The sequence below is a fragment of the Leifsonia sp. CL147 genome, from assembly GCF_900114565.1.
Taxonomy (GTDB): Bacteria; Actinomycetota; Actinomycetes; order Actinomycetales; family Microbacteriaceae; genus Leifsonia.
The window spans coordinates 1-56,374 of record NZ_FOTM01000004.1; the positions used below are offsets into that span (position 1 = coordinate 1).

Below are 56,374 nucleotides of genomic sequence, written 5' to 3' on the forward strand. Positions count from 1 at the left end.
TCAACCGCTCCACCTCGGCCTCATGCGCTGCTCGTTCTCTGGCCCGCTGCTGTTCCAACCAGGCTCGCCTCCCGGGATGTGTCATAGCCCTAGCCTGCCGCGGAAACAGGCTCCGCTCGATATCGCCCTCGAAAACCGCCGTCGACCACCGCCGGATCTTGTCCCTGGAGATGCTGCGCGCCTGCAACCACGCCAGCTTCGTCCCATGCGGTTGCAAGTGATACTCATGCACCACCTCGCGGATCTCCTCCGCAGTAAAACCCGTTGTGACTCCCAAAACAGAACCCTCCCAAACCGAGCCAACCTGACTCACAACCAGCCTGGCAAAGAGGGAATGTCGCGTTTCGCGCGGCGCAGGGCGACATTCGTGACGAATCTCACGCGCCGGAGTGGGCCTCCAAGAAGGCGTACACGTCCGAGTCGTCGACGCCCGGGAAGGACCCGGAGGGCAGCGGCGACAGGATGTGCGCGTGCAGCCGCGCGCTCGGCCACGCTTTGCCGGCCCACCGTCCCGACAGCTCGGCCGGCGCCCGCTTGCAGCACGACTCGTCCGGGCAGCGCGACTCGGTGCGCGCCGTCGTCTCGCGGCCGCGGAACCACTTCGCCTGATCGAACGGCACCCCGATGCTGATCGAGAAGCTGCCCTCGGCGGTGGTGCCGACCTGCGTCGCGCACCAGTAGGTCCCGGCCGGGGTGTCCGTGTACTGGTACAGCTCGGTCGTGCGGTTCGTGTGCGTGAACGCGGTCCGCGCTCCCCACATCCGGCAGACGACCTGGCCCTCGATGGACCCCGTCACATCCGTCGGCAGCACGAGCCCGTCGTTCTCGTATCCCTTGTACAGGGCGCCGTCGTCGCCGACGCGGAGGAAATGCATCGTCATGTCGAGGTGCCTCGTCGCCAGGTTCGTCAACCGCAGCGCGGCCGCCTCGTGCGTCACACCGAAGGCGTCGCGGAAGTCCTCCACCGCCAGGTCCTTGTCCTTCTTGGCCTGCTGCAGGAAGGCGACGGCAGCCTCCCGGGGCATGAGGCAGCACGCGGCGAAGTAGTTGATCTCCAGTCGCTGGCGGAGGAAGTCCGCGTACGACTGCGGACGCGTGTGCCCCAGCAGCCGGTGCGCCATGGCCTGCAACGCCATCGAGCGGAGGCCGTGGCCGCCCGGGATCGACGCCGGCGGCAGGTAGATGCGCCCGTTCTCGAGGTCGGTGATCGACCGCGCCGACCGCGGCAGGTCGTTCACGTAGATCAGCTCGAACCCGAGCTTCTCGGCCATCACGCTGACCTCGCGGTGCGTCAGGGCGCCGCGGACGTGGCCGGAGGCGCGCACCTGCTGCTCGGCCAGCTCCTCGATCTCGGGGATGTAGTTGTCCTGTGCGCGCATCCGCTCGCGCAGTTCGGTGTTCGCGCGCCGAGCCTCCTCCGGCGTCGCGATCGCTTCGTTGGCTCGCCGGCCGAGCTCCCGGTGGAGCCCGACGAGCGCTTGGAGGGTCTCCGTCGGCGTCCCCTTCGTCGGCTTGACCGCGGGCAGGCCCAGGGATGCGTACAGCGGCCCGCGCTGCGCCCGCGCCAGCTCGATCTCGAGCGCCGCCCGCTCGTCCGGCGGCTCGGCCGAGAGGAGGTCGGCGGGCTGGACGCCGAGGGCGGCGGCGAGTGCGCTCAGCAGCGAGATGCGCGGCTCCCGCTTGCCGTTCTCGATCAGCGACAGCTGGCTCGCCGCGACGCCGGCCGCGGCCCCGAGCTCGTCGAGGGTCATGCCGCGCCGGGTACGGAAGTGACGGATGCGATGTCCGAGCGTTGCGACATCGATGTCGCCGGTCTCCACGGTGCTCATGGATTCACGATAGCGAAAGATTCGCGATTCTTACAGCAGCATTCCCGGTTCTCTTCCTCGGAACCTCGCAGAAACTGGAGTCGACACCGATTCTTCCGACGATAAGGAACCCGCATGAGTATCGCCGAGCTCCCCCTCACCGACACGGCACCGTCCGGAGGCCTGGACGCTGTGCGCCGCTGGGTCGACGGCATCGCCGCCCTCACCCGGCCCGAGGAGGTCGTCTGGTGCGACGGCTCCCTCGGCGAGGCCGACCGCCTCACCAAGCAGCTGGTCGCCGAAGGCAAGCTGATCCGGCTGAACCCGGAGTGGCGGCCGAACAGCTTCCTCGCCCGGACCGACCCGGGCGACGTTGCCCGCGTCGAGGACCGCACCTTCATCTGCTCCGAGAACGAGGCCGACGCCGGTCCGACCAACAACTGGCGGCAGCCGGAGGCGATGCGCGCGGAGCTGCGCGAGGTCTTCACCGGCAGCATGCGCGGACGCACGATGTACGTCGTCCCGTTCTCGATGGGACCGGTCGGCGGCCCGATCTCGCAGGTCGGCATCCAACTCACGGACTCCGCGTATGTCGCCGTCAGCCTCGGGATCATGACCCGCGTCACCGAGACCGTCCTCGACCTGATCGAGTCCGGGCAGCCGTGGGTGCCGACCGTGCACAGTGTCGGCTTCCCGCTGGTGGATGCGGACGGCCGGTCGCGTGACGACGTGCAGTGGCCGTGCAATCCGACCAAGTACATCGTTCAGTTCCCGGACACGCGCGAAGTGTGGTCCTACGGCTCCGGCTACGGCGGGAACGCCATCCTCGCGAAGAAGTGCTTCGCACTGCGGATCGCGTCCGCCATGGCGCGGGACGAGGGCTGGCTGGCCGAGCACATGCTCATCATCAAGGTGACCTCGCCCGAGGGCCGCGCGTTCCACTTCGCCGCCGCCTTCCCGTCGGCCTGCGGGAAGACGAACCTCGCGATGCTGGAGCCGGCCATCCCGGGCTGGCGCGTCGAGACGATCGGCGACGACATCGCCTGGCTCCGCCAGGGACCCGACGGGCGGCTGCGCGCGATCAACCCGGAGGCCGGCTTCTTCGGCGTCGCGCCGGGGACGGGCGAGAGCACGAACCGCACAGCGGTCCAGACCCTGTGGGGCAACACGATCTTCACGAACGTGGCCCTGCGCGACGACGGCGACGTCTGGTGGGAGGGGCTCACCGACGAGCCCCCCGCGCACCTGATCGACTGGCAGGGGAACGACTGGACGCCCGACTCGGGGCGGCCGGCCGCGCATCCCAACTCCCGGTTCACCGTCAGTGCCGCGCAGTGCCCGTCCATCGCCGAGGACTGGGATGCGTTCGACGGCGTGCCGATCGACGCCATCCTGTTCGGTGGTCGCCGGGCCACGAACGTTCCGCTGGTGGCGCAGGCGCGCGACTGGCGGCACGGCGTGTTCCTCGGCGCCACCATCTCGTCGGAGCGAACGGCGGCGGCCGAGGGCACCGTCGGCGAGCTGCGCCGCGACCCCTTCGCGATGCTGCCGTTCTGCGGTTACAACATGGCCGACCACTGGGCGCACTGGCTGGAGATGGGGGAGAAGCTGGGCGACCAGGCTCCCGAGATCTTCCAGGTGAACTGGTTCCGCCGGAGTGACGACGGCCGATTCCTGTGGCCGGGGTTCAGCGAGAACGCACGGGTCATCGAGTGGATCGCGCGGCGGGTCGAGGGGCTGGCCGGAAGCGTCTCTGCACCGATCGGGCGCCTGCCCATCGTCGAGGAGCTCGACCTCGACGGTCTCGACCTCCCCGCCGCCGACGTGGAGGCGCTCTTCGAGGTCGACCGCGCGAGCTGGCTCGCCGAGTGCGACCTCACCGAGACCTTCTTCGACCGCTTCGGCTCGCGTGTCCCGCCCGCCCTGCGCGCCGAGCTGGCCTCCCTCCGCTACCACCTCCAGTCCTGACGGGCTCACCCCCCACCGTCGAGTACACGAAGACTGCACGTTTTCTCCCCTGATTGCGTGCAGTCTTCGTGTACTCGATGGTGGGGGGTGAGGGGGCGAGGGCGTAGGGCGCGGGGTCAGACGAGGAGCTGGTGCTTGGCGAGGTCGCGGTAGAGGGGAGTGGTCTCGACGAGCTCGGAGTGGGTTCCGGTACCGATGACGCGGCCGTGGTCGAGCACGACGATCTGGTCGGAGTCGACGACGGTGGACAGGCGGTGCGCGATCACGAGCAGGGTGCGGTCGGCGGCGACCGCGTCGATCGCCTCCCGCATCAGCTGCTCGTTGCGGCCGTCCAGGCTGGAAGTGGATTCGTCCAGCAGCAGCACCGGAGGTGCGGCCAGCAGCGCCCGGGCGATCGCGAGGCGCTGACGTTCGCCGCCGGAGAGCATGATGCCGTCCTCGCCGACGGGGGCGCTCAGGCCGAGCTCGCTCCTCTCGAGCACCTCCGTCAGGTTGACGGCGTGGAGCACGTCGACGCACTGCTCGTCCGTGGCGTCGGGCGCCGCGAGCGTCAGGTTGTCGCGCAGCGACCCGGCCAGCACCGGCGCATCCTGCTCGACGTAGCCGATCTGCGAGCGCAGGCCGACGCGATCGAGCGTGCGCACATCCATCCCGCCGAAGTGGACCTCGCCGGCCTGCGGGTCGTAGAACCGCTCGACGAGGGCGAGGATGGTGGACTTGCCGGCCCCGGACGGCCCGACCAGCGCCGTCCGCTTGCCGCGCGGCACGCGGAAGCTCACGCCGCGGAGCACCCCGCGGTGCTGCTGCCCGCCGTCCGCACCCGCGCCGCTGCCCGCGAGGGCCTCGGCCTCTGCGACGACGTCCGTCCCGGTGAGGGCCTCGAACGCGAGCCGCTCGGGTGTCGGCCGGCTGGCGGCGGGCGTGGCACCCGCCCCGGCGTCCGCAGCCCCGGCACCCGCCCCAGTCTCCGCAGCCCCGGCACCCGCCCCGGCGTCCGCAGCCCCGGCGCCCTCCGGGTACGCGAACCGCACCTCCACGAACTCGATCGCCGGCGCCTCGGGCGCCAGGCCTTCGTTCGCCGCGCCGACGGTGAGGGCCAGCGGCGCGATGTCGCGGTCGTGCTGGTCCTCGGTCGGCAGATCGAGGATCTCCTGGATGCGGCCCAGCGCCCCGAGCGCCGAGTTGACCGCCGCGATGGCGCCGAACGCCTGGCCGAGCGGCAGGATCATCATGAAGAGGAAGAGGATGAACGCGACCAGGTTCGCGACCGTGATCGCTCCGCTGGCCACCCGGAAGCCTCCGACGCCGAGCACGACGAGGAACGACACCTGCATCGCGATGCCCGCCACGGGTACGACGAGGGCCGAGATCCTCGCGACCTGGATGCCCATCCTCCAGGCGCCGGTGGCGTCGGCGTCCACGGCCGCGATCTCGCGCTCGGTGGCGTTCGATGCGCGGATGGTCCGCACGGAGCTGATCGCCCGCTCGACCGCCGCCGCGAGGTCGCCCACCTTGTTCTGCGCCTTCTGGCTGGCGACGCGGATGCGGCCCGACAGCAGCACCACCACGACGATGGAGACGGCGACCACCAGCACGGTCAGCCCGAGCAGGACCGGGTCGATGATGAGCATCGCGATCAGCGCGCCGATGAAGGTCAGCGCGCCGCCGATGGCCTCCACGAGCCCCTGGGTCAGGACGGCCCGCAGCAGCGTGGTGTCCGACCCGACGCGCGACACCAGGTCCCCCGTGCGCCGGGTGTCGAACTCGCTGATCGGCAGGCGCAGCATCCGGCCGACGAGCTTGCGGCGCGACGACAGCACGACGCCCTCGCCGGTGCGCTGCAGCAGGTAGTGCTGGTAACCCGAGATGAGGCCGGAGGCGACCACCAGGGCGATGAGTCCCCAGACCAGGCCGCCGAGCGGCTCCTGCCGTCCGACGACCGAGATGACCTGGCTGACGAGCAGAGGCTGGGCGAGGCTGGCGGCGGCGCCCAGCACGCTGAGCACGATCACGAAGGCGAGCACCTTCTTGTGCTCGAGCAGGTAGGGGAGCAGCTGCGAGAAGCGGGCGCGCGGCCCGGCGTCGTCGGCGGGACGCCTGAAGCCGCGCCGGCGACGCGAGGGGGCTGACGTGGTGGACATGACGGTGTCTCCATTCGGGGGAGGAGGTGGCGTCGGAGGCGTGTGCGGCGCTAGCTTCGACCGTACTTCCTGCGGACTGCCTGTTTGCTGATATTGCCGAGTGCGACAGGGCAGCGGCCGCGGCGGCCGCGTGCGACCGCGTGCGGGCATCCCGGATGTCCGAGGTCGCGGCTACAGTGTCGAACTATGCCCGCCCCTGTCATCTCCGCCCGTGATCTCGTGAAGAAGTACAAAGACTTCCCGGCCGTCGACGGCATCAGCTTCGAGGTGGAGCCGGGGGAGTCCTTCGGGCTCCTCGGGCCGAACGGTGCGGGCAAGTCCACCACCATGCGGATGATCGGCGCCGTCTCCACCCGCAGCGCCGGCGATCTGAGCATCCTGGGGCTGGACCCGAACCGGTACGGTCCCGAGATCCGGTCCCAGCTCGGGGTCGTGCCGCAGTCCGACAACCTCGACACCGAACTCCGCGTGCGCGACAACCTCATCGTGTACGGCCGCTACTTCGGCCTCCCGTCGGCGCGCGTCCGCACCCGGGCGGACGAGCTGCTGGCGTTCGCCCAGCTCGAGGACAAGGCCAAGGCGAAGGTCGACGACCTGTCCGGCGGGATGAAGCGCCGGCTGACCATCGCACGCGCCCTCATCAACGACCCGCGCATCCTGCTGCTGGACGAGCCGACCACCGGGCTCGATCCACAGGCCCGGCACATCCTCTGGGACCGCCTGTTCCGGCTGAAGGAGCAGGGCACGACCCTCGTCCTGACGACGCACTACATGGATGAGGCGGAGCAGCTCTGCGACCGCCTGGTCGTCGTCGACAAGGGCACGATCATGGCAGAGGGGTCGCCGGCGCGACTCATCCGCGAGTACTCGACACGGGAAGTGCTGGAGGTGCGGTTCGGCTCGGAGCGCAACGCGGAGGTCGCGGAGCGCCTGGATGGAGTGGGCGAGCGCATCGAGGTGCTGCCCGACCGCATCCTCGTCTACAGCGACGACGGCGAGGCGGAGCTCGTCCGGATCGTCGAGCGCGGTCTGCATCCGCTGACCAGCCTGGTGCGGCGTTCGAGCCTCGAGGACGTGTTCCTCCGGCTGACCGGACGGAGCCTGATCGAATGAGCGCGATCGTCGGCCGGTCCGGCACGCCCGCCGCCCGGGGACCGGGTGCCGAGGGAGGCGACGGCGCCCGCGCCGCCCTGACCGCGGCCGTCCGCCCTCGCCGTTTCGGCGCGTGGTATGTGGCCGAGCACCGCTTCCGCGTCATGCGGTCCTACCTCCAGACCCTGCTCGTGACGGGATTCGGCAACCCGCTGCTCTACCTCCTTGCGATGGGTCTCGGTCTCGGCAGCCTGGTCAGCGCGAACCTCGGGCCGCACGCCGTCGACGGCGTCAGCTACCTGGCCTTCGTCGCCCCTGCGCTGCTCTGCACCGCTGCCGTCACGGTCGCGAGCGAGGAGTTCACGTACCCGATCCTGCTCGGCTTCAAGTGGAATCCCACGTTCTACGGCATCAACGCCTCGCCGATCGCGCCCGGCCAGATCATCGACGGAGTCGTCATCTCGGTGGTCGCCCGGCTGCTCGGCACCACCGCCGTCTACTTCGCCTTCATGGCGCTGTTCGGCGCCGTCCCCGGTGCCTGGGGCTTCGTCGGCATCCTGATCGGCACGATCGGCGGTCTCGCCTTCGGCGCGCCGATCATGGCCTACGTCGCGACGATCGAGCAGGACAGCGGGCAGATCGCCATGCTGATGCGGTTCGTCCTGCTGCCTCTGACCCTGTTCTCCGGGACGTTCTTCCCGCTCGCGAACATGCCGTGGTTCCTGCAGTGGATCGGCTGGGTCTCGCCCCTCTGGCACTCGACCCAGCTCTCGCGGGTCTTCTCGTACGGGATGAGCGAGCCGCTCTGGCTGTCCGTCGTCCACATCGTCTACCTGCTCGCCCTGTTCGTCGTCTTCTGGCTGTGGGCACGCCGGATCGCCGCGAGGAGGCTGAACAAGTGACCGCCACCGACCAGCGCGCCATCCTGACCGAGCCACGTTCGGGACCGGTGCGCGCCCTCTACGCCGGCAACGCGCGTTCCGTGATGCAGCGCGGGTGGTCGGCGACGCGGAGCACCAACTGGCTGGTCATCGTCTCCGGCTTCTTCGAGCCGATCTTCTACCTGCTCTCGCTCGGTATCGGCTTCGGTGCGCTCGTCGGCAGCATCCAGACGTCGTCGGGCCAGAGCGTCCCCTATGCCGCCTTCATCGCCCCGGCGCTGCTCGCGACCGCCGCCATGAACGGCGCCGTCTACGACTCGACGTGGAACGTCTTCTTCAAGATGCACTTCGCCAAGCTCTACGAGGGGATGCTCGCCACCTCCCTGGGCCCGCTGGATGTCGCGCTCGGCGAGATCCTGCTCGCCCTGCTGCGCGGAGCCCTCTACGCCGTCGGGTTCATGATCGTGATGCAGGTCCTCGGCCTCACCCTGTCCTGGTGGGCGCTGCTGGCGCTGCCGGCCGTCCTGCTGATCGCGTTCGGTTTCGCGAGCTTCGGGATGGGCGTCACGAGCTACATGAAGACGTTCCAGCAGATGGACTGGATCAACTTCATCCTGCTTCCGATGTTCCTCCTGTCGGCGACCTTCTACCCGATCACGGTGTACCCGGAGCCGTTGCAGGTCGTCATCAAGGCGATGCCGCTCTGGCAGGGCGTGGAACTCGTCCGCGGTCTCACGACCGGCGACGTGAACGTCGGGATGCTGTGGCACGTCCTGTATTTCGCCGTGATGATCGTGCTCGGGCTGGTCCTCACCACGCGCCGTCTGCGCGCCCTCTTCCTCGACTGAGCGCCTCGTCGGCCGCGGCCCGGGCTGCTCGCCTGCCCGTGAAGGGCCCTGCCGGCGACGGGCCCTGCCAGCGAAGGAGATCCGAACGAGTACCGTTCGAATCTCCTTCACCACTGCCATTCGAAGGAGATCCGGCACCCGAACTCCTTCGCAACTCAGCCGGGAGCGGGCAGGGATGTGGTGCGCGCGAGCCGGCCGATTGCGGACGCCTCGCTACGCTGGAGGCATGGAAACGCTTTTTGCAGTGCTGCACGTGGTGTCGGCGGTCTTCATCGTCGGCCCGATGGCCATCCTCCCGATGACGGCGATGCGAGCCGTCCGCGCCGGAGACCCCCGCCAGGTCGAAACGCTCGCGAAGTCGACCAATCTGCTCTCACTGCTCTCGCTGCTCGTGGTGCTGTTCGGGTTCGGCCTCATGGGGATGGCCGACCCGAAGTTCCACCTCGGCATCACGACCCCGTGGATCCTGTGGTCGATCATCTTGTACGTCGTCGCCCTCGCGCTGACGCTCTTCCTCGTCGTGCCGACCATGCGCCGCGCCGCCGAGTCCCTGCGGGAGGGCACAGCCTCCCGCTATCCGCAGCTGGCCGCAGGCTCCGGCGTCGCGAGCCTCCTGCTGCTCGTCGTCGTCATCCTCATGGTCTGGAAGCCGTAGCCCTCACGCAGGGCGCCCCACCGTCGAGTCCGCAGAGACTGCACGCGACACGCCGCAGCTGCGTGCAGTCTCTGCGGACTCGATGGAGGGGCTGGGGCAGTACAGCTACGCGCGGAGAGTTCGGAGGGCGAGGGCGGTGGCGAGGGCGGCGTGAGCCGCCTCGGCGCCCTTGTCCTCTTTCGAGCCGGGGAGGCCGGAGCGGTCGATGCCCTGCGCCTCGTCGTCCAGCGTGAGCACGCCGAAGCCGACCGGCTTGCCCGTGTCGAGTGCGACGCGGGTCAGACCGTCGGTCGCCGCCGCCGAGACGTACTCGAAGTGCGGGGTGCCGCCGCGGATGATGACGCCGAGCGCCACCACCGCGTCGGCGCCCGCCTCGAGGGCGGCCTTGCTCACCACGGGGAGCTCGAAGCTTCCCGGGACGCGGACCAGCGTGTGCGTGGCGCCCGACGCCTCCAAAGTCCGCTGCGCGCCCGCGACGAGGGCCTCGCTGATGGTCTCGTGCCAGCGGCCGGCCACGACGACGACGTTCAGGCCGCTCCCGTCGATCCGCTCCTCGGCGCTGGGGGCTCCGGCTCCGCTCATCGTGTGGTCCTCCCTGCTGCGAATCCCGCAGCCGTCTCGTCGGTCTCATCCGTCGGGGACAACGGGTCGATGTCCCCGATCGCGTGACCCATCCGGTCGCGCTTGGTCTCCAGGTAGCCCTCGTTGAAGGCGCCGATGCCGACGACGAGCGGCACGCGCTCCTCGACGGCGATTCCGTGCTCCTCGAGCTGGCGGACCTTCTCCGGGTTGTTGGTCAGCAGGCGAACCGACTCGATCCCCAGATCCTGCAGGATCGCCGTGGCCGCACCGTAGTCGCGGGCGTCGATCGGCAGGCCGAGGGCGAGGTTCGCGTCGAGGGTGTCGAGTCCCTCCTCCTGCAGCTTGTAGGCGCGGAGCTTGTTGATCAGGCCGATGCCGCGTCCCTCGTGGCCGCGCAGGTAGACGACGATGCCGCCTTCGCGCTGGATGGTGTCGAGCGCCGCATCGAGCTGCGGACCGCACTCGCACTTCAGCGACCCGAACGCCTCACCCGTGAGGCACTCCGAGTGGACGCGGACCAGCGTGCCGTCCCTGCGGGGGGTCCCTGCGACGATCGCCACGTGGTCGGCGCCGGTCGTCCGGTCGCGGTAGGCGCGCATCCGGAACGGCCCGTGCGTCGTCGGGACGGTCGTCTCCACCTCGAAGATCACCCGCGAGGTCTCCGGGACGGGCGCGACGGCCTCCAGAGGCTGGTCGCAGTGGAACTCCTGCAGGTAGGCGATGAGGGCCTCGATGGTGACGACGAGCACGCCCTCGCGCTGACCGAGCTCGATGAGTCCGGGCAGGCGCATCATCTCGCCGTCGTCGGCGACGATCTCCGCGATCGCACCCACGGGCGTCATCCCCGCCAGGAGGAGCAGGTCGACCGCAGCCTCCGTGTGCCCGTCGCGTTCGCGGACACCACCCTCGACCGCACGCAGGGGCAGGATGTGGCCCGGCCGGTGGAGGCTCGCCGGCGTGCTGTCGAGGTTCGCCAGCACGCGAAGCGTGTGCGCGCGGTCGGCGGCACTGATGCCGGTGGAGAAGCGGTCGGCCGCATCCACGCTGACCGTGTAGTTGGTGCCGCGGGCGTCCTCGTTGGCGACGACCATGACCGGCAGCTCCAGCCGGTCCGCGATCTCGTTGGTCATCGGCGCGCAGATGAAGCCGGACGAGTGCTTGACCGTCCAGGCGATCCACTCCTGGCTGGCGAGCTCGGCGGCGATCAGCACGTCGCCCTCGTTCTCTCGACTCTCGTTGTCGACGACGATGACCGGACGGCCCGCCCGCAGTTCCGCGAGGGCCTCGGGGATGGTGGCCAGACTCATGACGCGCTCCGTTCGCTCAGTTCCGGTTCGAGCGCGAGCATGCGCTCCACATGACGGGCGAGGATGTCCGTCTCGATGTTGACGCGGTCGCCCGCGACGCGGTCGCCGAGGGTCGTCGCCACCAGGGTCTCGGGGATGAGGGACACCTCGAACCAGCCGTCCTCGCGCCCGCCGCCCACGGCGCTGACCGTGAGCGAGACGCCGTCGATCGCGATGGAGCCCTTGCGCGCCACGAGGGGCGCGTGCTCCGGGTCGAGGCTCAGCCGGACGACGCGCCAGGCGCTGCCGTCCGTGACCGAGAGAACGGTGGAGGTGCCGTCGATGTGGCCCTGGACGATGTGCCCGCCGAGGCGGTCGCCGACCTGCGCCGCTCGCTCCAGATTGACCGGGCGGCCGGGCTGGACGTCGTCCAGCGTGCTCATGATGAGGGTCTCGGCCATCACATCCGCCGTGAACGTCTCCGCGTCCTTGTCGATCACGGTGAGGCAGACGCCGCTGACCGAGATGGAGTCGCCGTGCCGGGCGTCGCTGACGGCGAGCGGTCCCCGGACGGTGACCCGCGCGGCGTCCGCGCTGCGCTCGACGGCGGTGATCTCGCCCAGCTCTTCGATGATTCCGGTGAACATGGTCAGTTCTCCTGTCCGGCTGGGAGCGGGGCCCCGGCGTCGGTGGTCTGGGTGTCGGTGGTCCGGGTGTCGGTGGTCGGGATGCCGGAGCGCGGGAAGGCGTCGGCGCCGCCGGGAACGGTACCGACGCGTTCGGTACCGACGCGCTCGGCACCGACGCGAACGGCACCCACAGGAACGGGGACGGCACGGATGAGCAGGTCGCCGCCGAGCTGTTCGACCTCGAGGATCCGCAGCCTCCGCTGATCGCCGATCGTCTCGACGCCGATGTCGCCGAGCGCGACGCGCGGTCCGCCGAGGAGCGTCGGCGCCAGGTAGACGGCGTACTCGTCCACCAGGCCCGCCGCCACGAAGGCACTCGCCAGGGTCGGCCCGCCCTCCACGTACGCTCGGCGGAAGCCCCGCTGGTGCAGGTCGGCGACGACCTCGTGCAGGTCGTGGGTCCCTTCGAAGATCACGGGATGCGGATGGCGGAAGACGGCGGCATCCTTCGGGATGGCGCGGGTGCCGATCACCACCGGCGTCGGCTGGGTGCGCATCAGCTCCCCGGCGTCGCCGCGCGCGGTCAGGCTCGGGTCGTCGGCCAGCACCGTTCCGGTGCCGACGACGATCGCGTCCGAGGCTTCGCGCTGCTCGTGCACCCGCTGGCGCGCTGCTGCGCCGGTGATCCAGCGGCTCGTTCCGTCGGCCGCTGCGGCGCGGCCGTCCAGGCTGCTCGCCCACTTCACGACGATGTAGGGCCGGCCGAGGCGCGCGGCGGTCAGCCAGTCGCCGAGGAAGGCCTCGACCTCGTCGCGGAGCACTCCGCCGATCACGTCGACGCCCGCCTCCCGCAGCCGCTCAGCGCCCCCGCCGGAGTGGCGGCCCGGATCGGCGGTGCCGTAGACGACGCGCGCCACGCCCGCGGCGATCAGCGCTTCCGAGCAGGGACCGGTGTGGCCCCAGTGGTTGCACGGCTCGAGGGTGACGACGGCTGTCGCCCCGCGGGCGCCGCCCTCCGGCAGCTTGCTCAGCGCATCCACTTCGGCGTGCGGGGTGCCGACACCGCGATGCCAGCCCTCGGCGAGGAGGTGACTGTCGGGGTCCAGGAGGACGCAGCCGACTCGCGGGTTCACGCCCGTGGCCGGGCCGTTCGCCGCCAGCTCGAGGGCCGTGCGCATGGGGGCTTCCCACGTCATCCCGTTGCCATCCCGTCTCTCGTCGAGACGTGTCACCGGGGTCGCGCGGGCGTCGGCCTCTCAGGACCGCCCGCCGTGCTGCCTCCCATCCGGACTGAGCGACAGGCCTGAGCCTGACGCATTACCGTCGGTGCCGGAATTCCACCGGCTCAGCAGGGCGCCTGGGCGTCCCGCTCGCGGACTGTCACCGCCGGTTCGGACTTTCACCGACCCCGGAGCACGTGTTTCGTTGTCGAGTGTAGATCAACGCAGGGGGACGTCGTCTATTCCCGTTGCGGATGCGACGCCCGGTGACGCTCCCCTCAGGCGGCCGTGACGGCCTCGTCGGACTCGGTGTCCTGCCGCTGGGCCACCGGGGCAGGACCGATCGGCGCGACGGGCTGCGTGAGCTGCACGAGGGCGCGAGCCGTCCCTTCGTCCACGATCAGGTCGGTGATGAGGCCGGCTGCGAGCGCACCGCGGAGGCTGTGCACCTTCGAGGGCCCGGAGACGATGCAGACCCGCCGCGGGACGCGCGTGATCAGGTCGATGTCCGGCCCGCTCGCGCGTTCATTGAGGGGGATGCCGTGGTGACTGCCGTCCTCGCGGAAGAACACCGTGGCGACATCGCCGACCACGCCGGAGGCATCGAGCGACTCGTAGTCCGCCTGGTCGAGGTACCCGCCGGCGTAGACGTGGGAGCGCACCTCCGAGAAGGGCGAACCGAGGCCGAACAGGGCCACATCCATCCGTGCCTGGATGTCGAGGATGCGCCGCGTGCTCCGCTCGCGCCACATGGCGACCTTGGTCTGCGGGTCGTCGAACAGGGCGGGGACCGGGAACTCCTGGATGGTGCCGGAGTACGTGTCGCCGAAGCGGCGGAGGATCTCGGAGGCGTACAGGACCCCGGTGGTGTAGGTGTTTCCTGCCCCGTTCAGCTGCACGAACTCGACGTTGTGCAGCTCCTTGGGGATGAGGTGCCGGCTCAGCGCGCTCATCGTCGAGCCCCACGCGACCCCGACCGTCTGGTTGGAGTCGATGAAGCGGTCGAGAATCCGTGCAGCCGAGATCGCCACCCGCTCCAGCCGGTCGACGTCGCTGATCGCGCTCGGCATCGGGACGATGTGCGCGGCGATGCCGTAGCGGTCGTGGATCGCCTGCTGGATGCGCGTCGCACCTTCGTGCGGCTCGGCGATCTGGATGGTCACCAGTCCCGACGACCGCGCGTAGCTGAGCAGCCGCGAGACGCTCGAGCGCGAGGTGTGCATCTCGTGCGCGATCGCCTCCATCGTGAGGTCCTGCATGTAATAGAGGTGACCGGCCTTGAGGGCGTCGCGGACCTTCTCGGGCAGGTGTTCGGTTTCGGGTTGGGGCATTCGGGGCCTTCTTCGCTGGGACGACTTCTCGGGGTGACGAGCTGGTGCACGTATGTGCATGCGGCTTGATCGAAGTTGTGCTGCCATCGAAGACTATAACCGCACAGCACCGCCGAGCCAGAAGCATCAGGAGAAGATCGTGACGACGAAGTCGACCGCACGCACCGAGGTCCAGCGCCTCCGAGACAACCCACGAGCACAGGTGCTCGTCGTCGGCGGCGGCATCAACGGGCTCGGCACGTTCCGCGACCTCGCCCTGCAGGGTGTGGATGTGGTGCTCGTCGAGAGCAACGACTTCGTCTCCGGAGCGTCGGCGGCCTCCAGCCACATGATCCACGGCGGCATCCGCTATCTCGAGAACGGCGAGTTCCGCCTCGTGAAGGAGTCGGTCACCGAGCGCAACGGCCTGCTCAGGATCGCCCCGCACTACGTGAAGCCGCTCCAGACGACCATCCCGATCTACTCCACGTTCTCCGGCATCCTCGCCGCACCCCTCCGGTTCCTCACTCACAAGCAGGGCACGCCGAAGGAGCGCGGGGCGTTCCTGATCAAGACCGGCCTGACGATCTACGACGCGTTCTCGCGCGACGGGGGCAGCGTCCCGCGCCACAGCTTCCACGGCAGGAAGAAGTCGCTGGAGGCGCTGCCCGCGCTGAACCCGGACCTGAAGTACACCGCCACCTACTTCGACGCCTCCGTGCACGATCCGGAGCGCCTCGCGCTCGACGTCCTTGCCGACGGGCTTGCCGCCGGGCCGCACGCACGCGCCGTCAATTACGTGGAGGCCATCGGCGTCCGCGACGGAGGTGTCCTCGTCCGCGACCGCGAGACAGGCGAGGAGTTCGCCATCACAGCAGACGTCGTCGTCAACGCCTCCGGCCCCTGGACGGATCTGACGAACGCCGCCCTCGGCGAGGCGACGCGTTACATGGGCGGCACCAAGGGCTCCCACATCGTGCTCGACAATCCCGAGCTCCTCGAAGCCTGCCGGGGCCGCGAGCTGTTCTTCGAGAACAACGACGGCCGGATCGTCCTGATCTACCCGCTGAAGGGCCGGGTCATGGTCGGCACCACGGACATCGATGCCGACATGTCCCAGCGCGCGGTGATCACCGAGGACGAGATCGACTACTTCATCGAACTGGTCTCGCACGTTTTCCCAGCGATCCCGGTCACCCGGGAGCAGATCGTCTACACCTTCTCGGGCGTGCGCCCGCTGCCGCACCACGACGACACGGCGCCCGGATTCGTCTCCCGCGACTACCGCATCGTCCCGGGAACGATTCCGGGCCTCGGCGGCACCCGCGTCCTCAGCCTGGTGGGCGGCAAGTGGACCACCTTCCGGGCACTGAGCGAGCACCTCGCGAACGAGACGCTGCAGGCACTCGGCGCCGAGCGCACGGTCCAGACGCTCGGTCTGCCGATCGGCGGAGGGGCCGGCTTCCCGACCACGCCGCAGACGGAGCGCGACTGGATCGCCCGGTACGGTGCGGATGTCGGCGCCGAGCGCGCTGCGACCCTGCTGCACCGCTACGGGACGAGGGCGACGTTCGTCATCGACGCCATCGCCGGGCGGGAAGGTGAGGACACGCCCCTCGCCGCCGCGCCGGGCTATTCGCACGCCGAGATCGACCACCTGGTCCGCAGCGAGCATGTCGTGCACCTCGCCGACGTCTTCCTGCGCCGCACCAGCCTCGCCTTCACCGGTGCCATCACACTTCCGCTCGTGCACGAGATCGGCGAAATCGCAGCAACCGCGCTGGGATGGTCGCCAAATCGTCGCGCCGAGGAGGAAGATTCGTTCGTAGCGGACCTCGCCGACGCCCATCGGGTACAGCTGAAGTCGGGGGATGGGAGCGAAGCCGCTGCTGTTCGATAATGCACGAACGTGCATGACAGGGTTCTTGTCACCGCGAGCGTGGCCGCAATAGCGTTCACAATGCCCACCCTGACAAGAGCCTCACCAGAACGCACGACAGGGTGCGGGTCAACGGAACAACTGGAAGGTCAACGTGGACAATTTAGGTGTGGATTTCCTGTCCGAGCTGGTGGGCACAGCGATGCTGGTCCTCCTCGGTACGGGTGTGGTGGCGAACGTCGCCCTCATCAGGAACAAGGGCTTCAATGGCGGGTTCCTGATGGTGAACATCGGCTGGGGCATCGCGGTGTTCTCCGGGGTGGTGGTCGCGTACAACTCGGGCGCCCATCTCAACCCGGCGGTCACCCTCGGGCTCGTGGCCAACGGGGCGACCCACTTCGGTGTCGGCAAAGCCGTCGTCGACGTGAACGTCGTCACCATCGTGGTGTTCATCCTGGCCCAGCTGATAGGTGCCATCATCGGCGCCGTCATCACCTGGCTGGCCTACAAGAAGCACTTCGACGAGGAGCCGGACCCCGCGAACAAGCTCGGCGTGTTCTCGACCGGCCCCGCCATCCGCACCTATGCGTGGAACCTCGTCACGGAGATCGTCGGCACGTTCGTGCTGGTGTTCGTCGTGATCGCCTTCGGCCACCAGCCCGGTCAGGCCGTCGGCCTCGCCGCCCTCGGTGCGCTGCCCGTCGCACTGCTCGTGATCGGCATCGGCGCCAGCCTCGGCGGTCCGACCGGTTACGCGATCAACCCGGCCCGTGACCTCGGACCCCGCATCGCCCACGCCTTGCTCCCGATCCGGGGCAAGGGCCCGAGCGACTGGTCGTACTCCTGGATCCCGGTGGCGGGCCCGATCATCGGCGGTGTGCTGGCCGGCTGGCTCGCGATCCCGCTGCTCGTCATCCTCAAGTAAGACCCGGGGCCGGCCCGGACCATCCGGACCGGCCCCTTCTGCTCCACCCCAAAGAGAACAAAGGAGTCACCAATGGCCGACTACGTCGTCGCCATCGACCAGGGCACCACCAGTACCCGGGCGATCATTTTCGACAAGTCCGGATCGATCGTCTCGTCCGGACAGCTCGAGCACGAGCAGATCTTCCCGAGGGCCGGATGGGTCGAGCACAATCCGGTCGAGATCTGGAACAACACCCGCGAGGTCATCGGGCAGGCGCTGTCCAAGGCGGACCTCACCCGTCACGACATCGCCGCCGTCGGCATCACCAACCAGCGCGAGACCGCGGTCGTGTGGGACAAGAACACCGGCGAGCCGGTGTACAACGCCATCGTCTGGCAGGATACGCGCACCCAGCCCATCGTCGACCGCCTGGCGGCCGACGGTGGCACCGAACGGTTCAAGCAGATCGTCGGCTTGCCGCTTGCGACGTACTTCTCCGGCACCAAGATCGTCTGGATCCTGGAGAACGTCGAGGGCGCTCGTGAGCGCGCAGAGGCGGGCGACCTGCTGTTCGGCACGACCGACAGCTGGGTCCTCTGGAACCTGACCGGCGGTCCGGACGGCGGCGTTCACGCCACCGACGTCACCAACGCCTCTCGCACGCTCTTCATGGACCTGGAGACGCTGAGCTGGCGCGACGACATCCTCGAGGTGTTCGGCGTGCCGAGGTCGATGCTCCCGGAGATCCGGAGCTCGTCCGAGGTCTACGGCACGGTGGAGTCCTCCAGCCTGCTGCGCGAAGTTCCCGTCGCGGGCATCCTGGGCGACCAGCAGGCCGCGACCTTCGGACAGGCGGCATTCGATCCGGGCGAGTCCAAGAACACCTACGGCACGGGCAACTTCCTCATCTTCAACACGGGTGAGGAGATCGTCCACTCCAAGAACGGCCTGCTCACCACGCTCGGCTACAAGCTGGGCGACGAGGCGCCGCACTACGCTCTGGAGGGCTCGATCGCCGTCACCGGCTCGCTGGTGCAGTGGCTCCGCGACAACCTGGGGATCATCTCCAGCGCCCCGGAGATCGAGGAGCTGGCGAAGACTGTCGACGACAACGGCGGCGCCTACTTCGTGCCGGCGTTCTCGGGCCTGTTCGCGCCGTACTGGCGAGCGGATGCGCGCGGTGCGCTCGTCGGCCTGACCCGGTACGTGAACAAGGGCCACATCGCCCGTGCGGTCCTGGAGGCCACGGCCTTCCAGACGCGCGAGGTCCTGGATGCGGTCAACGCCGACTCCGGTGTGGACCTGCAGGAGCTGAAGGTCGACGGCGGCATGATCGCCAACAACACGCTCATGCAGTTCCAGGCCGACATCCTCGGCGTGCCCGTCGTGCGCCCGGTCGTCGCCGAGACGACCGCTCTCGGCGCCGCGTACGCGGCCGGCCTCGCGACCGGCTTCTGGGCGAACCTGGACGACCTGCGCAAGAACTGGCAGGAGGACCGCCGCTGGGAGCCCGCGATGGATGCGGACGAGCGCGACCGTCAGATCCGGCTCTGGAAGAAGGCCGTCACGAAGACCTTCGACTGGGTCGACGACGACGTGCGCAACGCCTGACCCGCCCCACACAGAAGCGCCGCCCGGTTCCGCCGGGCGGCGCTTCGCCGTGTCCGGGTCAGCGGGATGCGGTGAGCAGCGGGGCCAGCTCGGAGAGGGAGCGGATGGTGCGCACGCCGGCAGCCAGGGCGTCCAGCTCGTCTGCGAAGGACGGCACGGCGTCGCGCCGGTTGAGCCAGATACCGGTCAGACCCGCGCGGGCGGCTCCGATCGCGTCCGTACGCAGGCGGTCTCCGACGTAGGCGGCTTCGCCGGGGGCCACTGCGAACGCCTCGCACGCTGCATGGAAGATCGCGGCGTCGGGCTTGACCGCACCGACCTCGCCGGAGGCGATGAGCCGGTCGATCCGCGCCTCCAGTCCGACCGCCTCCACCTTGCGTCGCTGGAACGGCAGGTCGCCGTTCGTGATGAGGCCGAAGCGGACACCCGGGATGGCCGCCTCCAGCGCGTCGAGCGCCGGCAGCGCGTCGTCGTGCAGCGACCACGCGGCGACGTAGTGCTCGAAGTAGTCGGCGAACCAGCCGCTCGCCTCTGCGTCGCTCAGCGTGACGCCGTGACGGGCGGCGAAGTCGCGGGCGCGCGCCTGCCGCTGCCCTTCGTAGTCGAGGTCGCCGGCGAGGTAGGAGTGGTAGTGCTCCTCCTCCAGCTCGTGCCAGAGCGTGGCCAGTTCGTCCGCCTCGAGCGCGCCGTACGGACTGCCGAGGCTCTCGGCGTACCGCAGGATGCCGGTCTCGACGGCGGCCCGATGCGCGAAGAGGGTGTCGTCCAGATCGAACAGGACCACACGCGGCACGGACGGGGTGCTCACGGCGCAGCCTCCCTGTCGGGCAGCTCGGGCCAGCCGGACGCCGGCTCCCGCGGATCCTCCGGCCGCAGGCTCGCACGCCACTCGTCCAGGCGACGGCCACGCTGCTGCGCACCCCCGGGGACCACGCCCTCCCAGCGGAACCCGACGCGCCGGGCGACCGCAGCGCTCGCCGTGTTGCCCACCAGTGCCCGCCACACCATCCTCTTCAGGGCCAGGCCGTCCGGGCGCGGCCGGAACGCGTACTCGACCGCCAGCCGCGTCGCCTCGGACATCACTCCGCGGCCGCGGAACTCCGGCGCGAGCCAGAACCCGATCTCGCCCTGGCGCTCGCGGATGTCGCCGATGCTGATCATGCCGGCCAGCACGCCTTCCGTGCGGATCGCCCAGACGCAGAGCCGTCCACTCGCCCAGCCGTCGGGGACGACGGTGCCGACGAATCCGGCCGCGTTCTCGCGGCGATAGGGCGAGGGCACGGTCGTCCAGCGCGCGATGGCCGGGTCGCTGCAGACCTCGGCGATCCGGTCGATGTCGGCCTCACAGGGAATCGAGAGCGTGACCCGATCCGACACGAGCTCGACCGGCTGGGGCATCAGCGGGTCCGGGGGAGGAAGCCCACGCGGTCGTAGGCCTTGGCGAGCGTGGCCTCCGCCACCTCGGTGGCGCGGTCGGCGTTCGCCGCGAGGATGCGATCGAGTTCCGCCGGATCGGCGAGGAGGTCGAGCGCGCGCTGGCGGATGGGCGTGAACTGCTCGACCACCACCTCCACGAGTCCCTTCTTCAGATCGCCGTAGCCCTTGCCGTCGTAGTCCACTTCGATGGACTCGATGGAGCGCCCGCTGAGCGCCGCGAAGATCGTGAGCAGGTTGGAGATGCCGGGCTTTCCGGCGCGATCGAACGAGACCACCCCGTCGGTGTCGGTGACGGCCCGCATGATCTTCTTCCGCGTGACATCGGGCTCGTCCAGCAGCCAGATGATGCCGGAACCGGAGTCCGCCGACTTCGACATCTTCGACTCCGGGTTCTGCAGGTCGTAGATGCGTGCGGTGTCCTTCAGGATCATCGCCTGGGGCACCACGAACGTCTGCCCGAAGCGGCTGTTGAAGCGCTCGGCGAGATCGCGCGTCAGCTCCACGTGCTGGCGCTGGTCGTCGCCGACCGGGACCACCTTCGCGTCGTACAGCAGGATGTCGGCGGCCATCAGCACCGGGTAGGCGAAGAGCCCGACCGAGGTGGCGTCAGTGCCCTGCTTCGCCGACTTGTCCTTGAACTGGGTCATCCGCGACGCCTCGCCGAAGCCGGTGATCGTGTTGAGGACCCAGGCGAGCTGGGCGTGCGCGGGGACGTGCGACTGCACGTAGAGGGTGGAAGCGGACGGGTCGATGCCCGCAGCGATGTACTGCGCGGCGGTGCGGCGGGTCTTCTCGCGCAGTTCGGCCGGGTCCTGCGCCACGGTGATGGCGTGGAGGTCGACCACGGAGAAGAACGCGTCGTGCGTGCTCTGCAGTTCCTTCCACTGCAGGAGCGCGCCGACGTAGTTGCCGAGGTGCAGCGAGTCGGCCGAGGGCTGCATCCCGGAGTAGAGGCGGGGAAGAGGAAGGGGGGACGGTGTCGTCATGGTTCTGCCTTCGAAGTGGAGAGAAAGTCGGGAAACTCGGGAGGGGTGGATGCTTCGTGCCGTCAGAGCGCGTAGTCGACGACCACAGGCGTGTGGTCCGACCATCGCTCGTCGTAGGCGGCCGCGCGGTCCACCGCGTAGTCCTTCACCCGTGCTGCGAGCGCCGGCGTCGCCAGCTGGTAGTCGATGCGCCACCCGGTGTCGTTGTCGAAGGCCTGTCCGCGCCAGGACCACCAGGTGTAGGGCCCGTCGACGTCGCCCGCGTGCTTGCGGACCACATCCACCCAGCCGAGGCCCGCCCCGTCGTTGTACGCGGGGTCGTCCTCCGCGCCGAGGATGCGGTCGAAGTACGCGCGCTCCTCCGGCAGGAAGCCGGCGCGCTTGACGTTGCCTTTCCAGTTGCGGATGTCGAGCGTGCGGTGGCCGACATTGAGGTCGCCCATCACGACGGCCAGCTCGTTGTGCTTCTGCAGCTCCGGGAGCCGGGCCTCCATCGCGTCGAGGAAGCGGTACTTCTCGGTCTGCTTGTCCGTACCGGCCTCGCCCGAGTGCACGTAGGCGCTGACCACGGTCACGACCGTGCCGTCGACCTCGTAGTCGGCCTCCAGCCAGCGCCCGGCGCTGTCGAACTCGGTCGGCCCCAGCTCCACGCGGTGGATGGACGCCCGGTGCCGGCTCGCGATCGCGACACCCGCTCGGCCCTTCGCCGTCGCGGGGTCGTGCACGATGTCCCACTCCTCGCCGAGGAGCCCCTGAACGTCTTCGGTGGACGCCCGGACCTCCTGGATCGCGAGGATGTCCACGTCGCGCCCGTCGAGCCAGGCTCCCATGCCCTTGCGGAAGGCGGCGCGGATGCCGTTGGCGTTGATCGTCGCGATGCGCAGGCGTTTCGAGGGCATGAATCCAGCCTAGCGGGGGCCGCCGACAGCACCTCGGCCCCGGCTGCCCCTCGGCCCCGGCTGCCCCTCGGCGGCCGGCTGCCGCTCGGCCCCGGCTGCCCCTCGGCGGCCGGTTGCCCTCACCCGGAAGGCGGGTGGTCCAGGAGGTCGTTCAGCTGCTGCTCCGCCCGTCCCACCCGGCGCTGCGCCGCGAGACGTCCGATCCACCGCGCGTGCTCCAGCTCCTGCGTCGCCTGCTCGGCCTCGGCCCGGGCCACCAGCACCCGCGCCCGGTACTCCGCTGCCTCCCGTTCGGCCGCGGCCTGGGCCGGTGTGACTGCTCGCGGGGAGAGTCCGCGATCGAACATCCCCACCGCGATCCAGGACGCCGACAGCAGGATGACGCGCGACATCAGGTCGAACCACAGCAGCAGTCCGATGAAGACCGTGAACGTGGCCAGAAGCGGGTTCCGGTACGTCCCGCCGAGCAGCAGGCCGCCGAGGACGCTCAGTGCGGCCATCACGAGTGCTCCGAGCAGAACTCCGAAGAACAGGTTGCGCCAGGGGATCGCGACCCGGGACATGACACGGAACATCGCGCCCAGCGTGACGATGTTCAGCGCAACCGACACGACCAGCCCCGACGCCCGGGTGACCACGCTGTTCCAGAACGAGTCGGAGCTCAACCCGAGCAGATCCAGGAGGAGGGTGAGTGTCTGCGTGCTCACGATGGTGAGGAGTGCCGACAGGACGAACAGCACCCCGAAGACGAGGGCGAGCCCCAGGTCACGGATCTTCTGGAGCACGTAGTTGGTCGTGTCGCGGCTGAGGCCGAACACCGCCCGCACCGCCTGACGCGTGTAGTACAGCCAGCCGATGGCGGTCCAGATCAAACCGCCCGCGGCGATGAGGCCGGTCCAGCCGTAGGAACTCGGATTCTGCAGGTCCGCCTCCGGGATGGCCCCCGGGACGGTGCCGGTGGCGATGAGCCCGGGAACGGCGCGGTTGATCAGCGCGACGAGCGCGTCGAACACCTTCTCGTTGTCCACGATCCAGTAGCTCGCGACGGAGAAGCCGACCCAGACGGCCGCGAAGACCGCGAACAGGGATTGGTAGCCCATCCCCGCGGCCCGGAGGTTGCCGTCCGCGTGCGCGAAGTTGATGTAGACCCGGTACGGGCGCAGCGCTTCCACCCACTTCGCCCAGCGGGAGACCCGCCCGATCGCCGCCGGCGCAGGCTCCGCCGTTCCCTCGGCGCGCTGCACCGTTCCCTCGGCGCGCTGCACCGCGGGATCGGGGCGCGGATCGCCGCGCCGGTTCCTCCTCGCCACGCCGCCAGGATAGCGAGAGGCGGCCGCCCGGCGATGGTCAGGCGCTCAGCGCTTGCCTCGCATGATCGCCTGCTTGACCTCGGCGATGGCCTGGGTGACCTGAATGCCTCGCGGGCAGGCATCCGTGCAGTTGAAGGTCGTCCGGCAGCGCCAGACGCCTTCCTTGTCGTTCAGGATGTCCAGGCGCACCTGCGCGTTGTCGTCGCGGGAGTCGAAGATGAAGCGGTGCGCGTTGACGATCGCGGCCGGCCCGAAGTACTGGCCGTCGGTCCAGAACACCGGGCAGGACGAGGTGCACGCCGCGCACAGGATGCACTTGGTGGTGTCGTCGAAGCGCGCACGGTCGGCGACCGACTGGATGCGCTCCTTGTCCTTCGGGGGAGTGCTGTTCGCGACGAGGAACGGCTGCACCTCGCGGTACGACTCGAAGAAGGGCTCCATGTCGACGATGAGGTCCTTCTCCAGCGGCAGCCCCTTGATCGCCTCGACGTAGATCGGCTTGGAGATGTCCAGGTCCTTGATCAGCGTCTTGCAGGCGAGGCGGTTGCGGCCGTTGATGCGCATGGCGTCCGAGCCGCAGATGCCGTGCGCGCACGACCGGCGGAACGTCAGCGACCCGTCCTGCTCCCACTTGATCTTGTGGAGGGCGTCGAGGATGCGGTCGGTCGCGAACAACTCGACGTCGAAGTCCTGCCAGCGCGGCTCCGTGTCCACATCCGGGTCGAAGCGGCGGATGATCAGCGTGACGGTGAAGGACTCGATCGGAGCCTCGGGGGCCGGCGGGGTCTCGAGCACGGCGGTCGACATCAGTACTTCCTCTCCATCGGCTGGTAGCGGGTGATGACGACGGGCTTCCAGTCGAGTGTGATGTGGTCTGCGGCATCGGACGAGTGCGGGTCGCCGGTGAGGTAGGCCATCGTGTGCTTCATGTAGTTCTCGTCGTCGCGCTTCGGGAAGTCGTCGCGCATGTGGCCGCCGCGTGACTCCTCGCGGTTGCGCGCGGAGTAGACGACGACCTCGGCGAGGTCGAGTAGGAAGCCGAGCTCGACGGCCTCCAGCAGGTCGGTGTTGAAGCGCTTGCCCTTGTCCTGCACCTGGATGTTGCGGTAGCGGTCGCGGAGACGGTGGATGGTCTCGGTGACCTGGGCGAGGGACTCGTCGGTGCGGAACACCTGGGCGTTCCGGTCCATCTCGTCCTGCAGCTCCTTGCGGATCGCAGCGATGCGCTCGGTCCCCGTCGAGTTCCGCAGGCCGTCGATCATCGAGCGGACACCGGCGGACGGGTCCTCCGGCAGCGGGACGTACTCGGCCGTCTTGACGTACTCGACCGCGTTGTTGCCGGCGCGCTTGCCGAAGACGTTGATGTCGAGCAGCGAGTTGGTGCCGAGGCGGTTCGAGCCGTGCACCGAGACGCACGCGCACTCGCCCGCGGCGTACAGGCCGGGGACGACGGTGGTGTTGTCGCGCAGCACCTCGGCGGAGACGTTCGTCGGGATGCCGCCCATGGCGTAGTGCGCGGTCGGCATGACGGGCACCGGCTCGACCACCGGGTCGACGCCGAGGTAGGTGCGCGCGAACTCGGTGATGTCGGGGAGCTTGGTCTCCAGCACTTCCGCGCCGAGGTGGGTGCAGTCGAGCAGCACGTAGTCCTTGTGCGGGCCGGCGCCGCGGCCTTCCGCGACCTCCTGGACCATGCATCGGGCGACGATGTCGCGGGGTGCCAGATCTTTGATGGTCGGGGCGTAGCGCTCCATGAACCGCTCGCCGGACGCGTTGCGCAGGATGGCGCCCTCACCGCGGGCGCCCTCGGTGAGGAGGATGCCGAGTCCGGCGAGGCCGGTCGGGTGGAACTGGAAGAACTCCATGTCCTCCAGCGGCAGTCCCTTGCGCCAGATGATGCCGACGCCGTCCCCGGTGAGGGTGTGGGCGTTGGAGGTGGTCTTGTAGATCTTGCCGAAGCCTCCCGTGGCGAAGATGATCGCCTTCGAGTGGAAGACGTGCAGCTCGCCGGTGGCCAGTTCGTAGGCGACGACGCCTGCCGGCTGGGGGACGCCGTCCACATCGCTCATGATCACGTCGAGGACGTAGAACTCGTTGAAGAAGTTGATGCCGAGCCGGACGCAGTTCTGGAACAGCGTCTGCAGGATCATGTGGCCGGTGCGGTCGGCCGCGTAGCACGCGCGGCGGACCGGCGCCTTGCCGTGGTCGCGGGTGTGGCCGCCGAACCGGCGCTGGTCGATCTTGCCCTCGGGGGTGCGGTTGAACGGCAGGCCCATGTTCTCGAGGTCGATGACCGCGTCGATGGCCTCCTTGGCGAGGATCTCCGCCGCGTCCTGGTCGACGAGGTAGTCGCCGCCCTTGACGGTGTCGAAGGTGTGCCACTCCCAGCTGTCCTCCTCCACGTTGGCGAGCGCCGCGGCCATGCCGCCTTGCGCAGCGCCGGTGTGGGACCGGGTGGGGTAGAGCTTCGAGATCACGGCGGTGCGGGCGTGCGGCCCGGCTTCGATCGCCGCGCGCATCCCGGCGCCGCCGGCGCCGACGATGACGATGTCGAACTCGTGGTAGTGGACTCCGTCGATGACGGTGGATTCAATGGCTTCTGTTGTCACAGGGTTTCCGTGTCGTTCGTCGCGGGGGTCGGGGAGCCGGCGTCAGTGCGCCGGGCAGAAGGACGGCAGGTCGGCGCCGGTCGCCCCGGCGGGGCATGGGTCGAACGTGAAGATCACGAGCGTGCCCAGCACCACGAGCACGACGACGGCGGCGAGGATGGCCCACTTCAGGATCCGGTTGACGAGGCGGTTGTACGCGTAGTCGTTGACGAGGGTGCGCATCCCGTTGCCGCCGTGGATGAGCGCGAGCCACAGCATCAGGAGGTCCCAGACCTGCCAGAACGGAGTGGCGTACTTGCCGGCGACGAAGGCGAAGTCGATCTGCTTCACGCCGGTGCCGAGCACCAGGTTGATGAGGAGGTGGCCGAAGATGAGGATCACGAGCAGGATGCCCGAGAACCGCATGTAGATCCAGCCCCACTTCTCCCAGTTCTTGCTGGAGCGGGTCTGGCGGGAGGAACTGCGCGGTGCTTCGATCGTCGTCATCGTCACTTCACCTCCGAGAAGATGTGGATGAGCTGGGTCGGCACGAAGCCGGCCATCAGGATCACCCAGAGCGCGATGACGATCCAGAACATGGCCTTCTGGTACTTGACGCCCTTGCTCCAGAAGTCGATCGCGATGATCCGCAGCCCGTTGAAGGCGTGGAAGATGATCGCCGCCACGAGAGCCATCTCGCCGAAGCCCATGATCGGGTTCTTGTACGTCCCGATGACCGCGTTGTACGCCTCAGGGCTGACCCGGAGGAGCGAGGTGTCCAGGACGTGGACCAGAAGGAAGAAGAAGATGGCGACGCCGGTGATGCGGTGGAGAACCCACGACCACATCCCCTCGCGGCCACGGTACAGAGTGCCGCCGGGCCGGGTTTTCGCCGGCTGCAGCGTCCCTGTCGCTTGGTCTGACACGGACAACCCTCCCTGGTTGCGTTTCGCTCATGGAGCGCGTGAGCGCAGCGCAAGTCTATGACGGGACCGCTGCTGACGCCTCTTAGGGTCACCTTGGTTATCTCGATATCGAGATAACTCGGTCTCGACGCCGCCTGCCGCCCGGCGTACCGTTCGCATCATGACCCAGGACGGACCGATCATGGACGGCAGCGGCGACGCCGCCGAGGAGGCCAAGGTCGCGGGGATCGTCGAACAGGTGCGCGCGGATCTGAAGTTCGGCGACTCCGCGGACACCGAGCCGCTGCTCACCCAGCGCCTGGAGGAGGCGGGCATCGAGCTTCCGCCCGACGAGATCTCCCGGCTGGTCGCCGAGATCGAGAACGACCCCTTCTGAGGCGGGCGCTACAGAACGTCGGTGGAGCCGGTCAGCTTCAGCGCATCCACCACCGCTTTGACCCGCTGCGCGTTCTCGCTGGTGGTCACCAGGAGCGCGTCGGGGGTGTCGACCACGACGATGTCCTTGACCCCGATCAGGCTGATCACGCGGTTGCTCTGACTGACCACGATCCCGCTGGAGGCGTCCGAGAGCACCCGGGCGTTCTCGCCGAGGATGGCGAGGTATACCCCGACTTACTGTCGCGCTTTCCCTTCAGAATCGGATTCATCTCCGCAGACCGATCGTGTGAATCCAGCGAGTGGCCCGAGCAGTCGGAAGCTCTCGGCTGAGGTGCGACCCGCTCACCGCTTGAACTCGAACCGTTGTCCCTCGTAGCGACCACCGAGCTGCAGATAGATTGTGGCCGTCGCCCCGGAGCCATCGATGGCGAATGTATAGAGGAAAGTGTGATCGTCGCCGTTCACGCCTGATAGGGAGAGGTAGTGCCGGCGCGGGCTCTCGGTGGAGCGGTCCAGCAGCCAGGTTCCGTTCTGCTCGTACGGGATTGAGGGGCTGGGGAGGTCGCCGTGGAGTGCACCGACAGAAACGTTGCGAATTGCAAAGGTGCCGTCGCTACGAATGTCGACGGTCTGGGATGGGTCTGAGGGGTGCTTCCACAGCCCGATGACATCTGTTCGATGAACAGTCGGAACGCTGCAACCGGTGAGGAGAACCCCCACGAGCAGCAGGGCTAGGACGGCAATAGAGGTACGCGTGCGCCTCATCTTCATGGCCGGATCGTTTCGGTCCAGTGATGGTCTGCGTCGTCGGGGACATCGGCCCCAGGGCGAGAACTCCGAGTCCGAGACAAACTGAGTCGTTATTGGGGTGTCTCTCACCGCTTGAACTCGAACTGTTGTCCCTCATAGCGACCGCCGAGCGGCAGGAAAATTGTGGCGTTCGACCCTGATCCAATAACAGGGAACGTGTATATAAAACCCTGATGCTTGTTATTCACTCCCAAGAGGAGCACATAGTATCGGCGCGGACTCTCGCGGGAGCGCTCGAGTGACCACGTGCCGCTCTGCCGATAGGGGGCTGAAGGAAGGGGGCCTTCGCCGTTGAGCGCACCGAGTGACACGTTACGAATCAGAAAGGTGCCGTCGCTGCGGATATCGACGGTCTGGGTGGGGTCTGAGGGATGCTTCCACAACCCCATTACATCCGCACGCTTGACCGTCGCAACGCTGCAACCGGTCAGCAAGAGCCCCACCAACAGCAGGGTTACGGCGGCAGAATACTTGCGTGTACGCCTCATTTCCGTGGCCAGATCGTTTCGGTCCAGGTGATGGTCTGCGTCGTCGGGGACATGGGTCCGAGGTGGGAGAAGACCGAGTCGAGGGGATCCCCAATAATCTGACTCCACCAATCGGTATAACCAATCACGGGCGGATGGGTTGCGGACTGAATGTCCGATGTGTTGGTCACCACAAATGTGACAGTGGCGCTCCCTGAAGCACAGCCTCCGGCGCAATACCCACCTTGGTCAAACGGCCGCCTCCCCGTCTCAGCAAGAGAACGACTCATGTCCTCCATAACTGCTGCAATGTAACAGAGGGCCAAGCCTCCCTCACCGATAGCGGCCAACGCCCCCAAGCTGACGCGACCGCCGCGCTTCCCCTTCGGAATCGGATTCATCTGCGAGGACCGATCGTGTGAGTCCAGCGAGCGGTCCGAGCAGTCGGAAGCTCTCGGCCGAGGTGCGACCCGCTCACCGCTTGAACTCGAACCGTCGTCCCTCGTAGCGACCACCGAGCGGCAGGTAGATTGTGGCCGTCGCGCCTGATCCAACGGTTTCGAAGGTGTATCCGAGTGACTGGTCGGCATTCGGTCCGATGAGAAATAGGTAGTATCCACCGCTTCCGGAATGGCGTTTGAGCAGCCAGGTGCCGCTCTGCCGGTAGGGGGCGGAAGGAAGGGGCTCCTCACCTTGAAGAGCTCCGAGGGAGATGTTGCGGATCAGAAAGGTGCCGTCGCTACGAATGTCGACGGTCTGGGATGGGTCTGAGGGGTGCTTCCACAGCCCGATGACATCTGTTCGATGCACCGTCGGAACGCTGCAACCGGTGAGGAGAACTCCCACGAGCAGCAGAGTTAGGACGGCAATAGAGGTACGCGTGCGCCTCATCTTCATGGCCGGATCGTTTCGGTCCACGTGATCGTCTGCGTCGTCGGAGACATGGGTCCGAGATGGGAGAAGACCGAGTCCAGAGGATCCCCAATAATCTGACGCCACCAATCGGTGTAACCGATCACGGGAGGATGGGTTGCGGACTGAATGTCCGATGTGTTGGTCACCACAAATCTGACAGTGGCGCTTCCGTCGGCGTTGAGCGAGATCACATTCGGCTGAAGTTTGTACGACCCGAGGAATGTGACGGCGAGGTTCCCCGTTGCTCCGCCCGTCGCGAGAGTTGAATAGTCCGCCACATACTTTGCGGCCCCGTCTCCTCCTCCCAGATGATACGAATAGTCGGCAGTCGCGGGCCCGACAGGGAGTCTTCCTCGATCAAGAAGGGCCCTCAGGTTGTCTCTAACATCCATGACGTGGCTGTGCTCACGCAGGAGCTTGGTGAAGGGATCGTTGTCCGTGAACTCCTGGTGGCGCGGGCCTGATCCGGTCAGCCATTGCTGACCGAGCTCCCAGGGGGAGGTGTTGTTCGGCTTTGGTTTCGAGCTTCGCGGTCGATCGGCGATGGCGCGTGCGGTGATCCCGGCGCCGTGTGTCTCGTCGGTGATGTCTGTGATCGCTGACTGAAACGTTGCCCGGGCTTCGACGCGTTCCTCGTACAGGGCCGCGAGCCGTTCGAGTGCCTCCTTCTCTTCGAGGAGGGCGGCGGTCTTGCTTCTGGTAGCGCTCTCGATCAGTTCGGCCATGCCGGGCGCGTTCTGGGGACCTTTGACCAACGAGGTCGCTGTGCCGATGGTCTGTCGGGCCTGTTCGAGCTGGAGAACCCAGACGCGTGCCCGGTCTTTGACGTCCTCGTGCGTGTCCCGGTACCCCTGGCAGGCGGCGACGACACGGTCGATCGCCTGGTGCTTGTTGACGATGCTGGTCAGCAGTACATCGTGGGTGACCGCTGCTGCCTGCCCGGTCTTGCCGTGCCAGTGTTCCCGGATGGTGTCCGCGGACTTCCGTACGCCGCCGTGAGCATGCTCCAGCTTGTCCTGGTCTTGTCGCAGCTGCCCGGTCAGTTCATCCAACGCTCCCGGCTCGCCGCGACCCGGGTCTTCCTTCGTGAAGTCCTCCATCACGCGCTCCCCGCCCGGAAGGCGGCGAACGGGTCGGCGCTTTTCGCGATATCCACGGCAGCCTGATGATCCCGCTCGACGTGGGCATTCGCCCCCGAGGTCACCAACTGGTGCGCGGCGGCGACATCGTCCGACGTGCCGGTGGCCATGGTGGTCCACCAGTCTTCGAGGCCGACCACGGCGGCATCGACCGCGTGGTCCGCACTGCCAGCCAACCGCGGCAACGAACCAGACGGCAACGACGCCCGCACCCCCAACAAGACCGCGGCACCCTTCAGCACAGCCTCCGGCGCAATACCCACCTTGGTCAAACGGCAACCTCCCCGTCTCAGCAAGAGAACGACTCATGTCCTCCATAACTGCTGCAATGTAACAGAGGGCCGAGCCTCCCTCACCGATAGCGGCCAACGCCCCAAGCTGACGCGACCGCCACGGGGTCAGCGGGTTAAAGCACGTCGGTGGAGCCGGTCAGCTTCAGCGCATCCACCACCGCTTTGACCCGCTGCGCGTTCTCGCTGGTGGTCACCAGGAGCGCGTCGGGGGTGTCGACCACGACGATGTCCTTGACCCCGATCAGGCTGATCACGCGGTTGCTCTGACTGACCACGATCCCGCTGGAGGCGTCCGAGAGCACCCGGGCGTTCTCGCCGAGGATGGCGAGGTCCGACTTCCGGCCGCCGGAGTTCAGCTTGGCGAGGGAGGCGAAGTCGCCGACGTCGTCCCAGTCGAAGTACCCGGGGATGACGGCCAGCCGGCCGGCTGCAGCCGCGGGCTCGGCGACCGTGTAGTCGATGGCGATCTTCTCGAGGGCCGGCCAGATCCGGTCGACGGCGGGTCCCCGAGTCGCCGGGTCGTCCCAGGCGGCGGCGAGCTCGAGCAGGCCCTCCAGGAGCTGGGGCTTGTTCCGGCCGATCTCGTCCAGCAGCAGGTCGGCGCGCGAGATGAACATGCTCGCGTTCCACAGGTACGAGCCGTTCTCCAGGTAGCGCTCCGCGGTCGCGAGGTCCGGCTTCTCCTTGAAGGAGTCGACCGCCAGGGCGCTCGGCGCGCCGGCCACCTCCAGCCGATCGCCGTAGTGGATGTAGCCGAAGCCGACCGCGGGCTCGGTCGGCCGGATCCCGATCGTGGTGATGAACCCTGCCTCTGCGGATGCCACGGCCTCGCGCACCGCCGACTGGAAGAGGGGGAGGTTGTCGATCACGTGGTCCGCCGCGAACGAGCCGATGATCACGCCCGGTTCCCGGCGCTCGAGGATGGCGGCCGCCAGGCCGATCGCGGCGGTGGAGTCGCGGGGCTCCGACTCCAGCACGATGTTGGGGTCGATCAGCGCGGGAAGCTGCGTCTCGACGGCGGCGCGGTGCGCGCGTCCCGTGACGACCATGATGCGCTGCTCGCCCGAGAGCGGTACCAGCCTGTCCCACGTGTCGCGCAGCAGCGTCTGGCCGGACCCGGTGAGGTCGTGCAGGAACTTCGGGGCGTCCGCCCGCGACAGCGGCCACAGGCGGGAACCGATGCCGCCCGCCGGGATCACGCTGTAGAAGCGCTCGATCGGCGGGCCCTGGGTGATCCTGCGCTGCTGAGTCATGCCGAAAGGATACCGAGCGGCGCCGGACACCCGCCGTTCATGGTGGCGACACCGGCGGAACCTAGCGTGAGGTCATGCGGGTGGCAGTGGTCAGCGAGAGTTTCCTCCCCACGGTGAACGGGGTCACGACGAGTGTGCTGCGGGTGCTGGACCACCTGGCGGCGCAGGGGCACCAGGCGATCGTGATCTGCCCGGATGCGGGCGCGCCGGCCGAGTACGCGGGGTTCCGCATCCACCAGGTGCCGTCGATCGCCTACCGGCAGTTCCCGGTGGGGCTGCCGAGCCCGCAGGTGCAGCGCATCCTGTCCGGGTTCGGTCCTGATGTGCTGCATGCGGCCTCCCCGTTCCTCCTCGGCGCGCAGGCCATCGCCGCGGCGAACCGGCTGGGCGTCCCCTCCGTGGCGATCTACCAGACGGATGTGGCCGGCTTCGCCCGCCGCAATGGCCTGGGGATGACCTCCGCCATCGCCTGGAAGTACGTGCGCTGGGTGCACGAGGGCGCCGACCTCACGCTCGCTCCTTCGGCGGCCAGCGAGTACGACCTGCGCACGGCGGGGGTCTCGCGCCTCGCCCGCTGGGGTCGCGGTGTCGATCTCGAGCGCTACCACCCCAATAAGAGGAGAACGGCCGCTGCCGCCGCCCTGCGCGAGCGGCTGTCGCCGGACGGCGAGACCGTGGTGGGGTACGTCGGCCGCATCGCGCCCGAGAAGCAGGTGGAGCGGCTGCGTGCGCTGCGCGGGATCGCCGGGCTGTCGATCGCGATCGTCGGCGACGGGCCTGCTCGGGACGGCGTGGCCCGGGAGCTGGACGGCATGCCGGTGCACTGGCTGGGACGTCTGGGGGGCGATGACCTCGCGACCGCCTACGCGGCTTTCGACCTCTTCACGCACACCGGGTCGGAGGAGACCTTCGGCCAGACCGTCCAGGAGGCGCACGCGTCGGGCCTCCCGGTGGTCGCGCCGCGCGCCGGCGGGCCGATCGACCTCGTCGAGCACGGCGTCGACGGCCTGCTCTTCCGGTCGTCCGATGACCGGGCACTGCGCGCAGCGGTGTCGCTGCTGGTGCAGGACGGCTCGCTGCGCCGCCGGATGGGGGAGGCAGGGCGCCGGGCGGTGCTCGGCCGCAGCTGGGAGGTGGTCTGCGCGGAGCTGACGTGCCACTACGAGCGCGTCATCCTGGATGCCGTCGCGGACGTCGAGGCGGCCGGTGTGCAGCCTGGGGCGGGCTCGCGAGCGTACAGTTAGGTGGCCCCGAGGGGCCGTCCTTCCTTTTGCTCACGGACCCTGGAGGTGACCGATGGCCAACACGAATCGACGTGGCATTCCCATGCCTTTCGTCTCGCGAGCCCGACGGGTCGAGCCTCCGTCGCCCGTCGCACCGGCACCGGTCGAGGAGGCCTCGAGCCGGCGCGCCAGCATGGTCGACAGCGCCATCTATGCCGACGGCATCCGGGTCGCCTCGCCGGCCACGCTCGCCGAGACCTACGCTGCGCTCGACCGCACCCGCGGCGGTGTCGCCTGGATCGGACTGTACCGCCCCAGTGAGCACGAACTGATGTCGCTCTCGGAGGAGTTCAACCTCCACCCGCTGGCGATCGAGGACGCGATCGTCGCGCACCAGCGCCCCAAGCTCGAGCGCTACGACACCGTCCTCTTCGTCGTGCTCAAGGCGGCGAACTATCTGGATGCGCCCGAGGAGGTCGACTTCGGCGAGCTGCACGTCTTCGTCGGTCCCAATTTCGTGATCACCGTCCGCCACAGCGAGTCGCCGGACCTCTCCCACGTCCGTCAGCGCATGGAGGGGGAGCCGGAGCTGCTCGCCCTAGGTCCCCAGGCCATCCTCTACGCGATCATCGACGCGGTGGTGGATGCGTACGGCCCGGTCGTCGCCGGTCTCGCCAACGACATCGACGAGATCGAGACGCAGGTGTTCGGCGGCGACGCCCTGGTCTCCCGGCGCATCTACGAGCTCTCGCGCGAGGTCATCGACTTCCAGCGCGCCACGCATCCGCTGTCGGCCGTGATGATCGCGCTCGAACGCGGCTCGGCGAAGTACGGGGTGACCCAGGAGCTGGAGCGACGGCTGCGCGACGTCGCGGACCACCTCACGCAGGTCAACGAGCGGGTGGACGCGTTCCGCTATCTGCTGCGCGACATCCTCACCGTGAACTCGACGCTCGTCTCGGAACGCCAGAACGAGGAGATGACCCGGCTGGCGCATTCCAGCCATCGGCAGGGGGAGGAAGTCAAGAAGATCTCGTCCTGGGCGGCCATCCTGTTCACGCCGACCCTGATCGCCGGGATCTACGGCATGAACTTCAGGAACATGCCCGAATTGCAGTGGCCTCTCGGCTATCCGCTCGCCGTCCTCGCGATGGTCGTCTTCAGCGGAGTGCTCTACGGGATCTTCAAGCGCCGCGGCTGGCTCTGAATCCGCGCGCTCCGACCGGGTTCCGCCTGCTCGAATGAGCACGTGCCAAACGGGTGAGCATTTGTAACGCTTGCATGAAGAACCCGGATTTTCGGACGGCGCCGTTCGTCACATTCGGTAACGTGAACCGCAGAAGCCTGCGAGTACCCGCGCGCGGCTACGCATCTTGGAGGAACAATCTTGACAATCACAGCACGTAAGGCCGGCCTCGCCGGTCTGGCGGCGGTCGGCGTCCTGTCGCTGCTCGCCGCCTGCTCGGCCGCTCCGTCGGACAACTCGTCCGCCAGCGCCGCGAAGAGCAATTTCCAGCCCTGCATGGTCTCGGACTCCGGTGGGTTCGACGACCACTCGTTCAACCAGCTCGGCTATGAGGGCCTGCAGCAGGCGGCGAAGTCGCTCAACGTGAAGTACAAGTCGGCCGAGTCGAAGAGCGAGAACGACTTCGCTCCGAACATCCAGAGCATGGTCGACGCCAACTGCAACCTCATCGTGACGGTCGGCTTCCTCCTCAAGGACGCGACCGAGAAGGCCGCGAAGGCGAACCCGGACATCGACTTCGCGATCATCGACGACAACGAGATCCAGGCGAAGAACGTCAAGCCGATCATCTTCGACACCGCCCAGGCCGCCTTCCTCGCGGGCTACGCGGCCGCCAGCTATTCCAAGACCGGCATCGTCGGCACCTTCGGCGGCATGCAGATCCCGACGGTCACCATCTTCATGGACGGCTTCGCCGACGGTGTGAAGTACTTCAACGACCAGAAGGGCAAGTCCGTCAAGGTCGTCGGCTGGGACGTCGCCAAGCAGAACGGCCTCTTCACCGGCGGGTTCGACGCCAATGAGACGGCGAAGAACACGGCGCAGGGCATCATCGACCAGAACGCCGATGTGATCATGCCGGTCGGTGGGCCTATCTACCAGTCCGCCGCCCAGGCGATCAAGGACTCGGGCAAGCCGATCGCGATGATCGGCGTGGATGCGGACGTGTACCAGTCCGACCCGACCGTGAAGAGCCTGCTCCTCACCTCCGTCATGAAGGGCATGAAGCCCGCCACGAACGACGTGGTGACCCAGGCGGCGAAGGGCACGTTCGACAGCGCTCCGTACGTCGGCACGCTGAAGAACGACGGCGTCGGCGTCGCCCCCTTCCACGACTTCGCTTCGAAGGTGGACCCGGGGCTGCAGGGTGAGCTCGACAAGATCAAGGCCGGCATCATCGACGGCTCGATCAAGGTCACCTCGCCGTCGTCGCCCAAGCAGTAGTCACGCGAGAACAGGGACGGGGAGGTCAGCCGCGGCTGGCCTCCCCGTCGCGTTGGCCCTTGTCGGCGGTGCTCATCTGCGCACACACTGACATATGCGCAGAAAGGTAGGGTGGATCCGCGATGAAGCCACCGACCGTTCCGCGTGTCTCCGCTCCTGGCGTGTCTTCGCTCCTCACCCGAGCGAGTAGAGAAGGAAACCCACCCGAATGAAGCTCGAACTCCGCGGCATCACCAAACGGTTCGGTGCCCTGGTCGCGAACGACCACATCGACCTGACGGTCGAACCCGGCGAGATCCACTGCCTGCTCGGCGAGAACGGCGCAGGCAAGTCCACCCTGATGAACGTGCTCTACGGCTTCTACCAGGCCGATGAGGGCGAGATCCTGCTCGACGACGTCGTCCAGCACTTCTCCGGCCCCGGCGACGCGATGAAGTCCGGCATCGGGATGGTGCACCAGCACTTCATGCTGATCCCCGTGTTCACGGTCGCCGAGAACGTCATGCTCGGCCACGAGCAGACGAAGTTCGGCGGACGCCTGGACCTGAACGCGGCCCGCGCGAAGGTGCGCGAGATCTCCGCGCGGTTCGGGTTCCACGTCGACCCCGACGCTCTGGTCGAAGACCTGCCTGTCGGCGTGCAGCAGCGCGTGGAGATCATCAAGGCCCTGTCGCAGGATGCGAAGGTGCTGGTCTTCGACGAGCCGACCGCGGTGCTCACCCCGCAGGAGACCGACGAGCTGATGGCGATCATGCGACAGCTCAAGGAGCAGGGCACGGCCATCATCTTCATCACCCACAAGCTGCGCGAGGTGCGCGAGGTCGCCGACCGCATCACCGTGATCCGGCTGGGCAAGGTCATCGGCGAGGCGGAGCCGACCGCGACCAACGCGGAGCTCGCCTCGATGATGGTGGGCCGTGCGGTGTCGCTGACCGTCGAGAAGCTCCCGGCGACCGCCGGCGAGCCGGCTCTCGTGGTGAAGGACCTCTCGGTCATCGATCCCGTCGGACAGCTCGTCGTCAACAACGTCAGCTTCGAGGTGCGCGCTGGCGAGATCCTCGCCATCGCGGGCGTGCAGGGCAACGGCCAGACCGAGTTGACGGAGGCGATCATCGGCCTCCAGCCGCGTGTGCAGGGTCAGATCCTGCTCGACGGGAAGTCCATCCAGGGCCACAGCGTCCGCAAGGTGCTCGACGAAGGCGTCGGGTTCGTGCCGGAGGACCGCAACGAGGACGGCCTGGTGGGCGAGTTCACCATCCAGGAGAACCTGATGCTCGACCGTTCGACCGGTGATCCGTTCGTGAAGGGCGGGAACATCCAGTTCCCGTACCTGAAGGACTTCGCCGAAGAGAAAGTGCGCGAGTTCGACGTGCGGACGCAGTCCATCGACACCAAGGTCGGCCGGCTCTCCGGCGGAAACGCGCAGAAGGTGGTCCTTGCGCGCGAGCTGAGCCGCGAGCTGCGCCTGCTCGTCGCGGCGCAGCCGACGCGCGGTCTCGACGTCGGATCGATCGAGTTCGTCCACAAGCGCATCGTGGCGACGAGGGATGCCGGCGTGCCGGTCGTCGTCGTGTCCACGGAGCTCGACGAGGTGGCGGCGCTGGCCGACCGTATCGCCGTGATGTACCGCGGGGGGATCGTGGGAATCGTTCCGGGTGACACCCCCCGCGACGTCCTCGGCCTGATGATGGCCGGCGAGTCGCCCGAGCAGGCAGGAGCAGCAGCATGACCGGGACCCCGACCTCCGGCGGACCCGTGGCGCCGGCGCAGCCGGCCCCGCCCGCGCAGCCCCGCACGGCGGAGCCCGCCGGCAGGCGCGACCAGGAGCCCTCGCGCTGGAATGAGACCGTCCGCGAGATCATGAGCGGGTCGGTGGTCATCTCGATCCTCGCGGTCGTGCTGGCACTGGTCGTCGGAGCGATCCTGATCGCCGCGACGGATCCGGCGGTGCAGCACGCGTCGTCCTACTTCTTCGCGCGGCCCGGCGACACCTTCTCCGCGATCTGGTCGTCGGTGTCGAACGCGTACGTCTCGATGTTCCAGGGTGCGATCTACAACTTCCGCCGGCCCTCCTTCGCCGCGGGCATCCGGCCGTTGACCGAGACGCTCACCTTCGCCACGCCGCTGATCGTCAGCGGTCTGGGCGTCGCGCTGGCGTTCCGCGTGGGACTGTTCAACATCGGCGGCCAGGGGCAGCTCCTGATCGCGGCCGCGGCGTCGGCCTGGGTCGGGTTCTCGTTCTCGCTCCCACCGGTCGTCCACCTGGTCCTCGCGGTCCTCGCCGGCATCGTCGGCGGTGCCATCTGGGCCGGCATCGTGGGCCTTCTGAAGGCGCGGACGGGCGCGCACGAGGTGATCGTCACGATCATGCTGAACTACATCGCCTTCTATCTGATCTCGTACATGCTGCGGACCCAGGGCCTGCTGCAGGCGCCGGGGTCGAGCAACCCGAAGGCTCCTCCCGTGCACGCTAATGCGGTGTTCCCTCCGCTGTTCGGCGATCAGTACAACGTCACGTGGGCCTTCGTGCTCGTCATCGCCGCGACCGTGGTCGTCTGGTGGCTGATCAACCGGTCGGGCCTCGGTTTCCGGTTCCGCGCGGTGGGCGAGAACCCGAACGCCGCCCGTGTCGCAGGCATCAACGTCAAGAACGTCTACGTCTACGCGATGCTCATCGCCGGTGGGCTGGTCGGGATCGCCGGGGCGAGTCAAGCGCTCGGCGTCTTCCCCCAGGGCATCAGCTCGGGGGTGGATGCGGGGATCGGCTTCGACGCGATCACCGTCGCGCTGCTCGGCCGCTCGCGGCCCGGCGGTGTGTTCATCGCCGGTCTGCTCTTCGGTGCGCTCAAGGCCGGCGGCTACACCATCCAGGCGGCGAATGACATCCCCATCGACATCGTGCTCATCCTGCAGTCGCTGATCGTCCTGTTCGTCGCCGCCCCGCCGCTCGTGCGCGCGATCTTCCGTCTTCCTGCTCCGGGCACGTCGCCCCGGAGACCGCGTCCCATCGTCACGAAGGAGGTGGAGGCCAAGTGACCACCACCGCCCCCGTCATCCCCGACTCCTCGCCGATCGTCCTCGAGAAGGCGCAGATCCGCTCCTGGAAGGCACCGATCGCCTTCGGGGTGTTCGTGCTGATCAGCCTGATCCTGTTCTTCGGATTCGCGCGTCACGGGCAGAGCACCTTCCGCTTCTCCGAGAGTTCCGACGCCGTCAAGGTGCCGAACCTCACCGTCGACACGTTCGTCGCGACGACCGTGATCATCGTCCTCCTGCTCGCGGCGACGGCGTGGAGCGCGTACCTGTCGTACCAGGCCAGGAGGACGCCGATCTGGGTGGTCATCGTCTTCTCGCTGCTCTTCATGTTCGCCTTCCTGGCGTGGGCCGACTCCGGCAGTCCCTACCCGGTCCCGGTCACGGGCCTGCTGCTCGGCACGATCAGCCTCGCCGTCCCGCTCGTGTTCGGTGCCCTCGGGGGCGTCGTGTCGGAGCGCGGAGGCGTCGTCAACGTCGCGATCGAGGGCCAGCTGCTCGCCGGCGCGTTCGTCTCGGCGATGACGGCGACTCTCACCGGGAGCTGGGTCGTCGGGCTCGTCGCCGCGATGATCGCCGGCGTGCTGGTCTCCTTCCTCCTCGGCGCCTTCGGCATCAAGTACCTGGTCGACCAGGTCATCGTCGGAGTCGTGCTCAATGTGCTGGTGATCGGCCTCACGAGCTTCCTCTATTCCAAGGTCCTGGCCGGCGACCCGCAGCTGCTCAACCACCCTCCGCGCCTGCCGCAGTGGCCGATCCCGCTGCTCAGCGACATCCCGGTCATCGGCAAGGTCCTGTTCGACCAGTCGATCATCGAGTACCTGATGTACATCGCGGTCTTCCTGGTCTGGTTCGGGCTGTTCAAGACCCGCTGGGGCCTGCGGCTGCGGTCGGTCGGCGAGCACCCCGAGGCGGCCGACACGGTCGGCATCAACGTCAACAGCACCCGCTTCTGGAACGTCTCCCTCGCCGGCGCGATCGCCGGTCTCGGCGGGGCCTACTACACGCTGGGTTCGGTGGGCGCGTTCTCCAAGGAGATGACCGCAGGCCAAGGGTTCATCGCCCTCGCGGCCGTCATCTTCGGGCGGTGGGACCCCATCCGTGCCACCCTCGCCGCGCTCCTGTTCGGCTTCGCGACGAACCTGCAGAACGTGCTCAGCACCATCGGCTCGCCCGTCCCGAGCGAGTTCATGCTGATGCTCCCGTACGTCGTGACCATCCTCGCCGTCGCCGGCCTGGTCGGTCTCTCCCGTGCCCCCGCGGCCGACGGGAAGCCGTACATCAAGTCATGAGCAGCGTCCCCCTCTCGCCCGGCACCATCGACTGGGATGCGCTGCGCGCCGCGGCGAACGAAGCGATGGCGCACGCCTACGTCCCCTACTCGAAGTTCCCCGTCGGGGCCGCGGCCCTGGTGGACGACGGCCGCATCGTCAGCGGCTGCAACGTCGAGAACGCGAGCTACGGGATCACGCTGTGCGCGGAGTGCGGGCTCGTGTCGTCGCTCGCGATGACCGGCGGCGGCCACCTCGTCGCATTCACCTGCGTGGACGGCGACGGTGCGACGCTCATGCCGTGCGGCCGCTGCCGGCAGCTCCTCTACGAGCACTCCGCCGAAGGGATGCTGCTGGAGACCGTCTCGGGCATCCGCACCATCGACGAGGTGCTGCCCGACGCCTTCGGGCCGCGCCAGCTCGCCGCGTACGCGGCCGAGCACGAGAACGACTGAACAGGAAACCTCCGTGACCGACCGTGCAGAAGTCGAGGCGTTCGACGCCGTCGACCTGATCAGGACCAAGCGCGACCGCGGCGAACTGAGCACCGCCCAGATCGACTGGCTCATCGACGCCTACACCCGCGGCTACGTGGGGGACGAGCAGATGTCCGCGATGACGATGGCGATCTTCCTCAACGGGATGACCCGCCGCGAGATCAAGGACATGACGCTGGCCATGATCGCGTCCGGCGAACGGATGGACTTCTCGGGGCTCGGGAAGCCGACCGCCGACAAGCACTCCACGGGCGGAGTGGGCGACAAGATCACCCTGCCGCTGATGCCGCTCGTCGCGACGTTCGGCGTCGCGGTCCCGCAGCTGTCCGGCCGCGGGCTCGGTCACACCGGCGGGACGCTCGACAAGCTGGAGAGCATCCCGGGCTGGCGGGCAAACCTCAGCAACGAGGAGATGTTCGCGCAGCTGCAGAACGAGGGCGGCGTGATCTGCGCCGCCGGATCCGGTCTCGCGCCCGCGGACGGCAAGCTCTACGCCCTGCGCGACATCACCGGCACGGTCGAGGCCATCCCGCTGATCGCGTCCTCCATCATGTCGAAGAAGATCGCCGAAGGCACGGGCGCTCTCGTGCTGGACGTGAAGTTCGGCTCCGGTGCGTTCCTCAAGGACATCGAGCGGTCGCGGGAGCTCGCCCGGACGATGGTGGAACTGGGCCGGGATGCGGGTGTCGCGACCTCGGCGCTGCTCACCGACATGAACGTGCCGCTCGGGCGTGCGATCGGCAACGCCAACGAGGTGCGGGAGTCGGTGGAGGTGCTCGCCGGCGGCGGCCCGGCCGACATCGTCGAACTGACCGTGGCCCTGGCGCGCGAGATGCTGGCACTCGCCGGACGGCCGGACGAGGACGTGGAGGCCGCGCTGAAGGACGGCCGCGCGATGGACAAGTGGCGCGAGGTCATCCGTGCGCAAGGCGGAGACCCGGAGGCGGCCCTGCCGGTGGCGAAGGAGACGCACACCGTGGTCGCCCAGGAGGACGGCATCCTCGTGGAGCAGCAGGCCCTGCCGTTCGGCATCGCCGCCTGGCGGCTCGGGGCGGGGCGGGCGCGCAAGCAGGATCCGGTGCAGCACGCGGCCGGGATCGACCTGCACGCGAAGCCCGGCGACACGGTGCGCGCGGGAGAGCCGCTGTTCACGCTGTCGGCGGACGAGCCGGCCCGCTTCGAGCGCGCCCTCGAAGCGCTCGAAGGCGCCTACCGCATCGCGCCGGCCGGGACGCCCTTCGAGCGCGGCCCGCTGATCGCCGATCGCATCGCCTAGGGTGGGGGACATGAACGACGCCTGGAACGAGTACACGCTGGCCGACGGCACCGAGGTGCGGCCCCTGCCGAAGGTCTCCCTGCACGACCACCTGGACGGCGGCCTTCGCCCCGGGACCGTGATCGAGCTCGCCGAGGAGATCGGGCTGGAGCTCCCGGCACGGGATGCGGGCGAGCTGGCCCGCTGGTTCGCCGAGAAGTCGAACTCGGGCTCCCTCGTCGAATACCTCAAGACCTTCGATCTGACCACCGCCGTGATGCAGACCCGCGAGGGACTCGTCCGCGTCGCCCGCGAGTCCGTGCAGGACCTCGGAGCCGACGGCGTCGTCTACGGCGAGCTCCGCTGGGCCCCCGAGCAGCACCTCTCGGCGGGCCTGAGCCTCGACGAGACGGTCGAGGCGGTGCAGGAGGGCATCGAGCTGGGCATCGAGGACGTGCGCGCGGCCGGCGGCCGCATCCGGATCGGGCAGCTGGTCTCGGCCATGCGCCACAACGACCGCGGACGTGAGCTCGCCGAGCTCGCCGTCCGCCACCGCGACCGCGGGGTCGTCGGCTTCGACATCGCCGGGCCCGAGGCCGGCTTCCCGGCGTCGAAGCACCGCGAGGCCTTCGACTACCTGGCCTCCGAGTTCTTCCCCACCACCGTCCACGCGGGCGAGGCCGACGGGCTGGACAGCATCCGCGGCGCGCTCCTGGACGGACGTGCGCTGCGCCTCGGCCACGGCGTCCGGCTCGCGGAGGACATCACGATCGAGCGTCAGGACGACGAGAACACGTACGTCACTCTGGGGACGCTCTCGCAGTGGGTCAAGGACCGCGAGATCGCGCTCGAGACGAGCCCGACCTCCAACCTGCAGACCGGCGCGATCGCGGCGTGGGGCGACGACATCCTCGACCACCCCTTCGATCTGCTCTACCAGCTGGGCTTCCGCGTCACGGTGAACACCGACAACCGCCTGATGAGCGGCACGACGCTGACCCGTGAGCTGAGCATCCTCGCCGACGCTTTTGCCTACGACCGCACGGACCTGGAGATCTTCCAGCTCAACGCTGCAGCAGGCGCGTTCCTCCCCATCGAGGAGCGCGAGGAGCTGGCCGAGATCATCACAGCAGGTTTCGAGGGTTCGTAACGCCCTGGGCGTTACCCTTGAGATATGCCACTGCCACCGCTGCCCGATTCCGCCATCACCGTCGGTGCGCACGCCGGCGGCTGGCGCGAAGCGGTCGAGCTGGCAGGGGAGGCGCTGGCCCGTTCCGGCGCCACCGAGCAGGGCTACGCGCAGCGGATGGTCCAGGTGATCGAGGAGTTCGGAGCGTACATCGTGATCGCACCGGGCCTTGCTCTGGCGCATGCGCGGCCCGGGCCCGACGTGAACTCGGACGGGCTGTCGGTCGTCACTCTCGATGAGCCCGTCGTCTTCGGCCACCCGCACAACGACCCCGTGTCGGTGGTGCTGGGGCTGGCCGTCTCGACGCCGGAGGCGCACGTGACGAGCGTGGCGGAACTGGCCAACGTCTTCAACGACCCCGGCGCCATCCCGGCCCTCGCTGCGGCGACGGACATCGCGGACGTGCAGCGCATCCTTTCGCTGAGCGAGCAGAATGCGGCACGATGAGGGTCGTCCCTGATGCGGGGAAGGCCCTGATGAGGAAGGCGGCTCCGTGAAGATCGTGGCGATCTGCGGAGTGGGCGTCGGCACCTCCGGCATCCTGAAGGTCAACGCCGAGCGCGTCCTCGACCGGCTCGGGATCGACGCCGACGTCACGGCGTCCGACGCCGCCCACATCGAGGAGGCCGCGGCCGACGCGCAGGTCGTGCTGACCTCGCCGGAACTCGTGGACCGGATCGGGCCGACCAACGCCGACGTGATCGTCGTGCAGAACTACTTCGACCTCGAGGAGCTGGAGCGGAAGCTCGACGAGGCCCTCGGGTAGCGTCCGTCACCCTCGCCGGCGACGCCCCGCACGCTCGGCGAAGGCCGTCAGGGCGTCGAGGACGTCGACGTTGATCCAGGTCCGGTTCCGCTTCGCTGACCCGCCCCGGGCCAGGATGCCGCGCTCGACCAGGACATCGAGTCCGCTGGCGACCGCAGGTCGGCTGGAGCCGCTGAGGCGCGCGGCCGTCGCCGTGTTCAGCACGGGGAACTCGATCGAGATCTGTGCGAGCTTCCTCGCGACCGAGTCGGCGCGAACCCCCGAGAGCCTGTCCTGCCAGCTCGCCTGCGCATCCTCGATGTCACGGGCCAGTCGGTGGGCGTTGGCGACGCCGGTCAGCGACGCCTCGGCGAAAACCTGCACGATGGGCTCGTGGTCGCCGGTGCGGAATTGCGTCAGCGCGTCGAAGTAGCGCTCGATCTCGGTGAGAAGTCCGGCCGAGACGGGTACGGCCAGCTGCCGAAGCACGCCGGAATGCCTCAGCATGGAGTGGAGGAGCGCGCGTCCGGTGCGACCGTTGCCGTCCGGGAACGGGTGGATGGTCTCGAATTGGGCGTGGGCGATCGCCGCCTGAGCAAGCGGAGGGAGGTCCGTCCGCCGCGCGAAGGCGATGAGGTCGTCCATCGCTGCGGGTACCCGCTCGTGATGTGGAGGGACGAAGCCGGCCGTCTGGGGCAGCTGGCCGCCGATCCACACCTGTTCCTCGCGGAAGCGTCCCGTCGTCTGCGGGCTCGCCTCGCCGAGCAGGGCCGTGTGCATCGCGATGATCGACGCGTTGCTGATGTCGCCCGCAAGGGCGAGCGCCGCCTCCATGGCGTGCACATTGCTCACGATCAGCCGGGCGTTCCCTTCCGTGCGCTCTCCGATCACAGCTTCGGCGATGGCGCGCGGCCCGGCGGTGAGCTGCTCGATCTGGGAGCTGGAAGCGGATTCGGTACGCAGGAGGATGGCCGAGAACGGAGCCACGAAATACGCGCGTTCCGCGTCGAAGCGGACAAGCTCCTGCGTCGCATCGTCGACCTCGGCGAGCAGTGCCGGCGAGAACGGGAATTCTGCCGTCGCGAGAGCGGGCGGCACGGCCGCCTGGTAGGGGCGGCGCCGAAGCAGCTGCATTCGTCGTGACGCGTACTCGGCCTCGGCGCGATCAGGAAGCGTCCGGGATTCATACGAGAGTGCGGTCGACATCCTTACCTTTCCGGTCGTCGTTATGAAAGGTTAGCAGCTTAACCTTTCATAAGGCCTCTGCTTAAAAAAGGTTAGTCAGGCATCCAGGAGGACGGTGGGAGCGGCCGCTGTCCCGCTCGCCGGCGCTGAGGCTCGGCCGGGTCAGGCGGTGAGCACCCGCATCGCCTCGGCGAGCGCGGCGACGCGAGCGGTCGCTGTCGCGCGGCGCTCCTCCACCGTTCCCTCGTCGCTCGAGGCGTCGATGTAGATCTTGAGCTTCGGCTCGGTGCCGCTCGGGCGCACCATGACGCGTGAGCCGTCCTCGAGCAGGATGCGGAGCACGTCACTCGGAGGCAGCCCGCCGAAGCCGTCGCGCAGGTCGTCGATCTGCCGGACCCGCACCTCGCCCAGCCGGCTCGGCGGGGTCGCCCGGAGCGCGGCCATGATCTCCGCGATCCGCGTCAGGTCGGTCACGCGCAGGGAGATCTGGTCGCTGGCGAAGAAGCCGAACCGCTCGGCGAAGGCGTCCAGGTGCTGGGCGATGGTCACGCCGTCCGCGGCGAGGTCGTTCGCGAGGTCGAGGAAGGCGACCGCGGCCGAGATGCCGTCCTTGTCGCGCACCGTCTCAGGGTTCACCAGGTAGCCGAGCGCCTCCTCGTAGCCGTAGATCAGACCCGGCGCACGGGACACCCACTTGAAGCCCGTGAGGGTGTCCGCGAAGTCGAGGCGATACGCGCCGGCGACCGCGGCGAGGGCCGGGGAGGAGACGACGGAGCAGGCCAGCGTACCGAAGGGTCCCCGGTCGCCGCCGTACGTGCCGGCGAGCTCGGCGGCACGCCAGCCGAGCAGTGCACCGACCTCGTTGCCGGAGAGACGTCGATAGCCATCGGCGCTGCCGGAATCCGGAATGGCCACCGCGAGGCGGTCGGCGTCCGGGTCGTTGGCGATGATCAGGTCGGCGCGCGCCTCCCGGGCGGTGGCGAAGGAGAGGTCCATCGCACCTGGCTCCTCCGGGTTCGGAAAGGCGACCGTCGGGAAGGCGGGGTCCGGGTCGATCTGCTCCGCTACGGGGGTCGGGGAGGCGAACCCGGCGCGCGCGAACACCTCACGGGCGGTGCGCCAGCCGACGCCGTGCATCGCCGTGTACACGAACGAGACGGCGTCGCGCGCAGCACCGGAGGCCGCGACGGCGACTGTCGCGTCGATGTACGCCTGCTCGATGTCGTCCGAGGCGACCTCGTAGCGGTCGGAGCGCGCCAGGTCGGCGACGCTTCCCGCCGCGACCTCGAGGATGTGCGCCGCGATCTCCGCGTCGACCGGGGAGACGATCTGCGAACCATGGTCCTCTCCGCCCAGGTACACCTTGTACCCGTTGTCGTCGGGCGGGTTGTGGCTGGCCGTGACCATGACGCCGGCGCTGGCATCCAGGTGGCGGACGGCGAATGCCAGCACCGGCGTCGGCATCAGGCGGGGGAGCAGGACGGCGTGGATGCCTGCGCCCGCCATCAGCTCGGCGGTGTCGCGGGCGAAGACGTCGGAGTTCTTCCGTCCGTCGTAGCCGATCACGACCGACGGAGTCCTGTCCTCCTCGGCGTGCTCGAGCAGCCAGCGTGCGAAGCCCGCCGCCGCCTGGGCCACCAGCACGCGGTTCATCCGGTTCGGGCCGGCCGCGATCGCGCCGCGCAGGCCGGCGGTCCCGAACGCGAGGCGCTCGTCGAATCGCGAGTGCAGGTCGGCGACCGCCTCGGCCGAGCCGGCCTCGGCGGCGACGATGAGCCCATCCAATTCGTCGCGGGTCTCCGGATCCGGGTCCTGTGCCAGCCAGGCGCGGGCCTCGGCGAGAAGCTGCGGCGTGCCCTTCGGCTCGCTCAGGGTCGTCCCGCTCACAGTGCCTCCACGATCCGGGCGAGGAGGGCGCTGATCACCGGCTCGGCGGCGCGACCCGCTTCGATGACCTCTTCGTGGCTGAGGGGCGTCTTCTGGATGCCCGCGGCCAGATTCGTGACGAGCGACATGCCGAGGATCTCCATCCCCGCCTGGCGTGCCGCGATCGCCTCGAGGGCCGTGGACATCCCGACGATGTGACCGCCGATCGCCTTCGCCATCTGCACTTCGGCGGGCGTCTCGTAGTGCGGTCCGCGGAACTGCGTGTAGACGCCCTCGTCGAGCGTCGGGTCGATCGTGCGTGCGAGGTCGCGCAGCCGCTTCGAGTAGAGGTCCGTCAGGTCGATGAACGTCGCGCCCTCGAGCGGCGAGTCCGCCGTCAGGTTGATGTGGTCGCTGATCAGGACGGGCGTGCCCGGCTTCCAGTGCTCCTTGATGCCGCCTGCGCCGTTGGTGAGGATCATCGTCGTGGCACCGGCGGCCGCGGCGGTGCGCACGCTGTGGACGACCCGGCGGACCCCGTGCGCCTCGTAGTAGTGGGTGCGTGCGCCGATCACCAGCGCGTGCTTGCCGTTCGGCAGCCGGACCGAGCGGAGGGTCCCGACGTGACCTTCCAGCGCGGGCTTGCTGAAGCCGACGATCTCCGTGGCCGGGATGGTCGCGACCGTCTCTCCGATGAGGTCGGCGGCCCTGCCCCAGCCGCTGCCCAGGGTGAGCGCGATGTCGTGACGCTCCACTCCGGTCTTCTCGGCCAGTTGGGCGGCCGCCTGCTGTGCCACGTCGAACGGATCGGCGGCGGGGTCGTCGAGCGGGTTGGTGATGGATTCGAGCATGAGGCAACTCTACTGAGCGCCGCTTTCCTCACCGGATCCGGACGCGTGCGCATCGGTGCGGGCCATACGGAAGAATGGTGCGCATGGCGTATGAATTCGAGCGCAAGCAGCGCATCGCGGTCCTCGGCGGCGGCCCCGGCGGCTACGAGGCGGCCCTGGCGGGCGCGCAGCTGGGTGCCGAGGTGACGATCGTAGAGCGGTCCGGAGTGGGCGGCTCGGCGGTGATCACGGATGTCGTGCCCTCGAAGAGCCTCATCGCGACCGCCGAGGCGACCAACGCGCTCGCCGAAGCGGCCGATCTCGGCGTCCAGTTCTTCTCCCGCGGCGAGAACGGCAAGCCGGCCCGTCCGGAGATCGCCGTCAACCTCGCCGCGGTGAACAAGCGCCTCATGGGCCTCGCGCGTCAGCAGTCCGAGGACATGCGCGCCGAGCTGGTCCGCTCCGGCGTCCGGATCGTGACCGGCGAGGGCCGGCTCGACGGCGCGAGCGCGGTCATCGTCTCGACGTCCAAGGGCGATTCCGGGACCGACTTCGACCGGGTGGAGGCCGACACGATCGTCGTCGCGGTCGGCGCGAGCCCGCGCATCCTGCCCTCCGCCGAGCCCGACGGGGAGCGCATCCTGACCTGGACGCAGCTGTACGACCTCGACTCGGTGCCCGCTCACCTGATCGTGGTGGGTTCCGGCGTCACCGGCGCCGAGTTCGCCTCGGCGTACACGGCTCTCGGGTCGAAGGTCACGCTGATCTCGTCGCGGGACCAGGTTCTCCCGGGCGAAGACGCGGATGCGGCCCACGTGATCGAGAACGTGTTCAAGCGCAACGGCATGCAGGTGCTGTCGAAGTCGCGCGCGGAATCCGTGGTCCGCACGAAGGACGGCGTCGTCGCCACCCTGACGGACGGCCGCACGATCGAGGGCTCGCACTGCCTGATGGCGGTCGGCTCCGTGGCGAACACGGCGGGGATCGGGCTGGAGCAGGCCGGGGTTCAGCTGGCATCGTCCGGTCACATCCGGGTCAACCGGGTGGCCCGCACGTCCATCCCGAACATCTACGCGGCCGGCGACTGCTCCGACTCCCTGCCCCTGGCCTCGGTCGCGTCGATGCAGGGCCGGACGGCGGTGTTCCACGCCATGGGCGACGCCGTGAACCCGATCGAGCTGCGCAACGTCAGCTCCAACATCTTCACGCAGCCCGAGATCGCCACGGTCGGCTGGAGCCAGAAGCAGATCGAGGAGGGCATCGCTCAGGGCGACATCTACAAGCTGCCTCTCAAATCCAACCCACGGGCCAAGATGCTCGGCATCCGCGACGGCTTCGTGAAGCTGTTCGCGCGTACGGGCTCCGGAACGGTGATCGGCGGCGTCATCGTGGCGCCGCGCGCCTCCGAGCTGATCTTCCCGCTCGCACTCGCCGTCGAACAGCGGCTCACGGTCGACCAGGTCGCCCGGGCGTTCACGGTGTACCCGTCGCTGTCCGGATCGATCACCGACGCCGCGCGGGCGATGCACATCGTCCTCTGAGGCCGGGTCGGGCGCATCGTCCTGCGCCCGTTGACGGCGTCGGAAACGGAGGCGATGCGCCCGATTTCGTCCACTGAACGCCTCCCTAACCTTCGTCCGTCGGCGTGTCGGACTGGGATCTCCTCCGTTTCCGACGTCCACTCCTGCTCCCGTTGACGTCGTCGGAAAGGGAGGCGGTGTGCCCGGATTCGTCCGCTGGACGCCTCCCGAACCCTCGCGCCCCGGCGTGTCGGACTGAGAACTCCTCCGTTTCCGGCAGGCCACCCGCCCCATATTTCTGGCCGGCCATTCGCTCACAGAGTCCCGGCCGACGGACTTATCCACAGATTTCCGGCCGGCCGCCGTTCAGCGCGTCCGCTCTCGCACGATGGAAGCCATGGATTGGATGGCAGAACTGAGGCGGCTCGGCGGGGCTGCGTCCGTGCGTCAGCTTCGAGCGGCCGGCGCCACGGAGCGCGCGCTGAGCAACGCCGTCGCCGTGGGCCGTCTCGTTCGGCCCCGAACTGGTCGTTACGTGCTGCCCGATGCCGCAGAGCCGCTGCTCGCCGCCGTTCGCGCGGGCGCGAAGCTCTCGTGCGTCACAGCCGCGCGAAGCTACGGACTGTGGGGCGGGAACGACCTTCGTACGCACCTCAGGATGCCCCCGCACGCGGGAAGGCCGGGGAGCGCGAACGCCACGCAGGTCCGCCACTGGAGTCGAAGCGAACGACAGGAGGAGATCTGGCGGGTCTCCCTGGCCGATTGCCTTCGGAGCGTGGTCCGATGTTCCGATCAGGAGACCGCTGTCGCCGTGCTCGACACGGCCATCTCCTCCGGCCGCATCACACGATCCGGCTTACGCAGGGTGTTCCAGCGGGAGCCGCAGCGATCGCGGAACGTGGCCGAGCTCGCCCGGCCGGGCTCCGATTCCGGGGTCGAATCCCTCCTTCGTCAGCGACTCATCGCCCGCGATCACGTCGTGGAACAGCAGATTGCGGTGCCCGGGGTGGGCCGAGTGGATGTGCGGGTGGACGGAGTCCTGTATGTCGAGGTCGACGGCTACGAGTTCCACCGCGGACGCGCGGCCTTCGAGCGCGACCGGCAGCGCGACACCGGCCTGGCTCTCCTGGGAGCCCGGTGGATGCGGTTTTCGGCCCGCGAGGTGCTGCAGAGTCCCGAAAACGTCGTCGCGACGATCGAACGGGGTGTGCGGGTGGCGGAAAGGGAGGCGATCAGTGGATCACGGACAGGCTGATGCGCCATACGGAGGAAGAGCCGCGAGATGGCGCCGAGAACTCCTCCGTTGGCTACGAGAGGCGATCGCGACTCGAGTGCTGGAGCCGATTCGGGCGCTGGAGCCGACGCGAGCGACGATGCCGATTCGGGCGCTGGAGCCGACGCGAGCGCTAGACGATGTTGAGCAGCAGGTGTCCCGAGGACACGGTGTCGCCGACGGTCGCGTTGATGCCGGAGACGGTGCCGTCCTTGTGGGCGGTCAGCGGCTGCTCCATCTTCATCGCCTCGAGGACCAGCACGAGGTCGCCCTTCACCACCGGATCCCCGTCTTCGACGGCGACCTTGACCACCGTCGCCTGCATCGGCGCGGTGACGGAGTCGCCGGTGGCGGTGTCCACTGCATGCGAACCGCCTCGGCGACGGGGAGCAGCGGGCGTTGCCTCAGCCGCGCCACCGCTGAGCAGCCTCGCCGGGAGGGAGACCTCGATACGCTTGCCTTCGACCTCCACCACGACGCTGTTGCGACGTTCCGAGGCGGGCTGGCCGGTCAGCTCGCCCGACCAGGGCTCGATCTCGTTCGTCCACTCGGTCTCGATCCAGCGGGTGTACACCGAGAACGGCTCGCCGTCCTGCGGCGCGAACGCCGGGTCGCGCACGATCGCGCGGTGGAATGGGAGCACGGTGGGCAGCCCGGCGACTTCGAACTCGTCGAGGGCGCGACGCGAGCGCTCCAGGGCCTCCTCGCGGCTGGAACCCGTGACGATGAGCTTCGCCAGCATGGAGTCGAAGGCGCCGCTGATGACATCGCCCGCCTGGATGCCGCTGTCGACGCGCACGCCCGGACCGCCGGCCGGCTTGAAGACGTGGACCGGGCCGGGCGACGGGATGAAGCCGCGACCGGCGTCCTCGCCATTGATGCGGAATTCGAAGGAGTGGCCGCGCGGCGCGGGGTCGTCGTAGTCGAGCTCGCCGCCCTCGGCGAGGCGGAACTGCTCGCGCACGAGGTCGATGCCGGTGACCTCCTCCGAGACGGGGTGCTCCACCTGCAGACGGGTGTTCACTTCGAGGAAGGACACCGTCCCGTCCTTGCCGATGAGGAATTCGCAGGTGCCTGCGCCCTGGTAGCCGACCTCCTGCAGGATGGCTTTGGAGGATGTGTAGAGCTTCTCGGTCTGCTCGGGCGTCAGGAACGGCGCAGGCGCCTCCTCCACGAGCTTCTGGTGCCGGCGCTGCAGCGAGCAGTCGCGCGTCGAGACGACGACCACGTTGCCGTACGCGTCGGCGAGGCACTGCGTCTCGACGTGGCGGGGCTGGTCCAGGTACTTCTCGACGAAGCACTCGCCGCGACCGAACGCCGCGATCGCCTCGCGGGTGGCCGACTCGAACAGCTCGGCGACCTCTTCGCGGGTACGGGCCACCTTGAGGCCACGACCGCCACCGCCGAACGCCGCCTTGATGGCGACGGGGAGGCCGTGCACGTCGACGAAGTCGAGCACCTCGGCCGCGTCCGCCACCGGGTTCAGGGTTCCGGGAGCGAGCGGCGCTCCGACCTTCTCCGCCACATGACGGGCCGAGACCTTGTCGCCCAGCCGCTCGATGGCCTCGGGCGACGGACCGATCCAGGTCAGGCCGGCCGCGATGACGGCGCGCGCGAAGTCCGCGTTCTCGGCCAGGAACCCGTAGCCGGGATGCACCGCGTCCGCGCCGGAACGGCGGGCCACGGAGAGCAGCTTCTCGATGACCAGATACGTCTCGGCACTGGTCGTCCCGTCCAGGGCGTAGGCCTCGTCGGCGAGGCGGACGTGAACGGCGTCGCGATCCTGGTCCGCGTACACGGCGACGGAGGCGATCCCGCTGTCCTTCGCCGCCCGGATGACGCGGACGGCGATCTCCCCGCGGTTGGCGATCAAAACCTTCGTGATACGTGGCACAGTTCCCTAGCCTATTGCTCGATATCGAACGGGATTTGGTCGATCCTCACAAAAATGGACGATCGGAAGCTTCGGCAGCCTACAACCCTCAGCGGTTTCGTCAGCGATTCCAGAGCGAGGTCCACGAGAAGCCGAGCTCGCGGACGAGTTCGCGAAGCGTCGAAAGCGAGAGCCCCACCACCGTGCTCGGGTCGCCCTCGACCCGCGTGATGAACGGGCCGCCCAGGCTGTCGATGGTGAAGGCGCCCGCTACCTCCAGCGGCTCTCCGCTGGCCACGTAGGCCTCGATCTCCTCGTCCGTCACGTCGGCGAATGTCACCGACGCGACGGCGGCCGACCCGGCTGCGGCATTCTCGCGGCCGTCCCGGTGATCGATGAGCCAGTGGCCGGAATACAGCATCCCGGTGCGCCCGCGCTGCTGCCGCCACCGCTCCCGGGCGACCTCGGGCAGATGCGGCTTGCCGTGGATGGCGCCGCCGATCGCGAACGCCGAATCCCCACCGAGGATGAGGCCGTCGATCGGCTCGCCGTCGAGGCTTCCGCGGACGGCTTCCGCCTTCAGGCGGGCGAGCAGCTGCACCATGGTGGGGGCGTCCAGCGGCCCGTGCTCCGCCTCGGCGGCGGCGACCGCCGCAGGCTCGTCGACGTGGGAGGGAACGATCACCGGCTCGATGCCCGCGGCGCGCAGCAAAGCCAGCCGCGCGGGCGAAGTGGAGGCGAGGTACAGACGCATGGTCACCTGTGGGATGCTCGAAGGATGCCCCAGAAGGATGAGGGAGACCTCCCGAAGGACGAGGTCGAACTCGACATTACCAACGTCGCCCATGGCGGCGTGTTCGTCGCCCGCCACGAGGGGCGCGTCGTCTTCGTGCCCGACACGATGCCGGGGGAGCGCGTGCGCGCCCGGATCGCGGACACCAGCCACGAGCGGTTCTGGCGCGGGGAGGTCGTCGGGGTGGTCCAGCCGTCGCCCGAACGGCAGCCTCACGTGTGGAGCGCCGCCTCGCTCGAGCGTCCGCCCGCAGAGCGGGCCGGCGGTGCCGAGTTCGGGCACATCCGCCTCGGGCATCAGCGCGAGCTCAAGCGCCGGGTGATCGAGGATGCACTGCAGCGCACCGGCCGCCTCTCCCCGGACCTCATCGCGACACTCGGACCGGGCGGGGGGCCGCTCCAGGTGGAACCGGTCGACGGAGAGACCGCCGACGGCACGGGATGGCGCACGCGCGTCCGCCTCCAGGTCGGCGCCGACGGTCGCATCGGCCCGTACGCCGCCCGCTCGCACAGCGTCATCCCGGTCTCCGACCTGCCCCTCGCGACCGGCCTGGTCCAGGAGTCGACGCCGTTCGGCCAGTCGTTCGCGGGCGCCGAATCCGTGGATGTGGTCGCCACCGGTCTCGGGACATCGCACGTCCTGGTCAACGATGCGCCCGTGCGGTCGGGCCGGCGCACGGTCCGTCCCCGCCGTCGGCCCGTTCCCATCCGCGAGCGGGTCGGCGACCGCGAGTTCCGGCTGGATGCCCGCGGATTCTGGCAGGTCCACCGTGGCGCGGCGCAGACCCTCACGCGGGCCGTGCAGACCGCCGTCGACGAGGCGCTGTTCGACCCGCGCGCCGCCAATCTCGACCTGTACGGCGGAGTCGGGCTGCTGGCCGCCGCACTGGGCGACCGCTTCGGCCAGACCCTCCGCATCACCTCCGTCGAGAGCAGTGAGACCGCCACCGACGACGCCGCCGAGAACCTCGCCGAATGGGTGGGGGCTTCCGCCGTCACGGACCGCGTCGAGCGCTACGTCTCCCGGCTCGCTGCCGACGCTTCCGCCGCCGAGCGCGCCCGGCTGCATGCAGCGACGGTCGTGCTCGATCCTCCGCGCTCCGGCGCCGGCCGCGAAGTGGTGGACGCGATCGCCGCTCTCGCCCCGGCGCAGGTCGTCTACGTCGCCTGCGACCCGGTCGCCCTGGCGCGCGACCTGGCGTTCTTCTCCGGTCACGGCTACAGCCTCCGCGGGATGCGCGCGTTCGACCTCTTCCCGAACACGCACCATCTGGAGGCGGTCGCCACGCTGACGCGTTGAATGCATGCTCGCCGACGAAAATGCCTTCACCCCCTACGATGGTCAACATGGTGCGGGTGGCAATCGTCGACGATCACGAGTCCGTGCGTCTTGGGCTGAAGGCAGCCTGTCAGGACGCGGGGTACGACGTGGTCGTCACCGCGCCCACGGTGGACGACTTCGTGTCCCAGCTCGGCTCGCAGGAGTCCGACGTCGTGGTCCTCGACCTGTCGCTCGGCGACGGCTCGAAGGTGACGGACAACGTGAAGCGCTCGCAGGCCACCGGGGCGGCCGTCCTCGTCCACAGCATCGCCGACCGTGTCGCGAGCGTCCGCGAGGCGCTCGCCGCCGGTGCCGCCGGCGTCATTCCGAAGTCCTCGCCGACGACCACGGTGATCAGCGCGATCGCCACCGTGGCGCGCGGCGACGTGCTCAACAACCTGGAGTGGGCCACCGCCATCGACGCCGACAGCGACTTCGCGAAGGCGCAGCTGGGCCGCCGTGAGCGGGATGTGCTGCACCTCTACGCCTCCGGCCTGCCTTTGAAGGCCGTGGCCATGCAGCTGGGCATCGCGAACTCCACTGCGCGCGAGTACCTGGATCGCATCCGCGTCAAGTACGTCGAGGTGGGTCGTCCCGCTCCCACGAAGGTGGACCTGCTCCGCCGGGCGGTGGAGGACGGCATCCTTCCCGGGCTCGATCCCGAGACAGGCAATGAGCGCTCCTAGCGGGGTCCGGCCGGGGCTTCCGCTGGAGCAGGCGAAGCCCCGCAACCCTCTGAGCCGGGCGCGGATCGAGCGCATCTCCGACCGGACCGTGTCGGCCTTCGGTCTCGTCTTCGGGCTGCAGACCCTCCCGAGCGCGCTGGGGCAGCTCGGCGATCTGCGCGAACCCTGGGGCATCGTGGCGATGGTCGCCATCTTCGGCGGACTGGCTCTCACTGTGGTCCTCGCGATCGTGCAGCGCGGCGTGAAGATCACGATGGGTGTGCTCTCCGTGGTGTATCTCGCGGCGATCGTCACCTGGCCGCTGCTGGCCGAACATCCGAGCGCCTTCGCCAACGACAAGCCCTGGGTCTGGTTCCTCTGCTCCGTATTCACGGCGTTCGCAGCGGTCGCTTACCCGCTGTGGCTCGCGGTCGTCTACACGTTCGTCGCGCCGATCGCCTACGGTGTCGTGCGGGCGCTCCCGGAGGGCGGTGGGGCCGGGTTCGAACTGGCCGCCCTCGACACCATCTACGCCGTCATCCTCGGCGGCGTCATCCTCGCCATCATCACCATGATGCGTCAGGCGTCGAGCGCAGTGGATGCTGCCCAGAGCCAGGCTCTCGCCCGCTACGCCACCGCTGTGCGCCAGCACGCGACCGAGGTGGAGCGGGTCCAGGTGGATGCGATCGTGCACGACAGCGTCCTGACCACGCTTCTCTCTGCCGCCTCCGCCCGCAGCCCGGAGCAGAAGGAGCTCGCCGCGGCCATGGCCGCCGACGCCATCGGGCACCTCCACGCCGCCGAGGCGGCGACCCCCGAGGACCAGTCCGTCGACAGCCTGGACGCGCTGGCCGACCGGCTGGTGACGGCGGCGAAGGCGTTCTCGTCGCCGTTCGTGGTGGAGGTCCACGACGTCGAGGACCACGATCTTCCGGCCAATGTCGCGGAGGCCGTCTACTCGGCGACCGTGCAGGCGATGGTGAACAGCATGCAGCACGCCGGTGCGAGCGGCGTGAAGCGGAGCGTCTCCCTCCGAGGCGGCGGGCCGTCGTCGAGCGTCGAGGTCGTCGTGCGGGACGACGGGCGCGGCTTCACCGAGTCGGAGGTTCCGGCCGAGCGGCTGGGACTCCGGATCAGCATCCGTGACC

Annotated in this window: 52 protein-coding genes, 2 pseudogenes and 1 riboswitch (1 of these 55 cut by a window edge); of the genes and pseudogenes, 25 read left to right on the forward strand and 29 right to left on the reverse strand. The window is 68.8% G+C overall.

The annotated features are described in order from the left end of the window. Positions 1-377 precede the first annotated feature (377 nt). Positions 378-1,829 (reverse strand): XRE family transcriptional regulator, encoded by a 1,452-nt coding sequence (locus BM287_RS04865; RefSeq protein ID WP_090036529.1) that lies wholly within the window; start codon positions 1,827-1,829, stop codon positions 378-380. A 114-nt stretch (positions 1,830-1,943) separates the two neighbouring features. Between BM287_RS04865 and BM287_RS04870 the strand changes: the two genes are divergently transcribed. Next, positions 1,944-3,776 (forward strand): phosphoenolpyruvate carboxykinase (GTP), encoded by a 1,833-nt coding sequence (locus tag BM287_RS04870; protein WP_090036531.1) that lies wholly within the window; start codon positions 1,944-1,946, stop codon positions 3,774-3,776. 116 nt (positions 3,777-3,892) lie between these two features. Here BM287_RS04870 and BM287_RS04875 read toward each other — a convergent pair whose 3' ends face one another. Further along, on the reverse strand, positions 3,893-5,917 hold the full coding sequence (locus BM287_RS04875; protein ID WP_090036533.1) for an ABC transporter ATP-binding protein: 2,025 nt from the start codon (positions 5,915-5,917) through the stop codon (positions 3,893-3,895). A 186-nt stretch (positions 5,918-6,103) separates the two neighbouring features. Here BM287_RS04875 and BM287_RS04880 point away from each other — a divergent pair, with 186 nt between their 5' ends. From BM287_RS04880 to BM287_RS04895, 4 genes are all read left to right on the forward strand, one after another. Beyond that, positions 6,104-7,030 (forward strand): ABC transporter ATP-binding protein, encoded by a 927-nt coding sequence (locus tag BM287_RS04880; RefSeq protein WP_090036535.1) that lies wholly within the window; start codon positions 6,104-6,106, stop codon positions 7,028-7,030. Then, positions 7,027-7,911, forward strand: coding sequence for an ABC transporter permease (locus BM287_RS04885; RefSeq protein ID WP_090036537.1), 885 nt, complete (start codon positions 7,027-7,029; stop codon positions 7,909-7,911). The genes BM287_RS04880 and BM287_RS04885 overlap by 4 nt, the downstream gene beginning before the upstream one ends. Beyond that, complete coding sequence (locus tag BM287_RS04890) at positions 7,908-8,738, forward strand: ABC transporter permease (RefSeq protein WP_090036540.1); 831 nt, start codon at positions 7,908-7,910, stop codon at positions 8,736-8,738. Before BM287_RS04885 ends, BM287_RS04890 begins: the two co-directional genes overlap by 4 nt. A 226-nt stretch (positions 8,739-8,964) precedes the next feature. Continuing rightward, entirely contained in the window at positions 8,965-9,393 is a 429-nt protein-coding gene (locus BM287_RS04895; protein WP_090036542.1) for a DUF2269 family protein, read from the forward strand. 105 nt (positions 9,394-9,498) lie between these two features. On the opposite strand, the gene ribH is transcribed toward BM287_RS04895, so the two are convergent. The 5 genes from ribH to BM287_RS04920 all read right to left on the reverse strand — a co-directional run bounded on the left by ribH (position 9,499) and on the right by BM287_RS04920 (position 14,441). Next, complete coding sequence (gene ribH, locus BM287_RS04900) at positions 9,499-9,975, reverse strand: 6,7-dimethyl-8-ribityllumazine synthase (protein WP_090036544.1); 477 nt, start codon at positions 9,973-9,975, stop codon at positions 9,499-9,501. Then, positions 9,972-11,282, reverse strand: coding sequence for a GTP cyclohydrolase II (gene ribA / locus BM287_RS04905; protein ID WP_090036546.1), 1,311 nt, complete (start codon positions 11,280-11,282; stop codon positions 9,972-9,974). The genes ribH and ribA overlap by 4 nt, the downstream gene beginning before the upstream one ends. Then, a complete protein-coding gene (locus BM287_RS04910; RefSeq protein ID WP_090036548.1) occupies positions 11,279-11,908 on the reverse strand; it encodes a riboflavin synthase in 630 nt (209 codons plus the stop codon). Before BM287_RS04910 ends, ribA begins: the two co-directional genes overlap by 4 nt. Before the next feature lie 2 nt (positions 11,909-11,910). Then, a complete protein-coding gene (gene ribD / locus BM287_RS04915) occupies positions 11,911-13,068 on the reverse strand; it encodes a bifunctional diaminohydroxyphosphoribosylaminopyrimidine deaminase/5-amino-6-(5-phosphoribosylamino)uracil reductase RibD (protein WP_244527894.1) in 1,158 nt (385 codons plus the stop codon). A 91-nt stretch (positions 13,069-13,159) separates the two neighbouring features. Further along, positions 13,160-13,309, reverse strand: a riboswitch (FMN riboswitch). Positions 13,310-13,388: 79 nt separating this feature from the next. Then, the gene (locus tag BM287_RS04920) at positions 13,389-14,441 is read right to left on the reverse strand and encodes a sugar-binding transcriptional regulator (RefSeq protein WP_244527896.1); all 1,053 of its coding nucleotides are present in this window, start codon (positions 14,439-14,441) and stop codon (positions 13,389-13,391) included. A 139-nt stretch (positions 14,442-14,580) separates the two neighbouring features. Here BM287_RS04920 and BM287_RS04925 point away from each other — a divergent pair, with 139 nt between their 5' ends. The 3 genes from BM287_RS04925 to glpK all read left to right on the forward strand — a co-directional run bounded on the left by BM287_RS04925 (position 14,581) and on the right by glpK (position 18,817). Beyond that, positions 14,581-16,320, forward strand: coding sequence for a glycerol-3-phosphate dehydrogenase/oxidase (locus tag BM287_RS04925; RefSeq protein ID WP_090036550.1), 1,740 nt, complete (start codon positions 14,581-14,583; stop codon positions 16,318-16,320). Positions 16,321-16,468: 148 nt separating this feature from the next. Further along, the gene (locus BM287_RS04930) at positions 16,469-17,224 is read left to right on the forward strand and encodes an MIP/aquaporin family protein (RefSeq protein WP_280140924.1); all 756 of its coding nucleotides are present in this window, start codon (positions 16,469-16,471) and stop codon (positions 17,222-17,224) included. A gap of 72 nt (positions 17,225-17,296) precedes the next feature. After that, the gene (gene glpK, locus BM287_RS04935; protein ID WP_090036553.1) at positions 17,297-18,817 is read left to right on the forward strand and encodes a glycerol kinase GlpK; all 1,521 of its coding nucleotides are present in this window, start codon (positions 17,297-17,299) and stop codon (positions 18,815-18,817) included. A gap of 58 nt (positions 18,818-18,875) precedes the next feature. On the opposite strand, the gene BM287_RS04940 is transcribed toward glpK, so the two are convergent. From BM287_RS04940 to sdhC, 9 genes are all read right to left on the reverse strand, one after another. Continuing rightward, complete coding sequence (locus BM287_RS04940; protein ID WP_244527898.1) at positions 18,876-19,625, reverse strand: HAD family hydrolase; 750 nt, start codon at positions 19,623-19,625, stop codon at positions 18,876-18,878. After that, entirely contained in the window at positions 19,622-20,215 is a 594-nt protein-coding gene (locus BM287_RS04945) for a GNAT family N-acetyltransferase (RefSeq protein WP_090036555.1), read from the reverse strand. Before BM287_RS04945 ends, BM287_RS04940 begins: the two co-directional genes overlap by 4 nt. After that, on the reverse strand, positions 20,215-21,240 hold the full coding sequence (trpS, locus tag BM287_RS04950) for a tryptophan--tRNA ligase (RefSeq protein WP_090036558.1): 1,026 nt from the start codon (positions 21,238-21,240) through the stop codon (positions 20,215-20,217). The genes BM287_RS04945 and trpS overlap by 1 nt, the downstream gene beginning before the upstream one ends. A gap of 62 nt (positions 21,241-21,302) precedes the next feature. Then, positions 21,303-22,139, reverse strand: coding sequence for an exodeoxyribonuclease III (locus tag BM287_RS04955; protein ID WP_090036562.1), 837 nt, complete (start codon positions 22,137-22,139; stop codon positions 21,303-21,305). Between the two features lie 119 nt (positions 22,140-22,258). Beyond that, complete coding sequence (locus BM287_RS04960; RefSeq protein ID WP_090036564.1) at positions 22,259-23,449, reverse strand: YihY/virulence factor BrkB family protein; 1,191 nt, start codon at positions 23,447-23,449, stop codon at positions 22,259-22,261. 45 nt (positions 23,450-23,494) lie between these two features. Beyond that, positions 23,495-24,256 (reverse strand): succinate dehydrogenase iron-sulfur subunit, encoded by a 762-nt coding sequence (locus BM287_RS04965; protein ID WP_090036567.1) that lies wholly within the window; start codon positions 24,254-24,256, stop codon positions 23,495-23,497. Beyond that, entirely contained in the window at positions 24,256-26,058 is a 1,803-nt protein-coding gene (gene sdhA / locus BM287_RS04970) for a succinate dehydrogenase flavoprotein subunit (RefSeq protein ID WP_090036569.1), read from the reverse strand. Before sdhA ends, BM287_RS04965 begins: the two co-directional genes overlap by 1 nt. Before the next feature lie 42 nt (positions 26,059-26,100). Then, positions 26,101-26,544 (reverse strand): succinate dehydrogenase hydrophobic membrane anchor subunit, encoded by a 444-nt coding sequence (locus BM287_RS04975; RefSeq protein WP_090036570.1) that lies wholly within the window; start codon positions 26,542-26,544, stop codon positions 26,101-26,103. Positions 26,545-26,546: 2 nt separating this feature from the next. Beyond that, positions 26,547-26,963, reverse strand: a complete 417-nt coding sequence (sdhC, locus tag BM287_RS04980; protein WP_090036572.1) for a succinate dehydrogenase, cytochrome b556 subunit — start codon at positions 26,961-26,963, stop codon at positions 26,547-26,549. Between the two features lie 160 nt (positions 26,964-27,123). Here sdhC and BM287_RS04985 point away from each other — a divergent pair, with 160 nt between their 5' ends. Further along, the gene (locus BM287_RS04985) at positions 27,124-27,339 is read left to right on the forward strand and encodes a hypothetical protein (RefSeq protein WP_090036574.1); all 216 of its coding nucleotides are present in this window, start codon (positions 27,124-27,126) and stop codon (positions 27,337-27,339) included. Positions 27,340-27,347: 8 nt separating this feature from the next. Here BM287_RS04985 and BM287_RS04990 read toward each other — a convergent pair. The 7 genes and pseudogenes from BM287_RS04990 to BM287_RS05015 form a co-directional block, all read right to left on the reverse strand. Beyond that, positions 27,348-27,563: pseudogene (locus BM287_RS04990) on the reverse strand (mannose-1-phosphate guanylyltransferase); the annotation flags it as partial. Between the two features lie 120 nt (positions 27,564-27,683). After that, entirely contained in the window at positions 27,684-28,112 is a 429-nt protein-coding gene (locus BM287_RS04995) for a hypothetical protein (RefSeq protein WP_090036576.1), read from the reverse strand. A gap of 104 nt (positions 28,113-28,216) precedes the next feature. After that, positions 28,217-28,639 (reverse strand): hypothetical protein, encoded by a 423-nt coding sequence (locus BM287_RS17480; protein ID WP_139230619.1) that lies wholly within the window; start codon positions 28,637-28,639, stop codon positions 28,217-28,219. 453 nt (positions 28,640-29,092) lie between these two features. Continuing rightward, positions 29,093-29,515, reverse strand: coding sequence for a hypothetical protein (locus BM287_RS05000; RefSeq protein ID WP_090036578.1), 423 nt, complete (start codon positions 29,513-29,515; stop codon positions 29,093-29,095). After that, positions 29,512-30,633: a hypothetical protein gene (locus BM287_RS05005; RefSeq protein WP_090036580.1), complete on the reverse strand. Its 1,122-nt coding sequence runs from the start codon at positions 30,631-30,633 to the stop codon at positions 29,512-29,514. Before BM287_RS05005 ends, BM287_RS05000 begins: the two co-directional genes overlap by 4 nt. Next, positions 30,633-30,944, reverse strand: a complete 312-nt coding sequence (locus tag BM287_RS05010; RefSeq protein ID WP_139230620.1) for a hypothetical protein — start codon at positions 30,942-30,944, stop codon at positions 30,633-30,635. Before BM287_RS05010 ends, BM287_RS05005 begins: the two co-directional genes overlap by 1 nt. Positions 30,945-31,078: 134 nt before the next feature. After that, on the reverse strand, positions 31,079-32,218 hold the full coding sequence (locus BM287_RS05015) for a mannose-1-phosphate guanylyltransferase (RefSeq protein ID WP_090036889.1): 1,140 nt from the start codon (positions 32,216-32,218) through the stop codon (positions 31,079-31,081). Between the two features lie 74 nt (positions 32,219-32,292). On the opposite strand from BM287_RS05015, the gene BM287_RS05020 reads away from it, so the two are divergent. From BM287_RS05020 to BM287_RS05070, 11 genes are all read left to right on the forward strand, one after another. Next, a complete protein-coding gene (locus tag BM287_RS05020; protein ID WP_090036583.1) occupies positions 32,293-33,462 on the forward strand; it encodes a glycosyltransferase family 4 protein in 1,170 nt (389 codons plus the stop codon). 52 nt (positions 33,463-33,514) lie between these two features. Next, a complete protein-coding gene (locus BM287_RS05025) occupies positions 33,515-34,648 on the forward strand; it encodes a magnesium and cobalt transport protein CorA (RefSeq protein WP_090036585.1) in 1,134 nt (377 codons plus the stop codon). 180 nt (positions 34,649-34,828) lie between these two features. Continuing rightward, positions 34,829-35,911 carry a BMP family lipoprotein gene (locus tag BM287_RS05030; RefSeq protein WP_090036587.1) on the forward strand — a complete coding sequence of 361 codons (1,083 nt, stop codon included), beginning with the start codon at positions 34,829-34,831 and terminating at the stop codon, positions 35,909-35,911. A gap of 208 nt (positions 35,912-36,119) precedes the next feature. Then, positions 36,120-37,640 carry an ABC transporter ATP-binding protein gene (locus tag BM287_RS05035; RefSeq protein ID WP_090036589.1) on the forward strand — a complete coding sequence of 507 codons (1,521 nt, stop codon included), beginning with the start codon at positions 36,120-36,122 and terminating at the stop codon, positions 37,638-37,640. Beyond that, positions 37,637-38,947, forward strand: coding sequence for an ABC transporter permease (locus tag BM287_RS05040; protein ID WP_090036591.1), 1,311 nt, complete (start codon positions 37,637-37,639; stop codon positions 38,945-38,947). Before BM287_RS05035 ends, BM287_RS05040 begins: the two co-directional genes overlap by 4 nt. Beyond that, positions 38,944-40,236 (forward strand): ABC transporter permease, encoded by a 1,293-nt coding sequence (locus tag BM287_RS05045; RefSeq protein WP_090036593.1) that lies wholly within the window; start codon positions 38,944-38,946, stop codon positions 40,234-40,236. Before BM287_RS05040 ends, BM287_RS05045 begins: the two co-directional genes overlap by 4 nt. Continuing rightward, entirely contained in the window at positions 40,233-40,670 is a 438-nt protein-coding gene (locus BM287_RS05050; protein WP_090036595.1) for a cytidine deaminase, read from the forward strand. The genes BM287_RS05045 and BM287_RS05050 overlap by 4 nt, the downstream gene beginning before the upstream one ends. Positions 40,671-40,683: 13 nt before the next feature. Next, complete coding sequence (locus tag BM287_RS05055; RefSeq protein ID WP_090036597.1) at positions 40,684-41,988, forward strand: thymidine phosphorylase; 1,305 nt, start codon at positions 40,684-40,686, stop codon at positions 41,986-41,988. Positions 41,989-41,998: 10 nt separating this feature from the next. After that, positions 41,999-43,117: an adenosine deaminase gene (locus tag BM287_RS05060; RefSeq protein ID WP_090036891.1), complete on the forward strand. Its 1,119-nt coding sequence runs from the start codon at positions 41,999-42,001 to the stop codon at positions 43,115-43,117. Between the two features lie 24 nt (positions 43,118-43,141). Then, a complete protein-coding gene (locus BM287_RS05065) occupies positions 43,142-43,603 on the forward strand; it encodes a PTS sugar transporter subunit IIA (RefSeq protein ID WP_090036599.1) in 462 nt (153 codons plus the stop codon). Positions 43,604-43,649: 46 nt separating this feature from the next. Continuing rightward, on the forward strand, positions 43,650-43,922 hold the full coding sequence (locus BM287_RS05070; RefSeq protein ID WP_090036601.1) for a PTS sugar transporter subunit IIB: 273 nt from the start codon (positions 43,650-43,652) through the stop codon (positions 43,920-43,922). A 6-nt stretch (positions 43,923-43,928) separates the two neighbouring features. Here BM287_RS05070 and BM287_RS05075 read toward each other — a convergent pair whose 3' ends face one another. The 3 genes from BM287_RS05075 to BM287_RS05085 all read right to left on the reverse strand — a co-directional run bounded on the left by BM287_RS05075 (position 43,929) and on the right by BM287_RS05085 (position 47,803). Continuing rightward, the gene (locus BM287_RS05075) at positions 43,929-45,107 is read right to left on the reverse strand and encodes a Fic family protein (RefSeq protein WP_090036603.1); all 1,179 of its coding nucleotides are present in this window, start codon (positions 45,105-45,107) and stop codon (positions 43,929-43,931) included. A 141-nt stretch (positions 45,108-45,248) separates the two neighbouring features. Next, positions 45,249-46,973, reverse strand: coding sequence for a phospho-sugar mutase (locus BM287_RS05080; RefSeq protein ID WP_090036605.1), 1,725 nt, complete (start codon positions 46,971-46,973; stop codon positions 45,249-45,251). Further along, on the reverse strand, positions 46,970-47,803 hold the full coding sequence (locus BM287_RS05085) for a purine-nucleoside phosphorylase (protein WP_090036607.1): 834 nt from the start codon (positions 47,801-47,803) through the stop codon (positions 46,970-46,972). The genes BM287_RS05080 and BM287_RS05085 overlap by 4 nt, the downstream gene beginning before the upstream one ends. Positions 47,804-47,886: 83 nt before the next feature. Here BM287_RS05085 and BM287_RS05090 point away from each other — a divergent pair, with 83 nt between their 5' ends. Both BM287_RS05090 and BM287_RS18030 read left to right on the forward strand, forming a co-directional pair. Beyond that, entirely contained in the window at positions 47,887-49,323 is a 1,437-nt protein-coding gene (locus BM287_RS05090; protein WP_090036892.1) for an NAD(P)H-quinone dehydrogenase, read from the forward strand. 754 nt (positions 49,324-50,077) lie between these two features. Continuing rightward, positions 50,078-50,557, forward strand: coding sequence for an endonuclease domain-containing protein (locus BM287_RS18030; RefSeq protein WP_244527900.1), 480 nt, complete (start codon positions 50,078-50,080; stop codon positions 50,555-50,557). A gap of 151 nt (positions 50,558-50,708) precedes the next feature. On the opposite strand, the gene BM287_RS05100 is transcribed toward BM287_RS18030, so the two are convergent. After that, positions 50,709-52,469: an acetyl/propionyl/methylcrotonyl-CoA carboxylase subunit alpha gene (locus BM287_RS05100; RefSeq protein WP_090036612.1), complete on the reverse strand. Its 1,761-nt coding sequence runs from the start codon at positions 52,467-52,469 to the stop codon at positions 50,709-50,711. Between the two features lie 100 nt (positions 52,470-52,569). Continuing rightward, positions 52,570-53,202, reverse strand: a complete 633-nt coding sequence (locus BM287_RS05105; protein ID WP_170857443.1) for a Maf family protein — start codon at positions 53,200-53,202, stop codon at positions 52,570-52,572. A 24-nt stretch (positions 53,203-53,226) separates the two neighbouring features. Between BM287_RS05105 and BM287_RS05110 the strand changes: the two genes are divergently transcribed. Continuing rightward, entirely contained in the window at positions 53,227-54,540 is a 1,314-nt protein-coding gene (locus tag BM287_RS05110) for a class I SAM-dependent RNA methyltransferase (RefSeq protein ID WP_090036616.1), read from the forward strand. A gap of 47 nt (positions 54,541-54,587) precedes the next feature. Beyond that, on the forward strand, positions 54,588-55,247 hold the full coding sequence (locus BM287_RS05115) for a response regulator transcription factor (RefSeq protein ID WP_090036894.1): 660 nt from the start codon (positions 54,588-54,590) through the stop codon (positions 55,245-55,247). A gap of 606 nt (positions 55,248-55,853) precedes the next feature. Here the strand turns inward: BM287_RS05115 and BM287_RS17775 are convergent. Beyond that, a complete protein-coding gene (locus BM287_RS17775) occupies positions 55,854-56,165 on the reverse strand; it encodes a hypothetical protein (RefSeq protein WP_170857435.1) in 312 nt (103 codons plus the stop codon). A gap of 49 nt (positions 56,166-56,214) precedes the next feature. On the opposite strand from BM287_RS17775, the pseudogene BM287_RS18245 reads away from it, so the two are divergent. Further along, positions 56,215-56,374: pseudogene (locus tag BM287_RS18245) on the forward strand (ATP-binding protein); its annotated part runs 20 nt beyond the window's last position; the annotation flags it as partial.

Excerpts from the sequence above, each read along its gene's own strand:
- BM287_RS05075 (WP_090036603.1), bottom strand. The coding sequence starts at position 45,107 with ATGTCGACCGCACTCTCGTATGAATCCCGGACGCTTCCTGATCGCGCC.
- BM287_RS04885 (WP_090036537.1), top strand. The coding sequence starts at position 7,027 with ATGAGCGCGATCGTCGGCCGGTCCGGCACGCCCGCCGCCCGGGGACCG.
- BM287_RS04945 (WP_090036555.1), bottom strand. The coding sequence starts at position 20,215 with ATGCCCCAGCCGGTCGAGCTCGTGTCGGATCGGGTCACGCTCTCGATT.
- BM287_RS04920 (WP_244527896.1), bottom strand. The coding sequence starts at position 14,441 with ATGCCCCAACCCGAAACCGAACACCTGCCCGAGAAGGTCCGCGACGCC.
- trpS (WP_090036558.1), bottom strand. The coding sequence starts at position 21,240 with ATGACGACACCGTCCCCCCTTCCTCTTCCCCGCCTCTACTCCGGGATG.
- BM287_RS04965 (WP_090036567.1), bottom strand. The coding sequence starts at position 24,256 with ATGTCGACCGCCGTGCTCGAGACCCCGCCGGCCCCCGAGGCTCCGATC.
- BM287_RS05105 (WP_170857443.1), bottom strand. The coding sequence starts at position 53,202 with ATGCGTCTGTACCTCGCCTCCACTTCGCCCGCGCGGCTGGCTTTGCTG.
- BM287_RS05025 (WP_090036585.1), top strand. The coding sequence starts at position 33,515 with ATGGCCAACACGAATCGACGTGGCATTCCCATGCCTTTCGTCTCGCGA.
- BM287_RS05090 (WP_090036892.1), top strand. The coding sequence starts at position 47,887 with ATGGCGTATGAATTCGAGCGCAAGCAGCGCATCGCGGTCCTCGGCGGC.
- BM287_RS05085 (WP_090036607.1), bottom strand. The coding sequence starts at position 47,803 with ATGCTCGAATCCATCACCAACCCGCTCGACGACCCCGCCGCCGATCCG.
- BM287_RS05015 (WP_090036889.1), bottom strand. The coding sequence starts at position 32,218 with ATGACTCAGCAGCGCAGGATCACCCAGGGCCCGCCGATCGAGCGCTTC.
- BM287_RS05050 (WP_090036595.1), top strand. The coding sequence starts at position 40,233 with ATGAGCAGCGTCCCCCTCTCGCCCGGCACCATCGACTGGGATGCGCTG.
- BM287_RS17480 (WP_139230619.1), bottom strand. The coding sequence starts at position 28,639 with ATGAGGCGTACACGCAAGTATTCTGCCGCCGTAACCCTGCTGTTGGTG.
- BM287_RS05035 (WP_090036589.1), top strand. The coding sequence starts at position 36,120 with ATGAAGCTCGAACTCCGCGGCATCACCAAACGGTTCGGTGCCCTGGTC.
- BM287_RS04880 (WP_090036535.1), top strand. The coding sequence starts at position 6,104 with ATGCCCGCCCCTGTCATCTCCGCCCGTGATCTCGTGAAGAAGTACAAA.
- BM287_RS05020 (WP_090036583.1), top strand. The coding sequence starts at position 32,293 with ATGCGGGTGGCAGTGGTCAGCGAGAGTTTCCTCCCCACGGTGAACGGG.
- BM287_RS04995 (WP_090036576.1), bottom strand. The coding sequence starts at position 28,112 with ATGAAGATGAGGCGCACGCGTACCTCTATTGCCGTCCTAGCCCTGCTG.
- BM287_RS05110 (WP_090036616.1), top strand. The coding sequence starts at position 53,227 with ATGCCCCAGAAGGATGAGGGAGACCTCCCGAAGGACGAGGTCGAACTC.
- BM287_RS04985 (WP_090036574.1), top strand. The coding sequence starts at position 27,124 with ATGACCCAGGACGGACCGATCATGGACGGCAGCGGCGACGCCGCCGAG.
- BM287_RS04865 (WP_090036529.1), bottom strand. The coding sequence starts at position 1,829 with ATGAGCACCGTGGAGACCGGCGACATCGATGTCGCAACGCTCGGACAT.
- BM287_RS05040 (WP_090036591.1), top strand. The coding sequence starts at position 37,637 with ATGACCGGGACCCCGACCTCCGGCGGACCCGTGGCGCCGGCGCAGCCG.
- BM287_RS05005 (WP_090036580.1), bottom strand. The coding sequence starts at position 30,633 with ATGGAGGACTTCACGAAGGAAGACCCGGGTCGCGGCGAGCCGGGAGCG.
- ribA (WP_090036546.1), bottom strand. The coding sequence starts at position 11,282 with ATGAGTCTGGCCACCATCCCCGAGGCCCTCGCGGAACTGCGGGCGGGC.
- ribD (WP_244527894.1), bottom strand. The coding sequence starts at position 13,068 with ATGCGCACGGCCCTCGAGCTGGCGGCGAACGGCCCGGCCACGGGCGTG.
- BM287_RS05000 (WP_090036578.1), bottom strand. The coding sequence starts at position 29,515 with ATGAAGATGAGGCGCACGCGTACCTCTATTGCCGTCCTAACTCTGCTG.
- ribH (WP_090036544.1), bottom strand. The coding sequence starts at position 9,975 with ATGAGCGGAGCCGGAGCCCCCAGCGCCGAGGAGCGGATCGACGGGAGC.
- BM287_RS04875 (WP_090036533.1), bottom strand. The coding sequence starts at position 5,917 with ATGTCCACCACGTCAGCCCCCTCGCGTCGCCGGCGCGGCTTCAGGCGT.
- glpK (WP_090036553.1), top strand. The coding sequence starts at position 17,297 with ATGGCCGACTACGTCGTCGCCATCGACCAGGGCACCACCAGTACCCGG.
- BM287_RS05060 (WP_090036891.1), top strand. The coding sequence starts at position 41,999 with ATGAACGACGCCTGGAACGAGTACACGCTGGCCGACGGCACCGAGGTG.
- BM287_RS05065 (WP_090036599.1), top strand. The coding sequence starts at position 43,142 with ATGCCACTGCCACCGCTGCCCGATTCCGCCATCACCGTCGGTGCGCAC.
- BM287_RS04870 (WP_090036531.1), top strand. The coding sequence starts at position 1,944 with ATGAGTATCGCCGAGCTCCCCCTCACCGACACGGCACCGTCCGGAGGC.
- BM287_RS04895 (WP_090036542.1), top strand. The coding sequence starts at position 8,965 with ATGGAAACGCTTTTTGCAGTGCTGCACGTGGTGTCGGCGGTCTTCATC.
- BM287_RS05115 (WP_090036894.1), top strand. The coding sequence starts at position 54,588 with ATGGTGCGGGTGGCAATCGTCGACGATCACGAGTCCGTGCGTCTTGGG.
- BM287_RS04910 (WP_090036548.1), bottom strand. The coding sequence starts at position 11,908 with ATGTTCACCGGAATCATCGAAGAGCTGGGCGAGATCACCGCCGTCGAG.
- BM287_RS04975 (WP_090036570.1), bottom strand. The coding sequence starts at position 26,544 with ATGACGACGATCGAAGCACCGCGCAGTTCCTCCCGCCAGACCCGCTCC.
- BM287_RS04955 (WP_090036562.1), bottom strand. The coding sequence starts at position 22,139 with ATGCCCTCGAAACGCCTGCGCATCGCGACGATCAACGCCAACGGCATC.